The organism is Vibrio sp. (genome assembly GCF_984391705.1).
The window spans coordinates 57672-106675 of sequence record NZ_CFHWOM010000009.1; the positions used below are offsets into that span (position 1 = coordinate 57672).

Genomic DNA, 49004 nt, shown 5'->3' on the forward strand with positions numbered 1-49004 from the left:
TCAATGGACTCACGTTACGGTGACTTATGATGCCAATCGTCCCACTCAAGCGAAAATGTACATAAATGGACAACTGAGTTCTTATTACTATGTACCTATTCTAACGCCGAAATTATTGACAAATACGATGCCTTTCCAGATTGGTCAAGACCAAGCTTATCGAGGGTTTGATGGCTTTATTGATGAAGTGCAATTGTACAGTTCTGCCCTATCTTCTGCGCAAGTATTAGATGTCTACAATGAAAGGCACTTATGTCAGGACCAGTCGAAGAACCTGGCGCTAAAAATTACTCCGCTAACAGCTTCTGGTTTAGCATGTGATGGTATTCCAATTGATTTTTCTTTGATTGATGCTGATACCGGAAATGTTGTGGATGGGGAAGGGCAAAGTTTGTTCGTCGAAACTTTCCCTGTTTCAGGTCGGGATTACGCTTGTTGGAGTCCTGATGGCAACATGACAACGGCCCAATGTAAGAATGACCATGATTACAATGCAGTCTTTCCGAATGGTTCCCCTGCGACAGTTAGAGGTTTTATTCACAGCAAGTTTATTAATGATTATAACATCACTGCAAACGTCAGTAGCGAGGGCTTAACTGAGTCGGCGGGACCTTACGTTTTTCTTGCCCAAAGCGCGAGTATCGTGCCGTCTGATGGTGTAGACGGTAACGACTTTTATCAGGTTGCGGGGCGTGAATTTCCTTTTCGAGTGATGGTGCGTGGTGCGCAAGGCTCAGGGAACCAACTCAATTGTAGAGTCATTGACGTTGACGGAAGTGTCGTTGTCGATCTTTCAACAACGCAGCTGCCTGCGAGTAGTTCTAGTCGGATGCAGATCTCATACAATAATCGTCCTTGGGAAGAAGCAAATACTCGTATACCACTGACCTTTAGAGATGGGGTGGCTGGTGGGACAGAAGCCGCGGCTGATGGCTCGTTAAAACTGAGATTTGATGATGCAGGGATTGTCGACTTGACCGGAACGGGTGATACGGGAGTTCAAAACCTGACTTCAACAGAGCGATTTTACTTTCGTCCCTTTGCCACCACATTCTGTGCACAAAATGGGGCGCTGCCTGACAATACTACTGAAGCAACCGGCGGTCTTGCGAGCGCAGGCTCCAATGTGGACGTTTACCTTAAGGCATTTAACTGGCAATCAAGTTTAGATAGTAATAATGATGGGATACCTAATTCGGGATTGAAGGCGACCAGTTTGTGTGGAGTTCCGACAACGGCCAGTTACTTCACTCATAATGGCTATATCGCTCAGTCAGTATTGCAACAGCTGCCCGTGGCGTACCCTTCCGGAGGCGTTTTAGGGAGCTTATCACTTGATGGATTACCTTTGGACGGTCTAAGTGTCGAGGTACTTCAGTCAGAAGTGAATCAATCGCGAGCCTTAAATTGGACTGATGTTGGGACTCTAGCGATTTCTGCGGGACAAGATAACTATCTATCACAATCGGGTTTTAATATTCCGGGAGTAACTGCAGAAATTGGTCGCTTCTATCCCGCAAGTTTCAATATTACTCGCTCTGATTGGCAAGCTGTTGTTGGCCAAGGGGGGATCGCGTATTTGGATCAAGCCTATAACCGTGCTGAGATAGAGGTCGTGCCTTATCCTTTGGGATCAACAACCCCAGTAAGTAACTATCATTTGTTGGCCAGTGCGTTGCAAGCCAGCTTCAGTGTTAAGCAAGATAGTAATATTCCGAATGAATTGACGCTGGATCTAGCGAGTGGCGGTTGGTCTGCAGCAGGAGATGGAACATCTCATTGGTTAGTGAGTGACAGCAACGCAGTACTGGCACGTAATTACGTTTCTGAAACACCCTCGCGAACTGCGGCTAATGGGCCATTTAACACGGGGAGCGCTTCTTCGGTGGCCACTGAGTTTGGTTTGAATTTATTGCCAGCGAGCGATCCTGCTTCTTTTGATCCTCTTGCTGCTGTTACCGAGCAAAATCTGCCAAGTCAACCACCAGCGCGTTACGGTCGTTTGGTATTACATAGTGCCACCACTAGTACGACAAGCAGCGTTGAAGTCCCGCTTAGAGTTGAGTTTTGGAATGGTAATACGTTTGAAGTGAATACTGATGACAGTGTCTCTGAGCTAGCAACGTCAACCAGTTATGTATGCAAAGAGACCGTGTGGCCTTCTGGGACGACTTCAGGCTCAGCGCTGAGTGGCTCAGATTCGGCCCCTTGGGAACATGTTACTTCTGGTGAAAGTGATGCTGTACGAGCTGAGCCTGACAGCTCTCATACTGTCCGTGAACAAGTCCAATTTTGGATGCGATTAGGCGGTGAACGTCCGGATGGCATTACAACAGGGTGTGGTAATAGCCTTAATCAACCGTGGCTTCAATATGATTGGCGAGGTCTGGGTGATGAGGATCCGTCTTCGGTGGTGACTTTTGGTATATATCGCGGTAATGATCGAGTGATCTTCCGAGGTGAGCCTGGCTTAATTGGACAGTAATTTTTGTTATTTATCTGCCTATCGTTAGGAATCTGTTAGAAATTGCGGGTTTCAGCCCATGTTTACACTTCAATGCCTTGCTGTAGCGGCAAGGCATTGGTACATTTAGTGCAATTTTCTATCTTATAATTCTTTCAGGACGAGCGAAGAATATGTTCAAAAAACTTCGTGGCATATTTTCAAATGACCTATCAATCGATTTAGGTACTGCCAATACTCTTATCTACGTTAAAGGACAGGGCATTGTCCTAGACGAGCCTTCAGTAGTTGCAATCCGTCAAGACCGTAACCGCGCAGGCAAAAGTGTCGCTGCTGTAGGTCACGCTGCAAAACAAATGCTAGGCCGTACGCCAGGTAACATTTCTGCTATCCGTCCAATGAAAGATGGCGTTATTGCCGACTTTTACGTGACAGAAAAAATGTTGCAGCACTTCATTAAACAGGTACACGACAATAGCGTGCTAAAACCAAGCCCACGAGTTTTGGTTTGTGTTCCATGTGGCTCGACTCAAGTTGAGCGCCGTGCAATCCGTGAATCAGCATTAGGTGCAGGTGCTCGAGAAGTTTATCTTATCGATGAGCCAATGGCGGCGGCAATTGGTGCTGGTCTTCGCGTATCAGAACCAACAGGTTCTATGGTGGTTGATATTGGTGGTGGTACCACAGAAGTGGCGGTTATCTCACTAAATGGTGTGGTCTACTCATCTTCAGTTCGTATCGGTGGTGACCGTTTTGATGAAGCGATCATCAACTACGTGCGTCGCAACTACGGCAGTTTGATCGGTGAAGCGACAGCTGAAAAGATCAAACATGAAATCGGTTCAGCTTACCCTGGTGATGAAGTAGAAGAAATTGAAGTACGTGGTCGCAACCTTGCGGAAGGTGTACCTCGTAGCTTTAGCCTAAACTCGAATGAAATTCTTGAAGCACTACAAGAGCCTTTAACGGGCATTGTGTCTGCAGTTATGGTTGCTCTAGAGCAATGTCCACCTGAGCTAGCTTCTGATATTTCAGAAAACGGCATGGTTCTAACTGGTGGCGGTGCTCTACTGAAAGACCTGGATCGTTTACTGACTGAAGAGACGGGTATCCCTGTTGTGATTGCAGAAGATCCTCTGACTTGTGTTGCTCGTGGCGGCGGTAAAGCTTTAGAAATGATCGACATGCACGGTGGCGATCTATTTAGCGAAGAATAATCGTAGTGCCTAGTGGAAAACTAGGGTTATAGAGATAAGGAACTCATATTCAATGAAGCCTATTTTTGGCCGAGGACCTTCACTTCAATTACGTCTGTTTTTTGCCGTTATTTTATCAGCCAGCCTTATGCTGGCTGATAGTCGTTTAGGTGCATTTGCTCAAGTACGTTACTTTCTGAATAGCATGGTTGCTCCGATTCAGTACTTGGCTGATGTCCCTCGTGTGATGTTTGATGGAGCTTACGAGCGATTCAATGTTCGTCAAAACTTCATGGAAAGTAATCACTCTCTTAAACGAGAAGTCTTGCGCCTTAAAAATGACCTCCTTCTTCTTGACCAATATCGAGAAGAAAACATACGCCTGCGTAAACTGCTAGGTTCTTCTTTTGTTCGCGATGAGCGTAAAGTAGTAACCGAAGTCATGGCTGTTGATACGTCACCATATCGTCACCAAGTGGTTATTGATAAGGGCCAAATCGATGGTGTCTATGTTGGCCAGCCTGTTGCCAACGAAAAAGGCATTGTTGGCCAAGTAACGTTTGTTTCGGCTCATAATAGCCGAGTGTTGCTCCTAACAGACAGCCTAAGTGCAATTCCAGTTCAAGTGATTCGTAATGATATCCGTGTTATAGCATCAGGCAGTGGCAACATGGAGCGAATTAATTTGGATCATATTCCAATTAGTTTGGACATTCAGGAAGGCGATCTACTGCTTACTTCCGGACTTGGTGGGGTATATCCGGAAGGGTATCCAGTTGCCCATGTTGCGAACGTAGAGCGAGATAACGCTAGAGAGTTTGCTTTGATTGAAGCTGAGCCTGTGGTCGATTTTGAGCGACTTCGCTATCTGCTGTTGATCTGGCCAAGTGACTCGCGCCAGGAGAAAATTCAACAAGCAGCGCCGGAAAATATGCAAGAGGTAGTGACGAATGGCGAATAGTATCTTTAAAGGGCGAATCGTCATTCTATGCTCGTTCTTGATTGCTCTTACCTTGCAAACCATTCCATGGCCAGGAACACTGGATCTTATTCGTCCATCATGGCTTCTCTTGGTGACCTGCTATTGGGTACTGGCTCTGCCGCATCGTGTTAACGTGGGCAGCGCTTTATTGCTGGGCCTTTTATGGGACTTACTTCTAGGTTCGACCTTGGGGATCCGTGGCATGATGATGTCGATTGTTGTCTACCTTGCTGCGTTGAACTTTCTTGTGATACGCAATATGGCGCTTTGGCAACAAGCGATTCTTATTGGTCTGCTTTCAATGTTATTAGATGTGTTGATCTTCGGTGGTGAGTACCTAATTCAAGATGTTACATTTAATCCAGTCTCGCTATGGAGTGGGCTAATTAACTGTATTTTGTGGCCTTGGATGTTCCTTCTTATGCGTCGTATCAGACGTCACTGGCATGTGAGATAACTATGGGTAAATCATTGATATTGGCATCGGGCTCTCCTAGACGTAAAGAGCTATTACAGCAGCTTGGTTACCCATTTACGATCTTGGTTACTAATGTAGAAGAGTCTCAGCATGCTGGTGAGCAGGCTGAGCAATACGTTGCCCGTTTGTCACAAGATAAGGCTTTGGCTGCGTTAAATCAGCAACCGGATAATGTGGTATTGGGTTCCGATACAATCGTGGTATGTGACAACCAAGTGCTGGAAAAGCCTCTAGACTTAGCACATGCCAAGCAAATGCTCATGATGTTGTCAGGTAGGTCGCATCAGGTAATGACAGCGGTCACCGTTGTGAGCAAAGAAAAACAAGAGACGGTCGTTGTTACGACCGATGTGTGGTTCAAAACCTTGTCAGAAAATGAAGTAGAACAATATTGGCATACAGGTGAGCCATGCGATAAAGCTGGTAGTTATGGTATTCAAGGAATCGGTGGGCGTTTTGTTACTCGTATCGAAGGAAGCTATCACGCAGTGGTAGGACTTCCACTATTTGAAACTGACCAGCTGCTGCAAAAATTTTTATAATTTAAATTGAGGTGCGCTCATGAGTGCAGAGTTGCTGATCAACGTGACCCCGAGTGAAACTCGAGTGGCCATGATTGAAGGGGGAACCCTACAAGAAATCCATGTAGAACGTGAAGCTAAACGTGGCATTGTTGGTAATATCTATAAAGGTAAAGTGAGTCGTGTGCTACCGGGCATGCAGGCTGCTTTTGTTGATATTGGATTAGATAAAGCCGCTTTCTTACATGCGTCAGATATTGTGCCGCATACCGAATGTGTTGCTGAAAATGAAAAACAGCAGTTCCAAGTCCGAGATATTTCAGAGCTTGTTCGTCAAGGGCAAGATATCGTCGTTCAGGTGGTTAAAGACCCACTTGGAACGAAAGGCGCTCGCTTAACCACTGACATCACCCTGCCTTCTCGTTATTTAGTCTTCATGCCTGGAGCAAGTCATGTCGGTGTTTCGCAGCGTATTGAAAGCGAAGATGAACGCAATCGCTTGAAGAAAGTCGTTGGCCATTATTGCGATGAAAATGGTGGCTTTATCATTCGTACCGCGGCAGAAGGTGCGTTGGATAAAGAGTTGTCGCAAGATGCAGCTTTTCTTAAACGTCTTTGGTCGAAGGTGATGGAGCGTCGTGCTAAATACAAGACCCGTTCAACTTTGTACGGTGAGTTGGGTCTTTCTCAGCGCATCCTACGTGACTTTGTCGGTACTGAGTTGACTAAGATTCTGGTGGACTCACGTCAGGAGTTTGAAAACCTGAAAGAATTTACCTCTGAATATGTGCCTGAGCTTACTGAGAAGCTAGAGCTGTATGAAGGTGATAAGCCTATCTTTGACATGTACGACACCGAGAATGAGATCCAGCGTTCTTTGGAGCGTAAGGTAGAGCTTAAATCGGGTGGTTACCTCATTATCGATCAAACTGAAGCAATGACGACGGTCGATATCAACACTGGGGCTTTTGTTGGGCGTCGTAATCTTGAAGAGACGATATTCAACACTAACGTTGAAGCAACACAAGCGATTGCTCGTCAACTTCGGCTGCGTAACCTAGGTGGTATCATCATCATCGACTTTATTGATATGGCGTCTGATGAACATCGTAAGCGTGTACTCACTTCGTTAGAAGCTGCTCTCGATAAAGATCGGGTAAAAACTAACATTAATGGTTTTACTCAGCTTGGTTTAGTTGAAATGACGCGTAAGCGTACTCGTGAAAGTATTGAACATATTCTCTGCTCTACGTGTCCAACTTGTGAAGGGCGTGGAAGTGTCAAAACGGTTGAAACGGTGTGTTACGAGATTCTGCGTGAGATCACTCGAGTGAACCGTGCATATGATGCTGATAAATTTGTAGTGTATGCCTCACCAGCAGTAGCAGATACGCTTCATGGTGAAGAGTCTCACGCTCTGGCTGAACTGGAAGTGTTCATTGGTAAGCAAGTTAAGATTCAAGCTGAGCCTTTGTATATTCAAGAGCAGTTTGATGTCGTTATGATGTAAAGGTTGTATGTGAGCTCAGCAACAACTCGTATAGCAAGATTTGTATTGTGGATAGTCGTTACTGCGTTGGTTTTACTTGCCATCGCTGTGACGGCTTTACGTATTACTCTACCGCAACTTAATCACTTTCAAGATCCGATTAAGAACTGGGTGAGTACCAGTACAGGCTTTGATCTAGAAATCGCTGAAATCAATGGTTTTTGGCGTAATACCCACCCATCGATTTCGCTGCAAAACATCCATGTTAATACGCCTAAAAGTAGTGGAATTACGTTCAGTGCAGATAAGGTTGAGGTTGAACTTGACCTCTTCCAATCGATCTTACAGCAACAACCCGTCGTTGCAGACCTTAGTATCCACCAACTGGCACTCGATATTACATCCGTTGAAGCGGTTAGGAACGAGCAAGACAAGCCGGTACTTGAACCGAAAGGCTCTCAGCAGAATGTCATCAATCAACTGGATTCTTTGTTGTTAAGACAGCTTGATGATTTTTCCTTATTAGACTCAACGATTTTATTTCAAGGGATTGATGGCACGGAACGTCAACTTGATATTGCGAAGTTACGTTGGCAAAACAATGGTCGCCATCACTTAGCCGATGGCGAGATTAGCTTTGCTGATAGCAGCATTAACTCTGCGAAAGTGAAAGCGAACTTTGTGGATTATGGTTCGCTTAATGACGTCAGTGGGGAGTTCTACGTCTCCGCGCAAAATGTCTTGGTGACGCCTTGGCTGACGAAATACCTCAAAACAGAAACGGGCATTGATAAAGGACAACTAAGCTTCAACGCATGGTTAACTTTGCAACATTCTAAGCCAGTGGGCGCTTACTTAGAACTAGAAGCCTCTGAGTTAAGTTGGCAAGAAGGTCAGCGCCATGAATTGATGATTGAATCAGGTGCCTTTGAATTAGAGCCAACCCCAAATGGCTGGCAAGTAAATGCTCACTCACTCGATTTGCGCACAGACGATACCCAGTGGCCAGAGTTGGACATGGCATTTGATTGGCAGCCAAAGCTCTGGCGTTTGAATATCTCTCAACTTGATATCGCTGCAGTGACGCCATTTGTAAAGCTCGCACCTGAATCGATGCAGATGACTCAGTTACTTGAAACCCTAGCGATTGGTGGATTGGTTGAAGATATTCGCATTTCAATGGGCGATGATATCGAGAGCCTGAAGTACTCCGCGGAATTGTCGAATGGCTCCATATCACAATGGGAGTTGCTGCCTGGAGTGCATCACCTTTCCGCTGTGGTCAATGGCAGTTGGGATCAAGCGCGCGCTAAACTCAATTTGATTGATGATACTTTGCCGTATGGCGAGGTATTTCAAGCTCCGCTCAACATTAAACAGGGGGCGGTCGATATTGTTTGGCAACAGGATGATTTAGGTTGGCGTTTGTGGGCAGACAAAGTCACTGCCGCAACCCCAGATCTGCAAGTATTAGGCGCATTTCGACTCGATTTCCCTAAAGAAAGTAGCCCTTTCTTGTCTTTTTATGCGGAAGCGGATTTATACAATGCGGGTGAAACCTGGCGTTATTTGCCAGCGTTAGCATTAGGTCGAGATCTGACAGACTACCTTTCTACCGCAATTCAAGCGGGCAAGGTTAACACCTCTAAATTGCTGTGGTATGGCGAGTTGGCTCAATTCCCATATAAGAACAACGACGGCATGTTTCAAGCCTGGGTCGGACTAAAAGAAGCGAAGTTCAGCTTCGATACCGCCTGGCCGCCAATCACGGACTTACAGCTCGATCTATTGTTCCAAAATGACGCTATGTATTTGGATTCACGCAGTGCAACGTTACAGAACGTAAAAGCGAAACGAATCACTGGGCGTATACCTGAGTTGGCTGAAGGTGGGCACATTGAGATTGAAGCCAGTGCCATTGCACAAGGTAATGCGGTACGCGACTACATGAACACAACACCATTGGTTGACTCAGTGGGTGCGGCGTTGACTGCTGTGCAAGTTCAAGGTCCTGTAACATCGAGTTTCCAACTTAAGATTCCATTCGATAGCGATCTTGATGCAAGGGCATGGGGATATGCCGATCTATCTGACAGCCGAGTTGAGATTGAAACGCCGCCAATGAGTTTGGCTAATGTGAGCGGTCGAATTGAGTTTGATAATGATGTTGTTAAGGCTGCAGGGTTATCTGCTCAGTTACTTGAGCAAGATGTGGCGATTGATTTCTCTGGTGAAAATGTTGGTCAAGGCTATGGCGTAGATATTGATGTTGTTGGTGATTGGGACATAAAGCCGATTGGTCCTTATATAGGTACTAAGTGGACCGACCCTTTGCAAGGTCATGCGCCATGGCGGATGGGAATCGATATCCAACTCAATGACGTTGGCTTTACCTACCAAATTGATACGACTGCTGATCTCCGAATGGTAACGAGTGATTACCCGTATCCGCTGAATAAGGAGAGTCAGCAATCAGGTAAGGCAAGATTACAGGCATCAGGTAATCAAGAGAGTATTACGGCACGACTACAGTTGCCGAACCTAAAGTATCAAGCTGAAATTGATATTCGTCCTGATACTCCGGTATTAAGAGCAACCAATTTAGTTCTAGGTAAAGGCAGTTTTAAAATCAGTCCTGTGGCTGGCCATCAAGCTCAAATTCGCACAGACCGCTTTGAGCTGGATCGTTGGATTGAATTGTTTAATATGCCGGAACCTAAAGCTCTCTCTGCGCTGAGTTCGATGAATACTCCACAGATACCCATGCCTCAGCGTATTGAATTGAATGCCAAAGAGATGACCTTAGCAGGTATTGAGTGGAATGATGTCGATTTCTCCGCTAAGAAAAAAGGCTTAGCTTGGTACATGAACTTAGATAGCCAAGAGGCATCTGGTGAGGCGAACTATTTAGCTCCCTATGACTTATCTGTAGCGCTTGAGCGTTTGCATCTTTACATCCCCGCGCTAGATAACGAATACAAGGACAAGACTTTATTTGAACCTGAAGCAAAAGATAGTCCTTTAATCAGCGAGTTTGATCGTACGTTCCATCAGCAGTTGCCTAATATTACATTGACCATTGATGATTTTTGGCTTCAAGGCTACAAGGTTGGCAAAACACATATGGACGTACAGCGTCAGGGGGATGTGATTGAGTGGAAGAAACTCTCTTTCGAAAGTGGCACCAACAAGGCAGAAATGAGTGGGCGATGGCAGCTTACGGACTCGCGCAGTCATACCTCTCTAAACGTTGAAATGTCCGGAGAAAATAACAGTGATGTGATGGAGCGATTTGGTATTTCATCTGGCATACAACGCGCTCCATTTAACATGCGTTCTTCGGTCGAGTGGGATGGTGCGCCTTGGTCGATGAAGGTTAGCTCTTTGCAGGGAGATGTGAGTACAAAACTGGGTAAAGGGATGATTTCAGATGTTAGTGGTGCTGCAAGGTTACTGGGCTTGTTTAGCTTAGATTCCATCATTCGTAAAATGCAGCTCGACTTCACCGATGTCTTTGATAAAGGGATGGCGTTTAACTCCATTACGGGTAGTGGTCAGATTAAGAATGGTGTCTTCTTGACCAATGATATCAAGATGGATGCGGTAGCGGGTGAAATGACGATTCGCGGCCTTGCTAATTTAAACAGTCGAACCGTGGATGCAGAAGTTAACTTTGTCCCTGATATTACCTCTGGTATTCCTGTACTAACGGCCTTCGCTGTAACGCCTCAAACGGCTTTGTACGTATTAGCTATTACGACGGTTATTTCTCCCGTCGTGGAAGTGTTTACTCAAGTTAATTATGAAGTGAAAGGTCCTTTGGATTCACCTGAAGTTAATGAGCTTTCGCGTAGTAAAGGCGAGTTTAAGCTTCCAAAAACGTTAAGAGAAGCATTGGAGTAGAGAAGGATACTCATGGAACGAGTCGGTTTAATTCAAATGACATCTGGGCCTGATGTGATGGCTAATTTGGCCAATATTGAGACCCAGGTCGCCGCACTAGCGAAAGCAGGTGCGTCGATGGTGATTACCCCAGAAAACTGCGTGGTGTTTGGCAATCGCGCTGACTATCATCATAACGCTGAGCGTTTAGGGGATGGTATTGCGCAGCGTCATTTTGCGAGCCTAGCGAAACAACATAAAGTTTGGTTAGTGGTAGGAAGCATGCCGATTCGTCGTACGCATGGAGTGAGTACAACGACGTTAGTCTTCGACCCCAGTGGCGAATGTAAAGCTCAATATGACAAGTTACACATGTTTGATGTGGACGTGGCGGATGGTCACAGTCGTTATAGAGAATCTGAAACCTTTACTCCGGGCTCACAGATTGTGTCACTCGAGACACCTGTTGCTCATTTGGGGCTAACAATCTGTTATGATGTCCGGTTTCCGCAACTCTACAGTGAGTTGGCGCAGCGCGGAGCCAATCTAATTATAGTGCCTGCGGCTTTTACGGCTGTGACAGGAGAAGCTCATTGGGAAGCGTTGCTTCGTGCAAGGGCGATAGAAAGTCAGAGTTGGATCGTTGCAGTCAATCAATGTGGTGTTCACCCATGTGGCCGAGAAACGTGGGGACACTCGATGGTGATCTCTCCGTGGGGGGAAGTGGTAGCCAGTTTAAGTAACCAACCCCAAAACCTAGTGGCTGATATCGATCTTAGCCAAGTTGATGAGTTAAGAACAGCAATGCCAGTACTTAAGCACACTAGGTTTCACAATCAATTAAAAGTATAAGAGCGAAGTATGACAATTAATCATGTAGAAGATGCATTGCTGGGGGCAGCTGGCCTTACGGAGCAGGATGTTGCTGATACCTTAGCAAGTATGGCGACGCGTCAGATCGATTACGCGGATATTTATTTTCAATCAAGCTGGCACGAGTCTCTAGTACTAGAAGATAGCATTATTAAAGATGGTTCTTTTAATATTGATTGTGGTGTTGGTGTACGTGCAGTGACCGGAGAAAAAACGGGCTTTGCTTATTCTGATCAGATTCAACTAGAAGGCTTAAAGCAAAGTGCTATTGCCGCTCGCGGTATCGCTCAACAAGGCCAAAATGGCAAGGTTCAAGCGTTTAAGCGTTCAGATAACCAAACGGTTTATGGTGCTGTTAACCCGTTAGAAAGCTGGCAAAAAGAGCAGAAAACCAAACTTCTAAAAGAACTAGATGCGTATATCCGAACGAAAGAGCCTTTGATCAAAGAAGTCTCCATTAGCCTCAGTGGTGTTCATGAGCAAATGCTGGTGGCGGCGACAGATGGTACATATGCAGGAGATGTTCGCCCATTAGTTCGTTTATCAATCAGTGTTCTTGCCCAGCGAGGTGAACGTCGTGAACGAGGCAGTGCGGGTGGTGGTGGCCGTTTTGGTTATGACTTCTTCTTGTCCGAGCTTGATGGATCTCAAGTTGCCTATCAGTTTGCTGATGAAGCGATTCGTATGGCTCTGATTAACTTAGAAGCCGATGCTGCACCTGCAGGCGCGATGCCTGTTGTTCTTGGTTCTGGTTGGCCCGGTGTGCTTCTGCACGAGGCGGTAGGCCATGGTTTAGAAGGCGACTTCAATCGTAAAGAGTCATCTGTATTTAGTGGCAAAGTTGGAGAAAAGGTTACGTCAGAACTGTGTACGATTGTCGATGACGGTACACTTAAAGACTTACGTGGCTCATTGAATGTCGATGATGAGGGGATTGCAGGTCAGTACAATACACTTATCGAAAATGGCGTTTTGAAAGGCTATATGCAGGACAAGCTCAATGCTCGTTTGATGGGCGTTAACCCGACCGGTAATGGCCGTCGTGAGTCCTATGCACACTTGCCGATGCCGCGCATGACGAATACATATATGTTGCCAGGCCAACATACGCCGGAAGAGATCATTTCAACGGTTAAGAAAGGTCTTTACGCGCCGAATTTCGGTGGAGGCCAAGTGGATATTACTTCCGGTAAGTTTGTCTTCTCAGCATCAGAAGCTTACCTCATTGAAGATGGTAAGATCACGCGTCCAGTAAAAGGCGCGACTCTGATTGGTTCAGGCATTGAAGCAATGCAACAAGTTTCTATGGTAGGTAATGACCTGAGTATTGACCGTGGCGTAGGGGTTTGTGGTAAAGCAGGGCAAAGCGTTCCGGTTGGCGTTGGTCAGCCAACCTTAAAACTAGACTCACTGACTGTGGGTGGTACCGAATAAAAGAATCAGTGAATAATCACTGTTGCGTCTAAGATCAAAAAAGGGTTGGCTTAATTAGCCAACCCTTTTAAGTATCTTGTTTTCTTTAGATACCGTCACGCTCGATTGGGCAGCTCATACAGCGAGCACCGCCACGTCCACGACCTAGCTCATTGCCTGGAATGGTAAGAACTTCAATACCCGCTTTATCATATTTTTCGTTGGTATAAACGTTACGTTCATAGCCAATAACAACGCCAGGTTTGACGGTTAGTACGTTATTTGCGTCATTCCATTGCTCACGCTCAGCTTCATAACTGTCACCACCCGTGGTAATGATCTTCAGGTAATCGACCCCCAGCGCTTCTTCAATGGCGTGAATGTAACTTGGCACTTGTTCGACCTTCATTTCACCGTCATCTTTGGCACTTAAACGCCAAGTATCTAGGTCTTTACGCATGATCTCTGGGTAGACTGAGAAGGTATCGATATCCATGTGTGTCATCACTGTATCAAGGTGCATACATGAACGATGTTTTGGTAGATCTATTGCAATCACTTCTTTTGCTTGGCCATATTTAAATAGGCTAGCGGCTAAGTTTTCTACACCTTGTGCTGTCGTACGTTCAGACATACCGATAAGTACAGCGTCTTTACCGATGACCAGAACGTCACCACCTTCGATATTAGCGTTATCGTAGTGCAGGTCTTCATCACCGAAATACTTAATAAAGTCTTGGCCAGCAAATACGGGATGCCAACGATAGATTGCACGCAAGTGGTTGGTTTCGCGCTGACGTGCCGGTTTCATCATTGGATTGAGCGATACACCCCCGTAAACCCAACAAGAAGTGTCTCGGGTAAATAGGTGATTTGGAAGTGGTTCGATGACAAAGTCGAGTGGACGATGCATCTTCGGCAACATAGACACCGATTTTATCGGTAATTCAGAATATGCCAAACCACCTAACAATATGGTTGCTAAGTGTTCATTATCCATATCGGCTAGGTAGTTGCGAAGGTCACGGGCAAAAATTGGACCGTAACGCAAATCGGAAATTTGCGTGTTCAGCAGCCATTCTTTTGCGTCGGCAACGGCTAGAGTGTCAACGAGTAAGTCGTGTAACAATAGAACTTCAACGCCCTGTTCGGTGAGTGTCTGAGCGAACTTATCGTGTTCTTCACCTGCGGCTTCAACTGCTAATACATCATCAAACAACAGTTCATGACAGTTGGAAGGGGTTAAGTGAGTTAATGCTCGCTCTGGGCGATTTAACAATACACGTCTTAACTGGCCAACTTCAGAGCCTACATACAGCTTACTCATTTTGTATCCTTACGATTTGTTCCAGTGCGTATTTATGACAAGGTTGTTATCAATATGCAAGCTACCAGTTTGGGTGTTAAAACTAAAAAATGTTTATTTCATAGCCTTAAAATTTGTTATTTTATTTATATCCTATATATAAGTCTAAAATATATAATTTAGTCTACTGAGTGAAGATTGACTTCCTATTCGTATCGTGGCCCAGATTTGTATGTTGTTCATGATTTGACACGGCATAGATATTCATTAAATAACCATTATGGGTTTCAAAAGATGGTTTTTATGCAAAAAGAGGCTGCTGGATAATATGCAGGGCAAAAAAATAAAAACGCATAATGAAATACTGCTAGGTTAACCATTGGACGGAATAAAGTTCTAAATCACTCAATTGATAAAAAAATGTTAATTTACTCAGCTTGTGAGCTTGATCATTTTAAGGTGACGGTTAATCCCTTCATAAAGATCAGGATCTCGGCGTATTCTGGGTAGTATTTTTGCTGGATCCGTGCGATAGTCCGTTGCGTTAAATTAAGATCATTTTTGTCACTATCTGGAGCACTATTTATGTCTCATGAAGATGAATATCTATCAGTCGAAGAATTAATTGAGATTCAAAAGGAAGAGACTCGCGACATCATTCAAGCACTACTAGAAGATGGCAGTGATCCAGACGCGCTGTACGAAATTGAACATCATCTGTTTGCAGAAGATTTTGACACGCTAGAAAAAGCCGTGGTTGAAGCCTTTAAGATGGGTTTTGAAGTGCTTGAAGCTGAAGAAACAGAAGATGAAGATGGCAACAAACTTCTATGTTGTGATGCGACGATGGAATCTGCATTGAATGCGGAAGCTATTGATGGCCAGGTTGAAAAGCTGATTCAGCTTGCTGAAAAATACGACATCATCTACGACGGCTGGGGCACCTATTATGAAGGTGAAGACGCACTTTACCCAGAAGAAGACGACGAAGAGTAATTCAGTCAAATCATACAAAAATGCCAGTCCTAGTGACTGGCATTTTTATATCTTTATATAGGCGCTTTCTTTATAATTGGCAAAGTTTGATCTGAATCAATTTACCGGTTGGAACCTAACTCTATGCAACTCTCTTTAGCGGGTCTTTGGCAAATATCTCCTCTTACCGATCTTTCTGTACCGCAAGATGATATTCATTTTCCAGCACCATTAAGTGCAAACTTGCCTGATAGCTTGAGCGAAGAGCAAATTGCCGAGCAAGAGTGGCATTTAATGCATGACATTGAAGTTGATGAAGCTATGTTGGCATTTCCTTCAGTGGATTTGGTGATTGGCGGCATTGATTATTTTGCTGAAGTTCGCCTCAATGGGGTTGGGGTGTTTGATTGTGATGGAACTCAAGCGGAATATAAGAAAGATATCCGCCCGTATTTGCAATTGGGCCGAAACCGATTTGAGATTCTATTTCTGGAAGAAGATGAGCCCTTGCTGCTCGATGAAGATATGCCTGAGGTATGTTCTTTAGGGGAGTTGAATTATCAAAAGAGCGATTCGCGAATAGGGATCTGGAAAGAGCCTTACCTCCAGTTTATTCGCCACGTTCGTTTGGAGCATATAACGACAGAGCAGATTTGGCATCATGGTGGTGGCTGTGAGTTTTTAGTTGATCTGCACTACCAAACCTATACTCCAGGTTTAGTGTCGGCTTCAGTCAAATTTAATGGTATGACTTACCACCTACCGATCGATGTACGATCAGATCATGCTAGCGCATTATTTCAAGTAGAAGCACCTATTTATGCCGACTCCAATCACCCCAATCCAGCAGATCTCTATCTGCTGGAAGTGTCGCTAGACGGGCAAACGCAACGCTTTAACATCGGTCTAAGTAGAGATTTATGTGTGACTCATTTTCCGCTCTAAATTACACATTAATGTTCAATCATTAAGCGTGAGCACAGTGCCAATGACTAGAGCTATCATTTTGTTTACGTTGCCAAACTTTCTCATGGAAGTAATAAACGCAGGTATTAATCGTTGGCTCAATCGCAGCCATAATACCACCGACAAATGCATCTCCTGTAAGAAGGTAAACAACACCGAAGGCAACGCTAAAATGAACAATAGCAAAGCTGGTGGTTTTCACTTTAGCGGAGCGCGCAAGAGTTTGTAGTGCTTTACTGCGACTCCAAATACGTTCGTGGAAATAGAATGCGACGGTGTTGACAGATGGTTCAATCATCGCGATTAGGCTACCAATCAAAATATCACCGGTCAGAATGTAAGCAACGCTAAAAGCAATCGTAAAGTGAAGAGCTGCAAAAGTGAGTGTCTTTTTCATGGGATAGTCCAATCGTATTTGTTTCGATGGAACTATTATTGAGAATTATTCCCATTAATGAAATTGGATTGGCTCTATCATTTTGATAGGTTTTAGCTATTAAAAAGGCGCTCTATGAGCGCCTTTTTTTAAGATTCTGTATGCTAGCCTTGCGGCTTAATCACCATTACGTTAATAGGAGAGTTTTGTACGACTTTACTCGCGACAGAACCAAGTACAACTTTATCAATTTTTGAGCGCTTGTGGCTTGGCATTACAATAAGATCAGCGCCAAGTTTTTCTGCGTAATCGAGTATGGTTGTGTAAGCTTTACCTTCCGCAACGTGCGCTTTGTAAACGACTTCCTCTGGAATATGCTGTGAAGCAAATTCCTTCAGTTGCTCTTCCACATCATCTCGCATTTTTTGCGCGGCATCTTTTGGAAAGTAAGTCGCGACCATCGACATATGAATGCCTGGCAGTACGTTTAATATATGGATCTGCGCGTTAGCATGCTTGGCGTGCCAAACGGCTTGATCAATAGCTTTATCTGAAAAGCCTTTGTCATTGAGATCGACTGGAACAAGAATTTGCTTATACATTGTTTATTCTCTTTATCATCGCTTCATAAGAAGCTGAGTAAATGCATCCTTAGCTTAAGTATAGCCCCGCTTAAGTGGCGGGGCTGATTAACTTACGCGCTCAATTCGTCCTTACGAGCTCGTCTTCTTTGGTTCATTGCTAGACCGATCAAGATAAGGAGTGCAGGTACAAATACCCACTCTTTCATTGGGCGGTCTGCATCAACGACCACTGAACGGATCTCCCAATCAAAGTCAACACCAGCAGATTCTGCAGGGCTACCGAACTCCACCATGTCGACAATCATGCGGCCATTGGTGTCATTAAGCATGAGACCCATCGATGAGATTCGCTCTTCTGCTGTTGTGGCACTATCTTCAAAAGGCAGGCGAACTGTTTTTGAGATGTAATCGCCCTCAAGGTTTTCACCTGCGACTAACAGCTCAATCTCTTGGCCTACTGGCAGTTTCTCTGTGATGGCTGCAATCTCAGTCCCTGGATGTAGCACCTTCGCTGGATAGATTTGATCCCACCAGAATCCAGGTCGGAAGAAGGTAAATGTCAGAACAAGCAGTAAGACAGTTTCCCACCATTTATTCTTAGTAAACCACCAGCCTTGCGTTGCTGCAGAGAATATCAGCATTGCAATAACAGAAGATATGATCGTGAGCATCAAATGCCACCAACTGTCGATCCCCATCAACAATAACTGGGTGTTGAAGATGAACATAAACGGCAAAATGGCGGTTCGAATATCATAGGTAAAACCTTGGATACCCGTTCGAATAGGATCTGACTTTGCGATAGCTGCGGCAGCAAATGCCGCTAGACCTACTGGTGGGGTGTCATCCGCGAGAATACCGAAGTAGAACACGAATAAGTGAACGGCAATCAGTGGAATGATTAACCCGCTTTGTGCACCTAATGTCACAATTACAGGTGCCATTAACGTCGATACAACAATGTAGTTCGCCGTTGTCGGTAAACCCATACCCAAGATCAAGCTGATCACAGCCGTAAACAACAGCATCAAAATGATGTTACCGCCAGAGATAAACTCGACGAAGTCTGTCATCACAAGGCCAATACCCGTCAGCGTTACAACACCTACCACTGTACCTGCTGCTGCTGTCGCAACACCGATACCGATCATATTACGGGCACCGGTAACAAGGCTTTCAAGTAAATCAACGAAGCCTTGCTTAGTTTGTTCTGCAATCGAGCCTTGTTTAGACATCACAGCCATTAGGGGACGTTGGGTGATCAATATAAAGATCATAAACACCGTAGCCCAGAATGCGGATAGGCCTGGAGAGAAACGCTCAACAGTTAGACACCAAACCAGTACCACGATCGGCAATAGGTAATGTAAACCTGATTTGATTGTTGGACCAGGCTCTGGAACTTCCGTGAGCTCTGCGTCAATCTCGATAGCGCCTTCTTTAGCGTATCTAGCTGAAATACTCACAAGTCCAACGTAAGCAAGCAGAAGGGCAACCGTTACGATTGGCGTTGCTGCATCACCAAAGACGCCTTTAGTCCAACCGACACCGTAGTAGACGGCGGCGCTAATAACACACAGACCTAGTATGGTTCCAGTGAATGATAATAGGCTTTGAACCACTGTCGGAACACGGCGGCGAGGTAGGCCAGTCATACCTGCTTTACATGCTTCAAGGTGAACAATGTAAATAAGGGCAATGTACGAAATCAGCGCTGGTAAGATAGCGGCTTTGATAACCTCTACATAGGAAATACCCACATATTCAACCATTAGGAAAGCTGCCGCACCCATGATCGGTGGTGTTAGCTGGCCGTTAGTAGATGCTGCTACTTCGACAGCGCCTGCTTTAGTGCCTGGGAAGCCAACACGCTTCATTAGAGGAATCGTAAATGTACCGGTTGTCACTACGTTAGCAATTGATGAGCCAGAAACAAGGCCAGAAAGACCAGAAGCTACAACGGCTGCTTTAGCTGGGCCACCTTTCATATGACCAAGCAGCGAGAAAGCGACTTTAATAAAGTATGCACCTGCGCCAGCGCGTTCTAACATTGCACCAAATAGTACAAACAAGAAAACGAAAGAGGTTGAAACGCCCAGTGCAACACCAAATACACCTTCAGTCGTAAGCCACAGGTGAGACATGGCTTTGTTTAAGCTAGCCCCTTTGTGCGCAATAACGTCTGGCATGTATGGGCCACCAAAGGTGTAAAGCAAGAATACAGCTGCTACAACCATGAGAGGTGGACCTAACGCGCGTCGTGTCGCTTCAAGTAGTAACACCATACCCATCACGGCAACCACAATATCCATTGTCGTTGGCGCACCAGAACGGCCCGCAAGTTGGGTATAGAAAAGATAGATATAGGCGGCAGCAAAGCTTCCTGCTAGAGCCAAAAGCCAATCCACTACAGGAATTCGATCTCGTGGAGAGTTCTTCATTGCAGGGTAGGCTGTAAACGCCAAAAATACCGCGAACATAAGGTGAATAGAACGCGCTTCAGTATCGTTAAGTACGCCAAAATCAAAAATGAACGGCAGAGGAGATGCGTACCAAAGTTGGAATAGTGACCAACATAGCGGCACAAACCATAAGATGCGACCAGGAATTCCACTTGGAGAACGGGCACCAGTATCGGCTTGAGCGACCATATCTTGCACATCTTGAGACGGAGATGTTGTCTTCGACATGTACTTTATCCTTGTTATATATGGTTCATGTATTTTTTGAGTTATGAACCTCTATTTTGCATCTTTCAGTGTAGTGAATAGATGAAATATTGCTCAATTACGTGTTTTTCTTAGGTATAAAACGGACAAGAGTTTCAAATAGTGAAACTCAAAAAGAAGGCAGCCTAGAGGCCACTTGATAATGACCAGGGAAGCAAGGTGCTTCCCTGGTACAAAGAACGCTTACTTAAGTAGGCCAATTTCTTTGTAGTATTTCTCTGCACCTGGGTGTAGAGGGATAGAAAGACCAGCTTGAACCATGTCTTCTTTCTTCAGGTTTGCAAATGCAGGGTGCAGACGCTTGAACGTATCGAAGTTTTCGAATACTGCTTTCGCTACATTGTACGCAACATCGTCAGAAACGTTTGCTGTTGTTACCATAGTTGCCGCAACACCAAAGCTGTTCACGTCTTTGTCTGTACCACGGTACATACCTGCTGGAACAGTGCTGTATGCGTAGTAAGGGTTGTTTGCTACGATTTCATCGATCTTTGCACCTGTTGCAGAAACAAGTTTCGCATCACAAGATGTTGTCGCTTCTTTGATCGATCCATTTGGATGACCTACCACGTAGACGAATGCGTCGATCTTGTTGTCACATAGTGCTTGAGAACGCTCAGAACCTTTAAGCTCAGACGCTAGCTTGAAGCTATCATTTGTCCAGCCCATCGCTTCCATTACAACACCCATAGTTGCACGGTCACCAGAACCTGGGTTACCGATGTTTACGCGCTTACCTTTTAGATCTGATACGTTTTCGATACCAGCGTCACTACGAGCGATGATGTTGAAAGGTTCTGTGTGTAGAGAGAACATTGCACGTAGGTCTTTGTACGGGCCTTGCTCAGCAAACTTACTTGTGCCGTTGTAACCGTGGTACTGCCAGTCAGACTGAACGATACCGAAGTCTAGTTCACCTGCACGGATAGTGTTCACGTTGTAGATCGAACCACCAGTCGATTCTACAGAACAACGAATATTGTGTTCTTTACGGCCTTTGTTAACTAGCTTACAAATCGCACCACCAGTTGGGTAGTAAACACCTGTTACTGAACCAGTACCGATAGTTACGAACTCTTGAGCGTTAACCGCGCCAGCGCCCATTACAGCAGCTGCAATAGCGCCAACTTTAATAAGTTTGTTTAATGCCATGAATTTCCCTTCCTTTATTCATTATTAACCCCATTGCAAGTTTAGTTGCTTTGGGAGTTTCCTATTACTGGAAACGGCATCTTTTCCAATCCGTATGTTGAAAAAGTGGCTGAATAATACCAAAAAAACGGCAGATAATTACACGATTGTTAAGAAATGTAGTAAAAAAGACTAATTGTCGAGTCTATGTTTATGAGAGTTTAAAAGGTTAAAACTCTTTTAAATCATTAGTTTATGTTGATGGTGTTCAGTGGTGAAGATTTGTTTAAGATGTGATCTGAATCACGCCATAATATTGGCGGCGTGATTCGTATTTTTGAGATGAATATCGCTTAACCTGCGTACTCAAATAGGTCGCAAACAGAGTCAAAAAGCTGTTCTGTTGTTACCGATAGCGTCGGAGTAATGAAGATAGTGTCATCACCCGCAACAACACCAAGGATTCCTTCAGCTTTTCCTAGAGAGTCTAATAAGCGAGCAATCAACTGTGCAGCGCCTGGTCCAGTATGGATGACGACGATTGCGTTGTTGTGGTCGATATCTAACACCAACTCACGCAGTGAACTTGAGACTGTTGGTACCCCAAGTTCTGCTGGAAGACAGTAAACCATTTCCATTTTGGCGTTACGCGTACGTACGGCGCCAAATTTTGTCAGCATGCGAGAAACTTTAGACTGGTTGATATTTTCAAAGCCTTCATTTTTTAGTGCTTCAACAATATCGCCTTGTGAGCCGAAACGTTCTTCTTTTAGTAGGGCTTTAAAAGCACGAACGAGATTATCTTGTTTTTCTGAATGGCGCATGGTTATTTCACCAGTTGTTTTATAAAAAGCGAGTGAATATTCTCGCATAGCTATGCATTTTCCGCCATGGCTTGAGTGAAATTATGTCTAAGATATCACTGTAAACTTACTTTTAATTGGTGAGGTAAATATCAGTTAAACCTTTGTCATTAAAGGCGAACAAGAGGATAATGGCAGCGCCAGTTGTGGCACGTTTTTGTCGGATTGCGCAAGGTCGCAAAGCTGACGTTAATTGATTGTAATCAGGTTGTGATTGGTTTAGTTTTGTCACAGCTGATTACAAATCGCCCTATAAGACATATATAAGAGAGTCATCTCAAGGAGAACTACGATGAAAGTAGCCGTTATTGGTGCCGCTGGTGGCATCGGTCAAGCCCTAGCCCTACTACTTAAGAACCGCCTTCCAGCTGGTTCTGATTTAGCTCTGTACGACATTGCCCCTGTTACTCCGGGTGTTGCTGCAGACCTAAGCCATATCCCAACTCCAGTTTCTATTAAAGGTTATGCTGGTGAAGATCCAACACCTGCTCTAGAAGGTGCGGATGTTGTTCTGATTTCTGCGGGTGTTGCTCGCAAACCTGGTATGGATCGCGCTGACCTATTTAACGTGAACGCTGGCATTGTTAAGTCTCTGGCTGAGAAGATTGCAGTTGTATGTCCAAAGGCACTTGTGGGTATCATCACTAACCCAGTAAACACAACAGTGCCAATTGCTGCTGAAGTACTTAAAAAAGCAGGTGTTTACGACAAGCGACGTCTATTCGGTGTAACAACTCTCGATGTGATTCGTTCTGAAACGTTTGTTGCTGAGCTAAAAGATAAAGATCCAGGCGAAGTGCGTGTACCTGTTATCGGCGGTCACTCAGGTGTAACAATTCTACCTCTACTGTCTCAAGTGGAAGGTGTTGAGTTCACTGATGAAGAAGTTGCAGCTCTAACTAAGCGTATTCAAAACGCAGGTACAGAAGTAGTTGAAGCGAAAGCGGGTGGTGGCAGTGCAACTCTATCTATGGGTCAAGCTGCGTGTCGTTTTGGCCTTGCTATGGTGAAAGCACTGCAAGGTGAAGAAGTGATTGAGTACGCTTATGTTGAAGGTGACGGCGAGCACGCACCATTCTTCGCTCAGCCGGTGAAACTAGGCAAAGAAGGCGTAGAGGAGGTTCTAAGCTACGGTCCTCTAAGTGATTTCGAAAAGTCTGCGCTTGATGGCATGCTAGAAACGCTTAACGGTGATATCCAAACGGGCGTAGATTTCGCTAAGTAATCGTCACCCCAATGTATTTAAAAAGCCGACTCTTTAGTCGGCTTTTTTGATCGTTTTGATAACGGGCGCGTAACGATAATAAATAGAGGAGAAGCGCAATGGATATCAGTGAGATCAAAAAAGGAATGCTGGTTGAATGTCAGCAGGGAACGGGAACAGTGCTTGTTGTTGATGAAGCCAGCCAGTCAGTCTTGATTGAAGAACGGGAATCGCATCATCAGTTTGCAGCGCAAATCGATGAACTCGTCGATGACCCTCAACTGCATCTAGGTTGTGATAAGTATTATTAACCTCAGGTGAGAGCCATTAAAAAAGCGAGCCTGAGCTCGCTTTATTGTTAACGATGTTTGCTGTTATTTGCGAACAGCAATCGCTTCAATCTCAATGCCGACATCTTTAGGTAGACGTGCTACTTCAACACAAGAGCGAGCTGGGTAGTTAGCAACCTTATGCTCATCAAAGAATTTGCCGTAAACCTCATTTACTGTACCGAAGTCGTTTAGGTCTTTCACAAAAACAGTCATCTTTACGATGTCGGTTACAGATAGGCCAGACGCTTCAACTACTGCTTTTACGTTATCAAGAGACTGACGAGCTTGCTCTGCGATGTCTGCTGATACTTCACCCGTTGCTGGGTTTACAGGAATTTGGCCAGAAGTCAGAACCATGTTGCCTAGGTCTACACCTTGTACATATGGGCCGATAGCCGCTGGTGCTGATTCAGTGTGAAGTACTTTAGTCATTGTTATGTTCCATCTGTTTAGGGTTAGTGGACAGGAAACTCAGTTTGCCGTGATTTATGTGCTGGGTAAAGCAAAAATCCCCGCTTCATTCTGCGGGGATAGGTGAAAACGTGAACTATTATGGCCGCTTATGCATTAGCGTTCAGTGACGATTTCACGCGAGAAGACTTTTTCGCAGTATTTACATTTCAACCGAATATCTTCTTTCTTCTCGAATACTTTAAAGCTGCTCTCAACAGGTTCACCATGAGTAATGCAGTTGGTATTTGGGCACTCAAATACGTTGTTCACTTGCTCAGGCAGTTCCAGTGCTAGCTTTTTCACTACGTGGTAGTTTTCAATTTGGTTGACTGTTGCATGGGGCGCATACAGTGCAAGTTTGCTTGCTTGTTCTTCGGTAATAAAGATGTTTTCAATTTTGAGTAGATCTTTATGGCCTAGTGCTGATGACGGCAAGTTCAGACCGACTGTGACACGCTGCTCTGATTTGTGCATTGAGAAAAGCTTAAGCACTTTAATACCAATTTGAGCAGGAATGTGGTCGATAACGGTACCGTTTTTAATTGCTTCAACCTGCAATTGAGTTTCTTTAGACATGGTAATTCTCCTCTCGATTACAGTGTTTCGTTAAGAACAAGCGCAAGTAGTGCTTGACGCGCATACACGCCATTTTCCGCTTGTTCAAAGTAATAAGCGTAAGGTGTTTTATCAACGTCGACGGTGATTTCATCCACACGTGGTAGAGGATGAAGTACCTTTAAGTTCTCACGCGCACCTTCCAGCAAAGCGGCGGTTAAGATGTAAGCCGACTTAATATGTGCGTATTCTGATTCATCGAAACGTTCTTTTTGTACTCGAGTCATGTAGAGCACGTCGAGCTCAGGAATGACGCTTTCCATGTCTGTGTGTAGGCTGAACTCAATGCCAGCTTCATCTAATTCTTCACAGATGTAATCTGGCATTGCTAAGGCTTCCGGTGCAATAAAGAAGAAGCGAACATTATTGAATTTTGCTAACGCTTGAGTCAGTGAGTGAACCGTTCGACCATATTTAAGGTCGCCGACAAACGCAACGTTAAGATTATCTAGTCGTCCTTGAGTTTCTGCGATGGAGAATAGGTCGAGCAAGGTTTGGGTTGGGTGTTGGTTCGCACCGTCACCGCCATTGATGACTGGGACGCCATTAGAAAATTCAGACGCTAGGCGCGCTGCACCTTCTTGAGGGTGGCGCATAACGAAAGCATCGACGTAAGAAGAGATAACTTGCACAGAGTCAGCTAGCGTTTCGCCTTTTTTAGCAAGGGATGTGTTACCGCCGTTATCGAAGCCAATCACATCGCCACCGATGCGTTGGATTGCCGTTTCGAATGACAAACGAGTGCGGGTTGATGGTTCAAAGAAACAGCTCGCGACCACTTTGTTTTTGATTAGCTCAGGCTTAGGATCTGCTTTCAGCTCACCTGCTGTTTTGACAATCAATTCTAGCTCTTCACGAGAAAGCTCAGGAATCGAAATAATGTGCTTGTTATAAAGCGTGTTTGTCATAATCATCTTCCCAGTCATGAATTTTAGGCACAAAAAAGCCCCCCATTACGGGAGGCTTTTGAAATCGGTGGAAATAGCAAAACAGCACGCCGATAAGCTCATTGGCTTACCCAGTGTAATACGCTTTGTAGAGCACGAATTACGTGGCATGTTTTTACTACCTCCAGACAAATTGCCGAGCATTATACGCTGAAGATTTGTTAACGCAAGCGATTACATCGAGGGTTTTTCTGTCGATATTTTGCCTTGTTTAGCTACCGAGTGTGGCCACCATCACAGCTTTAATTGTGTGCATTCGGTTTTCTGCTTCATCAAACACAATGGAATGCTCGGATTCAAAGACTTCGTCCGTGACTTCTAAGCCATTCATGCCGTACTTTTCTGCGACTTCTTTACCAATGGTGGTTTCGTCATTATGGAATGCAGGTAAACAATGCATGAATTTAACTTGCAGATTGCCCGTTTTAGCAATGACGTCCATGTTGACTTGGTATGGTTTCATCATAGCGACGCGTTGATCCCACGCTTCTGGTGCTTCCCCCATAGAGACCCAAACGTCGGTGTAGAGGTAATCACAACCATGTACGCCTTCATCAACATTTTCCGTTAGGGTGATTTTAGCACCAGTGCTGTTGGCGATAGCTAGGCAGGCGTTGACTAGTTCTTCTTCCGGCCAGTAGGCTTTTGGCGCGACGAGGCGGATGTCCATCCCCATTTTCGCTGCGCCCACTAACAATGAGTTGCCCATGTTGTTACGCGCATCGCCAAGGTAAGCAAACTTGATTTCGTGCAGCTGCTTGCCGCGGCCATGTTCAAGCATGGTTAGAAAATCTGCCAAGATCTGTGTTGGGTGAAATTCATCGGTTAGGCCGTTCCAGACAGGCACGCCCGCATAAGCGCCAAGCTCTTCAACGATCTCTTGACCGAAACCTCGATACTCAATGCCGTCGTACATACGCCCCAAGACACGCGCTGTATCTTTCATCGACTCTTTGTGACCAATTTGAGAGCCAGATGGACCGATGTAAGAGACTTGTGCGCCTTGATCGAATGCTGCGACTTCAAACGCACAGCGTGTACGAGTTGATGCTTTTTCAAAGATCAGAGCAATGTTTTTACCAACCAGCTTTTTTTGCTCGGTCCCTGCGTATTTGGCTTTTTTAAGATCAGCAGAGAGATCAAGTAAGAATTGGATCTCTTTGGGAGTGAAATCGAGTAGCTTTAGGAAGTTTCGGTTACGTAGATTAAAGGCCATGCTCCAGTCCTTGAATGTTCATTCGTTTAATGGAGTTAGTTAAACATATTTAACCAATGTTTGTGAATAATTATTTTTAAAAATGCCGAGATATGAATTATATCTCGGCATAAGTGACTATAAATTCTCTTCAGCATATTCAGCAAGGCGACTGCGAACCACACCATTTAGGTGAATGTTGGCGCTGCCTTCGAAGTTCTTGAAGCGTTCGACCATGTAGGTCAAACCTGACGTCACAGGGGTTAGATAGTGGGAGTCGATTTGAGCCAAGTTGCCTGAGCAGACGATCTTAGTCCCTTCACCACAGCGGGTAATGATGGTTTTGATCTGAGAGGCAGTTAGATTCTGACATTCATCAAGCAGAACGAAAGCGTTTTGGATCGAGCGACCGCGCATGAAGTTGATCGATTTGAATTGAATATTGGCTTTATCACAGATGTATTTGAGCGATCCTTCGGTGCAGTGATCATTCTTATGCAGCGCTTCGAGGGTGTCGGTGACAGCGGCAAGCCAAGGCATCATTTTCTCTTCCTCGCTACCGGGTAAGAATCCAATAGCCTCGCCAATATCCGGTGTGTTTCGTGTGACAATGATCTTGTCAAATATGCCATTCTCAATGGTCTGCTCCAGTGCGGAAGCCAAAGCGAGCAAGGTTTTTCCGCTACCTGCTGCACCGGTTAGAATCACCAAGTCGATATCAGGATCGAGTAGCGCATCTAACGCCATGCCTTGGTAAATATTTTTTGGCGTGATGTCCCAAGCTCTTCGGTGCATCATGCGTTCTCGGCTGAGATCCTTGATGGTGATCTTATCTTGTTCGATCTCTTCAACTCGGCCTGCAAAATCACTCTCTTGATCAATCACGTATTGATTAATGTAGGTTGGTTCGAATGGCTCGCGATCGAGAGTGTGATAAGTACGGCCTGCAAGGTTCTTGCTTTCAACTTGTTCGATATTACTCCAAAAATCCCCTTCAATTTGTTGGAAACCTTTTGTGAGGTATTGGACGTCATCGATCAATTGGTCTGTTCGGTAGTCTTCGACAAATCGAACTCCTGCCCCTTTGGCACGCAAACGCATGTTAATGTCTTTCGTCACCAAGATGACCTCACGGGGGGCTCGTTTATTTTGCAGGTAAAGCACCCCGTTTAAGATTCGGTTATCGCCGGCTTTATCGGCGAAAGCTTTGACGGTTTCTTGCAACTCAAAATCGGCCAGAATCGCAATATGGCCAGTATTTTCTGAGTCTTTGTTAATCGGGATCCCTTCAGAAATTTCATCTGGGGTGGCATCTTTAAACATGGCTTCGAGCGCTCGAATCGCTACACGAGCATCACGTGCGACATCGCGTTTGCTGTCTTTAATTCGATCGAGCTCTTCTAATACAGTCATCGGGATGACGACATCGTGTTCTTTAAATGAATAGATGGCTAAAGGTTCATGAAGAAGGATGTTGGTGTCTAGAACAAAAAGTTTCCGGTCTGTGTCACCCATAAGCGTCTCCTTGCCGACATACGGCTTGCTTACCCCTCATACTTCAGTATGAAGTGGTCTACCTGCGGATGCTTGCAGAAATGTAGCCCGGTAATCAGAGATCGCTGATGGTTTGACTACAAATACTGCAAACCCGTGTTGATCGTCACCCTAATCAAATGCATCTCTTGTGCCAGCCAAAAACTTGACAGCTTTGATGCACTTTCATCTTTAAGTATAAGCCTGATTTTCAACACTCCTAATTAGAAGTGCCACTGATTTCTTACACTTTGATGTCATAGGCAGCTTTGATAAAAAATTGTTGGTTTTTGAGGCCTTTGTACGTGACCAATGTCACAGCTTCGAGTAAGATTAGCGACCTTTTTCTGCGCTGTAGCTGGCCACTATTTTTCCTCGCCAGCTGCCTTTCAAGTTGCGCAAGAACAGCTAAGATTTATAGACCCATTTTTGAATTAAACAGATGAGGTAGTCGATTCATGACATTTGCTTTGGGCCAGCGCTGGATTAGCGATACGGAAAGCGATCTAGGTTTAGGAACCGTTGTAGCATTGGATGCTCGTACTGTGACATTAATGTTTGCAGCTTCTGAAGAAAATCGAGTGTACGCTCGTAATGATGCGCCCGTAACCCGAGTAACCTTTAACAGTGGTGACGTTATTGAATGCCAGCAGGGTTGGTCACTGAAAGTCGAGCAAGTTGTCGAAGAACAAGATCTGTTTACTTACATCGGTACGCGTGAAGACACGGGTGAAGAAGGCGTGATGCTTCGTGAAATCATGCTAAGCAACCAAATTCGATTCAATAAGCCGCAAGATAAGTTGTACGCAGGTCAAATCGACCGCATGGACAATTTTGTGCTGCGTTACCGTGCATTGATGAACCAATATGAGCAGCACAAGAGCCCAATGCGTGGCTTATGTGGTATGCGTGCAGGTTTGATTCCTCATCAGTTGTATATTGCGCACGAAGTGGGTCGTCGTCATGCGCCTCGCGTTTTGCTGGCTGATGAAGTTGGTCTAGGTAAAACGATTGAAGCGGGCATGATCATTCACCAACAAGTGTTGGCTGGTCGAGCTGAGCGTATTCTGATTGTGGTACCTGAAACACTGCAACACCAGTGGCTGGTGGAAATGATGCGTCGTTTCAACCTTCATTTCTCTATCTTTGATGAAGAACGCTGCATCGAAGCGTTTGCTGACTCTGATAACCCATTTGATACTCAGCAATATGTACTGTGTTCTCTCGATTTCTTACGCAAGAGCCGCAAACGTTTTGAACAAGCACTAGAAGGTGAGTGGGACTTACTGGTTGTCGATGAAGCGCACCACTTAGAGTGGAGCCCTGAAAAGCCAAGCCGCGAATACCAAGTGGTTGAGGGTTTAGCTGAGCGTACGCCAGGTGTTCTACTGCTAACGGCAACGCCAGAACAGCTTGGTCGTGAGAGCCACTTTGCTCGTCTGCGTCTGCTCGATTCAGACCGCTTCTTTGATTACGAAGAGTTCGTCAAAGAAGAAGAGCAATATGCGCCAGTTGCCGATTCAGTTAGCGCACTATTCTCAGGTCAAAAGCTAGAGAACGACGCGAAAAACCAGATTACAGAACTGCTTTCTGAACAAGATGTTGAGCCGTTGTTTAGAATCATCGAGAGTGACTCAGGTGAAGAGGAGAAAGCGGCGGCGCGCCAAGAGCTGATCGATAACCTAATGGACCGCCACGGTACTGGGCGCGTCTTATTCCGTAACACACGTGCGGCGATCAAGGGCTTCCCTAAACGTAATGTAAACTTACTACCGATGCCAATTCCTCAGCAGTACACCACGTCAATGCGTGTATCTGGCATGATTGGCGGCAAAATGAGTGCTGAAGCTCGCGCTGTGAAAAACTTGTACCCAGAAGAAATCTTCCAAGAGTTTGAAGGTGAAGATTCAAGCTGGTGGCAGTTTGATAGCCGAGTGAACTGGCTACTTGAGAAAATTACTGAAAAGCGTAGCGAAAAGATTTTGGTGATTGCTTCTCGCGCAAGTACCGCTTTGCAGCTTGAGCAAGCGCTGCGTGAACGTGAAGGTATTCGTGCTACGGTATTCCATGAAGGTATGTCGATTCTTGAGCGTGATAAAGCGGCGGCTTACTTTGCGCAAGAAGAGGGCGGCGCTCAGGTGCTGATCTGTAGTGAGATTGGCTCTGAAGGTCGTAACTTCCAGTTTGCCAATCAACTTGTGATGTTCGATCTGCCGTTTAACCCAGACCTGCTAGAGCAGCGTATTGGTCGTTTGGACCGTATTGGCCAAAATCGCGATATCGATATTCATGTTCCTTATCTGCAAGGCACTTCTCAGGCGATTCTTGCGCGTTGGTTCGATGAAGGTCTGAACGCGTTTGCCGAAACCTGTCCGACAGGTCGCACGGTTTACGACAAATACGCTGACCGTTTGATTGAAATGCTGGCTTCAGGTGATACAACAGAGCTTGATGATGTGATTGCTGAATCTGCAGCCATGAACAAAGAGCTGAAAGCGCAGCTGGAACAAGGCCGTGACCGCTTACTTGAGATGCACTCAAATGGCGGAGAAAAAGCTCAAGCTATTGTCGATAAGATCGCCTCAACAGATGGGGATACCAACCTAGTTACGTTTGCGTTGAGCCTGTTTGATACCATTGGTTTAGACCAAGATGACAAAGGTGAGAATGCTCTAGTGGTAACACCATCTGAGCACATGTTGGTACCAAGCTATCCTGGTTTGCCTTACGAAGGGGCAACCATCACGTTTGACCGCGATACAGCACTGTCTCGTGAAGACATGCACTTCATTAGCTGGGAACATCCCATGATTCAAGGCGGTATTGATCTGCTTATGAGTGAAGGCGTGGGAACGGCTGCGGTGTCGCTACTGAAGAACAAAGCGCTGCCAGTAGGTACCATGCTGCTTGAACTTATCTACAAAGTGGATGCACAGGCACCGAAGCGTAGTGGTATCAGTCGTTTCTTACCAACCACACCAATTCGCTTGATGCTGGATGGCAAAGGTAATGACCTGTCTGCTCAAGTCGAGTTTGAAAGCTTTAACCGCCAACTGAGCCCTGTGGGTCGTCATATCGCGACTAAGTTAGTGGCATCTGTACAAGCTCAAGTACACCAGTTAGTAGCGGCGGGTGAGACGCTTATCGTTGAGAAAGTGGAAGCGATTCGTAATCAAGCTCAGCAAGAGATGCAAGCTAGCCTGAACAATGAACTAGAGCGTTTGCAGGCGCTGAAAGCGGTCAACCCGAACATCCGTGATGAAGAGATTGATGCTATTGATGAGCAAATCAAAGAGCTAACGGGCTACATCGGCCAAGCTCAGTATCAACTCGATTCGTTACGAATGATCGTTGTATCACATAATTGATGCGCTCTTAGAACTCTTTAAATTAAACCCAGCGTAACGCTGGGTTTTTATTGGATGAACACAATGGCAATGACCGAATACAACCCGCCGCGCGAACCTTGGGTTGATATCGTATTTGAAGACGAACACATCTTGGTGGCAAACAAGCCGTCTGGATTATTGTCGGTGCCAGGCAGGTTGGAAGAACACTATGACAGCTTGTGGTCACGCTTAGTCGCAATTTACCCAGATATCCAAGTGGTGCACCGCTTAGATATGGATACCTCAGGGCTGATGTTGCTCGCAAAGCACAAAGAAGCCGAGCGTTCGCTCAAAAAGCAGTTTCAATATCGCCTTACTCACAAAGTCTATTATGCTCGTGTGTGGGGTCACCCAACCAATGATAACGGTGAAATCGATTTACCACTGATTTGCGACTGGCCAAATAGACCGAGACAGAAAGTATGTTTCGATGACGGTAAGCCGTCAAAAACCTTGTATCAGGTCGTTAAGCGAGAGGAACGGACATCGATTGTACGTCTATTGCCGATTACTGGGCGCTCGCATCAACTGCGCGTGCATATGCAGGCGTTAGGGCACCCAATCGTCGGTGATGAGTTTTACTCAGAAGGGGAAGCGTTTGAATTCTCTGATAGGTTAGAGTTGCATGCCGCAGAGCTCAGCTTTTATCATCCACATAGTGAAGCGTTGCAATGTGCGTTTGTTCCCTGTGACTTCTATCTTGAAGCAGAGGCAATGATCTTTAACTATTTTTCGCCTATGCGAGAATTACCGGATTATAAAACGCTGCCACGCCCATAACTGACTTACCGATAACTTGGCAGTGAAAGGAGATCCTATGTCGCTGCCAACTTCTGCTACCCCAACCGTCGTTTTTCTTGATCGTGCCACGATCCCCACTCAAATCGAGTTACCCGAACTGGCTGTAGAGCATAAGCGGATCGACTACGACTTTACCTCTCCAGAGCAAGTTATTGAGAGACTTCAAGGTGTTCAAGTCGCCATTACCAATAAAGTAATTTTGGACCGCGAGTGTTTACGTCAGTTGCCTGAACTTAAGTTGATTGCGGTATCGGCGACGGGGTTTAACAATATCGATATCGACTATTGTGCCGACAATGGTATTGCGGTGACCAACGTACAAGGCTATGCGACTCAGTCGGTGCCGGAACACGTTATCGCGATGATCTTTGCCCTTAAGCGAAATCTATTTGCCTACCATAATGATATTGCTGCTGGGGAATGGCAGCGTAATAAACAGTTTTGTTTCTTCACTCACCCTATCGGTGATGTCGCGGGCTCGACGCTCGCCATCATTGGCTCTGGCGCACTAGGTCAAGCAACCGCAACATTGGCCAAAGCGGTCGGCATGAAAGTCCTTTTCGCTGAACGTAAAGGCGCACCCATTTGCCGAGATGGCTTTGTGCCGTTTGAGGAGTGCTTACAACAAGCAGATATCATCTCTTTACACTGCCCTTTAAATGAACAAACGCTTAATGTGATTGGAGAGCGCGAGCTTGCAATGATGAAGTCTAGCTGCCTGCTGATCAATACGGGGCGAGGGGGGCTCGTTGATGAAGCCGCCTTGGTTAACGCGTTGAAGCAAGGAATCATTGCAGGTGCTGGGGTCGATGTCTTTACTCAAGAACCTGCGGATAGCTCTAACCCCTTGCTGGCGAACATGTCGCTACCTAACTTACTGCTCACTCCGCATGTTGCTTGGGGAAGTGACTCATCGATTCAGAATCTAGCCAATATTTTGATGGATAATATTGCCGCATTTATCAAGGGTCAGAAACAGAACCGTATTGTGTAATTGAATTGCAGTACGATGATTTTAACTTATTGACTTTTAAGTAAATAATCAACTGTGAGCTATGTCTATGCTTGAATAATATTCTGGCTCTATTTATAGACGGGATAAATGAAATGTTAGAAATTACGACTTCAAAATAATTTATAAATCACGTCAGGATTTTTAGGCATGGACCAAAAACAGTTAACCAATCCCGTTTCATTTCATGGTAGAGGCGGGGAATTTTTCGGCATATGGATAGTAAATATCCTCCTTTCTATTGTTACATTAGGTATTTATTCGGCATGGGCCAAAGTAAGAACAAAGCGCTACTTCTACGGAAATACTCATGTAGGTGGTGATAACTTTGAGTATCATGCTAAACCAATGCAGATCCTTAAAGGACGTATTGTGGCGTTAGCCGTCGTTCTTATTTGGTCGATTTCCAGCCAATTTTTCCCCGTAGCAAGTATGGTGCTACTGCTAGTGTTTTATGTTGCACTACCTTGGTTACTATGGAGCAACGCTCGTTTCGATTCTGCGATGACGAGCTACCGAAACGTTCACTTCTCCTTCACTGCGCCTCTTAAAGACGCATACGTGACGTTACTTGGACGCGGCGTGGGCGCTCTGCTTATTCTTGCTATTTACACAGGGATTCTAGTCGCAGCTGCTTCAGTGTCTACCGCTGCGGCAATAGTGATGTGGTTAGGCTTCTTTGCTGTCATGGCAGTGGTTTATGCGTGGGTTGTTGCTGGAGCTCACAGCTTCTTTGCTAATGGCTATCAATATGGCGATTGGAAGCTTAGTGCAGAGATCAAAACAGGTTTCTTTTTGAAGACATACTGCAAGGCCATGATCATCGGTGTAATGTCAGCAGCGGCATTTGCTATCGTTGCTGTGATCATTGTGTTTGGTGGTGCTGACTTTAGCCAGCTACATCTTTCTGATCTTTCTCAAGTGGGGCAGAGTGCAGGTGCATTTGCCGGTTTTGCCGTTGTGTACGCGGCTATGATTGTTTTAACTATCGCGTTGACTGCATACACAACAACACGTGTACGTAACTACGTTTTCTCGCAGTTGGTCGCTCAGCAAGAAGAGCAATCAGAGACTGCATTTAGATTTGCTTCAACCATGAGTGTCAGCAGCTACATGGGCTTAGTGATTTCTAACTTCTTGCTACAAGTGGTCACTTTAGGTCTTGCACGTCCATGGGTTATGGTGAGAACCAGTCGCTATCTAGCAGAGAGAACAGCAGTGGTTGGAAACATGGCGCTCTTAGTGGCGGTTGACCAAGATTCTGATGTTAAATCTGCCATTACTGATGAAGTCGCTCAAGCATTTGACCTTGGTATCGGCATTAACTAATGCGCTTTCAAGGCAGTGCATTCCCGCCTAATAGCTCAGTCCGACTAGCGGCTGAGCTAGACGCGTCAAGCTCAACATCACTTTGCATTGTGACTGAAGAAGAAACGGTTTACTGCGAAGTCGCCTGGGTAGAGATCAGTGCCCCCGTTGGCAACTTACCCATCCGCTTTAAGTTTGCTGACGGCTGGATGTTTGTCGCGGATAGAACGCCACAAATCAACCAGTGGCTAAAACGTAATAAGTGTTCTAGCTTTGTCGATAAAATGGAAGCCAATCTATTTGCTTGGTTATTATCGGCGGTTTTTTGCATTGGTGTTATTGTCGGTAGCTATGTCTATCTGCTGCCTTGGCTAAGTGAAAAGGTCGCTCATGCCGTTCCAGATACAGTTGCTGTTGCGCTAGGTGATAAGGTGTTGGCGAGCTTGGACGAGCATTGGGAGCCAAGTGAACTGAGTATGCAGGAACAGGAACAAATCCGCGATAGAGTGTCTCACTACTTAACGCAGATTGACCCATTACCTTACTCGGTCGACATTGTTTTTCGCTCTTCAGAAATGGGGGCGAATGCGTTCGCTTTGCCTGGCGGAAAAGTGATCATTCTAGATCAAATGGTAGAGCTAGCGGCCAATGAGCAGCAGCTTGATAGCATTATATTGCACGAGCTTGGTCACGTTCATCATCGTCATATGCTAAAGCGCCTCGTTCACTCAAGTATCCTTTCCGTTGGTGTTTCTTTATTGACCGGTGAGAGCTCTGGAGTGATCGACAACTTGGCTGGTGTTGGTGTCTTTTTCTTGTCAAATGGCCATTCACGAGAAGCCGAAATGGAAGCGGATGAGTATGCTAAACACAACATGCGTGTGATTCATGGTACGAGTGAAGCAATGGCAGAAATGTTTGAGCAATTTAGTCAGCAAGAAGAACTTGCTATACCGGAGTGGTTAAGTTCACATCCCGACTTCAATGAGAGAATTGAAGCAGCAAGAAACTAGCTATTATCAAGAATAAAAAAAGCTGGTCGAGTGACCAGCTTTTTTGTTGTTACTTGAGCCGAAGATTACAGCGCAGCAATCGTTGCTTTTTGCTCTTCAAGCTTCGCTAGTGTCTCTTGGTAACCAACTAGCTTCTCACGCTCTTTCGCGATAACTGCTTCTGGTGCTTTAGCAACGAAACCTTCGTTACCCAACTTGCCTTCGATGCGCTTGATTTCGCCGTGCGTTTTCTGCACTTCTTTATCAAGGCGAGCAAGCTCTGCATCTTTGTCGATAAGACCTGCCATTGGGATCATCAGTTCAGATTGACCCACTAGCTTAGTCGCACATGCAGGAGTCTCAGCGTCTTGAGCAAGAACAGTTAGGCTATCTAGCTTAGCAAGAGAGTTCAGAACTACCTTGTTCGCTTCGATACGTGCCGCGTCTTTCTCGTTAGCAACTTTGATCATTACTTCTAGACCTTTGCTAGGTGCAATGTCGTACTCTGCACGTAGGTTACGGATAGCAGTAATGAAAGTCTTAACCCATTCGATGTCTTCTACGATCTCAGCGTTGAAGTTCTCTTCGTTAAACTGAGGAAGCGCTTGAAGCATGATAGTTTCACCTTCAACACCATCTACTAGTGGCTTAACGCTCTGCCAGATAGATTCAGTGATGTAAGGAAGCACTGGGTGAGCAAGACGTAGTGTCTTCTCTAGAACAGTGATCAGCATGTAGCGAGTTGCTTGCTGCTGAGCTTCTGTACCTTTCCAAAGAACAGGTTTAGTTAGCTCTAGGTACCAGTCACAGAATTGGTTCCAGATGAATTCGTAAAGCGTGTTCGCAGCCATATCTAGACGGAAGTTGTCTAGGTGAGCGTTAAACTCTTTCGCTGCTAGTTCAAACTGAGATTCAATCCACTTATCTGCTAGAGAGAATTCCATGTTTGCACGGTCTTCAGCAGATAGTGACATGCCACAATCGTGCTCTTCTGTGTTCATCAGTACGTAACGGCTTGCGTTCCATAGCTTGTTACAGAAGTTACGGTAACCTTCAAGACGCTTCATATCCCAGTTGATGTCACGGCCAGTAGAAGCCATAGCAGCAAGAGTGAAACGCAGTGCGTCAGTACCGTATGGTTCGATACCGTTTTCGAAAGTCTTACGTGTGTTCTTCTCGATCTTCTTCGCTAGCTGAGGCTGCATCATGTTGCCACAACGCTTCTCTACTAGAGACTCAAGGTCGATACCATCGATCATGTCGATAGGGTCAAGAACGTTACCTTTAGACTTAGACATCTTGTCGCCGTTTTCGTCACGGATTAGGCCGGTTACGTAAACTGTCTTGAATGGTACTTGCGACTTACCGTTTTCATCTTTGTTGAAGTGCATGGTCATCATGATCATACGCGCAACCCAGAAGAAGATGATGTCGAAGCCAGTTACTAGAACGTCTGAAGGGTGGAAGGTCTTCAGGTCTTCAGTTTGCTCAGGCCAGCCTTGAGTACCGAAAGTCCATAGTGCAGAAGAGAACCATGTATCTAGTACGTCGTCGTCTTGGCGAAGAACAACTACAGGTGCAAGGTTGTTGTTTGCACGTACTTCTTCTTCAGTACGGCCTACGTATACGTTGCCATCGTTGTCGTACCATGCAGGGATACGGTGACCCCACCAAAGCTGACGAGAGATACACCAGTCTTGAATGTCACGCATCCACGAGAAGTACATGTTTTCGTACTGCTTAGGAACGAATTGGATTTCACCATCTTCAACCGCTTTAACAGCAGGCTCAGCAAGAGGTGCAGCGCGCACGTACCATTGGTCAGTTAGCATTGGTTCGATAACCACGCCACCACGGTCGCCGTAAGGAACCGTTAGGTCGTGATCTTTGATTTCGTCTAGAAGGCCTAGCTCTTCAAATTCAGCAACGATCGCTTTACGAGCAGCAAAACGCTCCATGCCGTGGTACTTAGCAGGTAGCTCAGTAGAGTAAACATCGCTAGCTTCACCGTTAGTAGTGAAGACTTCAGCCGCATCACGGATGTCTGCGTTGAAAGTTAGGATGTTGATCATTGGTAGGTTGTTACGCTTACCAACTTCGTAGTCATTGAAGTCGTGCGCAGGCGTGATCTTCACACAACCTGTGCCTTTTTCCATATCTGCGTGCTCATCGCCTACGATAGGGATCAGACGGTTAACGATAGGAAGTAGGATCTCTTTACCGATAAGATCTTTGTAACGTGGATCTTCTGGGTTTACAGCAACACCAGTATCACCAAGCATGGTCTCTGGACGAGTTGTTGCAACAACAATGTAGTCTTTACCTTCAGCTGTCTTTACGCCGTTTGCTAGCGGGTAGCGGAAGTGCCACATGTGGCCTTTTTTGTCTTTGTTTTCAACTTCAAGATCAGAAATTGCTGTGTGCAGTTTTGGATCCCAGTTTACTAGACGCTTACCACGGTAGATTAGGTCTTCTTCGTACAGGCGAACGAATACTTCTTGAACGGCATTAGATAGGCCGTCATCCATTGTGAAACGCTCACGGTCCCAGTCAACAGATGCGCCAAGGCGACGAAGCTGCTTAGTGATGGTGCCACCAGATTCGTTCTTCCATTCCCAGATTTTGTCGATGAAAGCATCACGACCGTAATCGTGCTTAGTTTTGCCTTCTTCTGCAGCGATCTTACGCTCAACAACCATCTGAGTTGCGATACCAGCGTGGTCAGTACCTACTTGCCAAAGAGTGTTTTTACCCTTCATACGCTCAGCACGGATTAGAGTATCCATGATCGTATCTTGGAACGCGTGGCCCATGTGCAGGCTACCAGTGACGTTCGGTGGCGGGATCATGATGCTGTAAGCTTCTTTCGTCGTGTCACCGTGTGGCTTGAAGTAGCCTTTCTCTTCCCAAGCTTGGTATAAAGCTTGTTCAATTGAAGTTGGGTTATATGTCTTTTCCATAGCTATAGATATTCTGCTGATAGGTCTGGTTTAATTCTAAGTCAATCTTTATAAGTGAGGGATCTCTAACAAGATCGCCTTAGCTATAAGGATTGACCGGTTGTGTTTGTTGCTGCTAGCTGTGTTCGATTTCGATCGTTTGTAGCTGATAGCCCGTTTGACGGTAGATTTTATATCTTTCTCGCGCCAGTTGCTTGGCTTTTTCTTCGCAAGGGACGAAGTCTACCACCTCAGCAAACTTGTTCGCAAAGGTTGTCTCATTTTCCGCCAAATTTATTACCAATTGTCTATTCCAAGAAGGTTTCACTCCTTGATGACCAATTTCCACATTGGTGCCGTACTTGGGGCCTTCTCCAACAAGGTTGTGGGCAATAAATTGTTTAGTATCCACTTGCCAAAATAACTCTGCGACCTGTTCAGCATGAGCTTTATCTTGGCAGTTGAGATAGACCTTTGCACCTTGTGAAGCAAAATGCTTGGCAAGAAACAGTACATAGTCACCAAACCCCTTTGCTTCAGCTTGTGGGGACTCTGGTTTAATAATGTAAAATGTCGCGTTTGCCATGCTAATTCATTCCACTTAGCGAGAGATACAAAAAAGGGCCTTGCGGCCCTTTTTAACATTGTGAGGTTTATTCCTCTGCGTCTTGGCCACTGCGGTTAAGCAAGAATTGGACAAGCATTGAGACTGGACGGCCCGTTGAGCCTTTTGCAGCACCAGACTTCCACGCAGTACCCGCGATGTCGATGTGTGCCCAGTGGTATTTCTTCGCAAATTTAGATAGGAAGCAACCTGCTGTGATAGTACCGCCAGGGCGGCCGCCGATGTTTGCCATATCGGCAAATGGGCTCTTCAGCTGCTCGTGGTACTCGTCTGCCATTGGTAGACGCCATGCACGGTCACTCGCTTGCTCTGACGCGTTCACTAGTTCGTGAGATAGAGGGTTATGGTTAGAAATAACGCCGCTAATGTGGTGGCCTAGTGCAATAACACATGCACCAGTTAGCGTTGCAACGTCAACCACACATTCAGGCTCAAAACGCTCTACGTATGTTAGCGCATCACAAAGAACTAGGCGGCCTTCAGCATCAGTGTTTAGTACTTCAACTGTTTGACCTGACATTGTTGTTAGGATGTCACCCGGGCGGTAAGCGTTACTGCCTGGCATGTTTTCACAGCCTGCTAGAATACCGATAACGTTAATTGGTAGGTTCAGCTTCGCCAATGATTTCATTGTGCCGAATACAGATGCAGCACCACACATGTCGTACTTCATCTCATCCATGCCATCGCCCGGCTTGAGTGAGATACCGCCTGAATCGAATGTTAGACCTTTACCCACAAGTACAATTGGTTTTGCTTCTGGGTCTGGATTGCCCTTGTACTCCATGATAGACATCATAGATTCATTTTTAGAGCCACGACCTACTGCTAGGTAAGAAGTCATGCCTAGTTTTTCCATCTCTTCTTCACCAATGATCTTAGTCGTCACTGTGTCGAAGTCGTCAGCAAGGCGACGAGCTTGAGATGCAAGGTACGCTGGGTTCGCGATGTTTGGTGGCATGTTGCCAAGGTCTTTCGACGCTTTCACACCTGAAGCAATAGCTAGACCGTGAGAGATCGCTTTTTCACCTAGGCTTAGTTCACGACGCGTTGGTACGTTAAATACCAGCTTACGTAGTGGGCGACGAGTCTCAGGCTTGTTGCTCTTGAACTGATCAAATGTGTATAGGCCATCTTTAGTCGCTTCAACCGCTTGGCGAACTTTCCAGTAAGTATCGCGGCCTTTAACGTGCAGTTCAGTTAGGAAACATACTGCTTCCATAGAACCTGTTTCGTTAAGCGTGCTGATGGTTTTTTGGATAATTTCTTTGTATTGGCGCTCGCCTAGTTCACGCTCTTTACCACAGCCTACTAATAGAACTCGTTCTGAAAGTACACCTGGTACTTGATGCAGTAGTAGCATCTGGCCTGGTTTACCTTCTAGGTCACCACGGCGAAGTAGTGAACTGATGTAGCCATCGCTGATCTTATCTAGCTGTTCGGCTACAGGAGAAAGGCGGCGTGGTTCGAATACACCGACAACGATACATGCGCTGCGTTGTTTCTCTGGACTGCCACTTTTTACACTGAACTCCATGCGTACTCCTACATCCTGAAGACAAATAGAACTAAATGTTAGATAATGCGATCTTACTTGTTGGATCCTACAATGGAACTAACCTTATAGAAGAGCGCTAACACTTAGCTAAAAATTTAAAAAATAAAAGGTTCAACGGGAAATTATAGTGATTCAATCAAAAAAACAAGTTTTGTATAGGTAATTTCAGCGTGATTATTGTTAGATATTTGATCCGCGAGACACTCAAAAGCCAATTAGCGATATTTTTTGTGCTGTTGCTCGTCTTTATAAGTCAAACTTTTATCAAAGTTTTAGGCGATGCGACAGATGGAGATATCCCGGCTCGGTTGATTTTAGCTATCGTCGGATTAAATATTCCTCAAATGGGTCTTTTGATGCTGCCGATGAGTTTATACATCGGTATCTTGCTCACTTTTGGCCGCCTCTATAGTGAGAGTGAAATTACCGTCATGAATGCGACGGGGATGGGCAGTAAATTTCTTATTCGCGCTGCGATGTCTTTGGCTCTCATTACCACCGCACTAGCCGCGTTTAATACACTCTTTTTAGCGCCCTGGAGCCAAGAAAAAGAAGCTCAGCTAATTGAGCAAGTCGCGGCGGAGAACAGTGTAGATTTGCTCAAAGCGGGTCAGTTCCAACGCACACCAGATGGTTCTTCGGTCGTCTTTATCGATGAAATCAAAGACAACAAGCTCAACAATGTGTTTGTTGCACAGGTGCGCCCTCGTGATGCCATCTTACCGAGCGTGATGTTTTCCAACTCAGGCGAAGTTCGTGAACATGATGATGGTCGCCAAATGATTGTGATGCATGAGGGTACTCGTTACGAAGGTATTCCAACTCGACTCGATTACATGGTGACAGAGTTTGAGCAGTATAGTGGCTTGATCGGTCAACGTGAGGTAGAAGCCAAGCGACGTGGTTGGGGCGCCGTCCCTACATTGGATCTCATTGAGAGTACTGACCTGTCAGCTAAAGCAGAGTTGCAATGGCGCATTTCTTTATTTGTCTGTATTCCGTTGCTAACCATGCTGGTGGTGCCCTTGTCTGCGGTTAACCCTCGACAAGGTCGATTCGCCAAAATGGGGCCGGCTATTCTGGCTTATTTTGTTTACTTTATCTCAATGTCTACCACGAAATCAGCAATCGAAGATGGCAATATTCCTGCCGTGATTGGTATGTGGCCAATTAACTTTGCATTGCTTATGGCAGCGGTTAGCGTCAACTTTATCGACAGCGTTCCTGTACGACGCATGAAAGACAAATTTAGACAACGTAAGGTGTCGTAACTCGTGTTTAAAATTCTAGATCTCTATATTGGCCGAACCATTATCGCGACCACCTCTATGGTGTTGGCTACTCTGATTGGGTTGTCCAGCATCATTCGTTTCGTAGAGCAACTGCGCAGCGTGGGTAAAGGCAGTTACGATTTGCTTAACGCTTTCTACTTTGTGGTTCTTGGTATTCCGCGTGATATTGAGCTGTTCTTTGCGATGTCAGCATTGCTTGGTGCATTGATTGGTTTGGGTATTTTGGCGTCAAGCTCAGAACTCGTGGTTATGCAAGCGTCGGGTTACTCTAAACTCGATATTGGTTTGTCGGTATTGAAAACGGCGATTCCTTTGATGCTTATTATCATGTTACTTGGCGAGTGGGGGGCACCACAGGCACAGAAAATGGCTCGAGAGCTACGTTCATTCTCGATTTCTGGCGGGCAAATTGTTTCCGTTCGGGCCGGGGTTTGGGCCCGGGATGCGGATGATTTTATCTTTATTGGTAAGGTTGAAGATGACAGTTTGTTCGGTGTCAAAGTGTGGCGCTTTGATGAAGAGAAAAAACTATACCAAGTGATGTTTGCTCCTGAAGCTGACTACCTTGGTGATAACCAATGGCTCATGAAAAAAGCAGAAATCACTGATATGGCAGATAAGGTTGAATTAGCCAAGTCGACAGTGAATGAATATACCTGGAACACGACGTTAGTTCCGGACAAGTTGGCTGTGGTAAAAGTAGAGCCTGAAGAGCTAGCAATGAGCGGTTTGTATGACTACGTCACTTATTTGAAAGCTTCTGAGCAAGATGCATCTCGCTATGAACTCGCGCTTTGGCGTAAAGTGACTCAGCCTATGTCAATTGCCGTAATGATGCTGTTAGCATTGTCGTTTGTCTTTGGACCGCTGCGTAGTGTAAGCATGGGAGCGAGAGTGTTGTCAGGCGTAGTAGCTGGATTCACGTTCTATATTTCGAGTGAGTTTTTTGGCCCGTTAACGCTTGTTTACGGCATCCCACCTGCTGTTGGTGCGATAATGCCAAGTATTGTTTTTTTAAGCTTGGCGTTAATGCTTCTGCGAAGAAAACTTTAAAAAAATGGCTGCCTTTGGGCAGCCATTTTTTTGGTTGTTAGAGTAGTTTCTTCAAGCGATATAACTCTTCCAGCGCTTGACGCGGGGTTAAATCGTCAGGGTCAATATTGGCCAGTGCTTCTTCAACTTCACTTGGCTCAGGAATAAGGCTGAGTTGGTTGGCAATATCAACTGCTGTACTTGGGGTTGATGACGCTTCATTTTGACCGATTTGCTCAAGCTGAGTTAACTTAGCTCGCGCATTTTTAATTACGCTCTTTGGCACACCAGCAAGGCCAGCAACCGCTAAACCGTAAGATTTACTCGCCGCACCTTCTTGAACCGCGTGCATAAAAGCAATGCTATCGCCATGTTCAACCGCATCAAGGTGAACATTGGCTAAGGTCGGTATTTGGTTTGGTAGCTCGGTTAACTCGAAGTAGTGAGTCGCGAACAAAGTCATTGAGCCTAACTCTTTTGCTAGCCATTCTGCACTTGCCCAAGCAAGCGAAAGGCCATCATAAGTGCTGGTTCCACGCCCAATTTCATCCATTAGCACTAGGCTATTTTGAGTAGCATTGTGCAAGATGTTAGCCGTTTCTGTCATCTCAACCATAAAGGTAGAGCGACCTGATGCTAGGTCATCAGATGCACCAATACGAGTAAAGATGCGATCCACTGAACCAATGGTTGCTGACTCTGCAGGGACGTAAGAACCAATGTGAGCCATCAGTGCGATCAATGCGGTTTGACGCATGTAAGTCGATTTACCGCCCATGTTAGGGCCGGTAATGATCAACATTTTACGCTGCGAGTTCAGCTCAATCGGGTTGGCAATAAACGGTTCATCCATCACTTGTTCTACCACTGGGTGACGGCCCGACTGAATATGGATACCTGCTTCTTTAGTCAGAGTGGGACGGCAGTAATCTAGGCTATCTGCACGTTCAGCTAAGTTTTGTAGAACATCTACCTGAGAGACAGCAGACGCTAAGTTTTGCAGTTGTTCTAGGTGTGGTAGAAGCAAATCAAACAGTTCTTCCCAAAGCTGTTTCTCAAGCGCTAGGGCTTTCGATTTAGAGTTAAGCACCTTATCTTCGTGCTCTTTGAGCTCAGGAATGATGTAGCGTTCAGCATTCTTTAGTGTCTGGCGGCGCACATAGTGTGGTGGCACCAAATGGCTTTGACCGCGGCTGACCTGAATAAAGAAACCGTGAACATTGTTATAGCCAACCTTGAGCGAATCGATGCCGTGACGTTCACGCTCATCTTGCTCCATTTGCTCTAGGTATTCAGTCGCACCATCCGCAAGCTTACGCCATTCATCAAGCTCTGCGTTGTAGCCTTCGGCAATTACGCCACCGTCACGAATGACCACCGGTGGGTTTTCCTTGATGGCACGTTCTAATAGATCGCATACGTCATCTATTGGCGCGGCGTATTGAGCTAACTTAGACAGGTAAGGGTGGTTGAGAGAGCTCATTAAATCAGACAGCTCAGGTAGCTGCTGCATAGCATAACGTAGACGAGCCATATCTCGAGGGCGAGCGCTCCGCAAGGCAAGGCGTGCCAGAATACGTTCGATATCGCCAATCTGTTTAAGTACTGGGTGTAAGTCACCAAACAAAGCTTCATCTTTTAGCTCTGAAATGGCATCCAAACGGTGGTTTAGCGTATCAATGTCTCGCATTGGTTGATGTAGCCAACGCTTAAGCATGCGACTGCCCATGGCCGTTGCGGTGTGGTCCATTACTTCTGCCAGCGTATTGTCTGTGCCGCCCGCTAAGTTCTGAGTGATTTCTAAGTTGCGACGAGTAGCTGCATCGAGAATCACAGAGTGATCTTGGCGATCAAAAGTAAGTGAACGAATGTGCGGAAGCGCCGTTCGCTGAGTATCTTTAACATATTGAATTAAGCACCCAGCAGCACATAAACCTCGATGAGCATTTTCGACCCCAAAACCAACTAAATCACGTGTACCAAATTGTTGGTTGAGTTGTTGCTTCGCAGTATCTAGTTCGAATTCCCATACAGGGCGACGACGATTACCGTTGCGAGCAGACATTAACTGTACGGGTTCAAAGTCTTCTGGGAACAGCAGTTCGCGAGGAGCAGTACGTTGCAATTCGGCTGCCATCGCTTCTTCAGTCTCTGGTTCCATTAATTGGAATCGGCCTGAAGTAACGTCGAGAGTCGCGTAGCCGAATTTACCATCGTGGTAATAGATCGCTGCGATTAAGTTGTCGATACGTTCAGAAAGTAAAGCCTCATCAGTGACTGTACCTGGTGTCACGATGCGAACCACTGCTCGTTCAACTGGGCCCTTACTCGTCGCAGGATCGCCAATCTGCTCACAAATCGCGACGGATTCGCCGAGTTGCACCAGTTTCGCCAAATAGCCTTCTACCGCGTGGAAAGGGACACCTGCCATTGGAATAGGCTCACCGGCTGAAGCGCCCCGCTTAGTAAGAGATATATCAAGCAATTGAGAGGCACGTTTCGCATCATCATAGAAAAGTTCGTAGAAATCACCCATCCGATAGAACAGCAAGATGTCAGGGTTCTCCGCTTTAAGCTTGAGGTACTGTTGCATCATTGGGGTATGTTTGTGCTTTTCTTTTTCAGGTAACGCTTTCACGGGTAACTTCTTTCGTTTATGTCTATTGCGGCTTAGGATACGTGAATCGACATTGAGCGAAAAGATGCAAAAAGGTATTTCGATATGGAATCACAACAAAACCTGTCTATGCGATTGGGTGAGGAACTCGCACTTCATCAGCAAATACTGGCGACGGCTGAATCTTGTACTGGTGGTGGGGTGTCTGCTGCGATCACAGATATTGCGGGAAGCTCTGCATGGTTTGATCGTGCATTTATCACTTATAGTAATGAAGCCAAAATGGAAATGCTTGGCGTAAAAGAAGAAACGCTTGAAGCTCATGGTGCTGTCAGTGAAGCGACTGTGGTTGAAATGGTACAAGGTGCAATTCGAAACTCACGTGCAACTATAGCGGTATCTATAAGTGGAATAGCGGGTCCTGGTGGCGGTTCTGATGAGAAACCAGTTGGAACAGTTTGTTTCGCTTGGGCTGATGATAAAGATTGGTTAAAAGTAGCGACTTATTGCTTTGATGGTGATAGAGGTTCAGTACGTCAGCAAGCGGTCATCAAAGCACAGCAAGTACTGCATGAAAAACTCACTGAGTTACAGTAGTGTGCTTTTGAAAAATTAAAAGGTTTTAAAAATTAGATAGATATCATCAAAAAACAAAAAAAATTCATACAGGTGTGGACACTGTATGAATCAACAGTATAATGACTTTCATTGATGGTTCAGCGATCAACGCTGAAGAGAAGAATTTGATTGATATTCATCGGCACAGATGAGTCTTTTGGAGAAAGTGATGGACGAGAACAAACAGAAAGCGCTCGCCGCTGCGCTAGGTCAGATTGAGAAGCAATTCGGTAAAGGTTCAATCATGCGCCTGGGTGATAACCGCGCAATGGATGTAGAAACAATCTCTACTGGCTCACTTTCTCTTGATATCGCACTAGGTGCTGGTGGTTTACCAATGGGTCGTATCGTAGAAATCTACGGTCCAGAATCATCAGGTAAAACAACGCTTACACTTGAGTGTATTGCCGCTGCGCAAAAGCAAGGTAAAACTTGTGCGTTTATCGATGCTGAGCACGCACTTGATCCTGTTTACGCGAAGAAGCTTGGTGTTGATATTGATGCGCTTCTTGTTTCTCAGCCAGACACGGGTGAGCAAGCGCTTGAAATCTGTGACGCGCTAGCTCGTTCAGGTGCTATCGACGTAATGGTTGTTGACTCGGTTGCAGCTCTAACGCCTAAAGCGGAAATCGAAGGCGAAATGGGTGATAGCCACATGGGTCTTCAAGCGCGTATGCTTTCTCAAGCAATGCGTAAGCTAACGGGTAACCTGAAGCAATCTAACTGTATGTGTATCTTCATCAACCAAATCCGTATGAAGATTGGTGTGATGTTTGGTAACCCAGAAACAACAACGGGTGGTAACGCACTTAAGTTCTACGCATCGGTTCGTCTTGATATTCGCCGTACTGGTTCAATCAAGGAAGGTGACGAAGTTGTCGGTAACGAAACTCGCATCAAGGTTGTGAAGAACAAGATCGCTGCACCATTTAAGCAAGCTGAAACACAAATTCTATATGGCCAAGGCTTCAACCGTGAAGGCGAGCTAATTGACCTAGGTGTTAAGCACAAGCTAATCGAAAAAGCGGGTGCATGGTACAGCTACAATGGCGATAAGATCGGTCAAGGTAAAGCGAACGCAGGTAAGTTCCTACGTGAGAACACTGAAGCTGCAAAAGCGATTGACTCTAAGCTACGTGAAATGCTGCTTTCACCAGCAGAAATCCAGCCGGATGATGCTGAACTAGGCCAAATGCCAGAGCAAGAAGAGCTATAACACAGCCCTATGAATTTAAAGCCCTGCTTATGCGGGGCTTTGTCGTATTTAGAATGTGAGAATTTAATCCGACATGTTCCAAAGAAAACCACCAACACTGTCGAGTAAAGAGGCGGCTATTCAGCTTCTAAGCAGACGTGATCATGGTGAATATGAGATGTACCAAAAGCTCAGCTTAAAAGGTTATGAAGAGGATGCCATTCAAGAGGCTATCAACTTTTGCTTAGATAATAATTATTTAGATGATCTTCGTTACGCTAAGAGTCAAGTAAGGCAGCATGTTTACAAGGGACATGGTGAACGCCGTATTCGCCAAGAGTTAAATCAAAAGCGAGTGGCTGAATCAGTGATAGAAAAAGCGATGGAAGAAGAGCCCCAAGATTGGTTTGAATTAGCAAAAAGTGCAGCGGAAAAGAAATTTAAAGGAATTAAAGCTAAAGACCAAAAAGAATACGCCAAGCAAGTACGTTTTCTTCAATACCGAGGCTATAGCTTTGAACAAATTAGCTATGCATTGAACTCAGACAACGAGGATTAATGGCCAGATGAGTCGTTAATTTGATGATTTAGTTTCGTTTCCTCAATCAAACCGCTCTTTTCTACGAGAAAACTAGTCGTAGCGCGAACCATGATCTACAATAGCGCAAAATTCTAACTCGACTATTTTCAGGAAGAGCTGCATGTACATGAGCACTGATGAGGTTCGTAACGCGTTCCTTAAGTTCTTTGAAAGCAAAGGACACCAAATCGTAGACAGTTCATCGTTGGTTCCACATAACGATCCAACCCTGCTATTCACAAACGCAGGTATGAACCAATTTAAAGATTGCTTCTTAGGCGCCGAAAAGCGTGCCTACACACGAGCAACTACGGCTCAGCGTTGTGTACGTGCGGGTGGTAAACATAACGACCTTGAGAACGTTGGTTTTACAGCTCGTCACCATACTTTCTTCGAAATGCTAGGTAACTTCAGCTTTGGTGATTACTTCAAAGAAGACGCGATTGCTTTTGCGTGGGAATTCCTAACTGAAACGCTACAACTACCAAAAGATCGTCTATTGGTAACGGTATACGAGACAGATGACGAAGCATTCGATA

At 45.4% G+C, this 49004-nt stretch carries 39 protein-coding genes (1 of these 39 only partly in view); 24 read left to right on the top strand and 15 right to left on the bottom strand.

Annotated elements, in window-relative coordinates; all coding sequences use genetic code 11:
- From AC4MRV_RS08560 to tldD, 9 genes are all read left to right on the top strand, one after another.
- A protein-coding gene (locus AC4MRV_RS08560; RefSeq protein WP_491187012.1) for a LamG-like jellyroll fold domain-containing protein crosses the window boundary here: on the top strand, positions 1-2485 show its 3' portion. 1436 nt of this gene lie to the left of the window's left edge; only the last 2485 of its 3921 coding nucleotides appear in the window; its start codon lies off the left edge, out of view; it ends in the stop codon at positions 2483-2485.
- A 152-nt stretch (positions 2486-2637) separates the two neighbouring features.
- Entirely contained in the window at positions 2638-3681 is a 1044-nt protein-coding gene (locus tag AC4MRV_RS08565; RefSeq protein ID WP_004747218.1) for a rod shape-determining protein, read from the top strand.
- A 52-nt stretch (positions 3682-3733) separates the two neighbouring features.
- The gene (gene mreC, locus AC4MRV_RS08570) at positions 3734-4621 is read left to right on the top strand and encodes a rod shape-determining protein MreC (protein ID WP_491187013.1); all 888 of its coding nucleotides are present in this window, start codon (positions 3734-3736) and stop codon (positions 4619-4621) included.
- Positions 4611-5099, top strand: a complete 489-nt coding sequence (gene mreD / locus AC4MRV_RS08575; protein ID WP_491187014.1) for a rod shape-determining protein MreD — start codon at positions 4611-4613, stop codon at positions 5097-5099. The genes mreC and mreD overlap by 11 nt, the downstream gene beginning before the upstream one ends.
- A 2-nt stretch (positions 5100-5101) precedes the next feature.
- Positions 5102-5662 carry a Maf family protein gene (locus AC4MRV_RS08580; RefSeq protein WP_491187015.1) on the top strand — a complete coding sequence of 187 codons (561 nt, stop codon included), beginning with the start codon at positions 5102-5104 and terminating at the stop codon, positions 5660-5662.
- Positions 5663-5681: 19 nt separating this feature from the next.
- The gene (gene rng / locus AC4MRV_RS08585; RefSeq protein WP_491187016.1) at positions 5682-7151 is read left to right on the top strand and encodes a ribonuclease G; all 1470 of its coding nucleotides are present in this window, start codon (positions 5682-5684) and stop codon (positions 7149-7151) included.
- 9 nt (positions 7152-7160) lie between these two features.
- Positions 7161-11033, top strand: a complete 3873-nt coding sequence (locus AC4MRV_RS08590; protein WP_491187017.1) for a YhdP family protein — start codon at positions 7161-7163, stop codon at positions 11031-11033.
- Positions 11034-11045: 12 nt separating this feature from the next.
- Complete coding sequence (locus tag AC4MRV_RS08595) at positions 11046-11864, top strand: carbon-nitrogen hydrolase family protein (protein WP_491187018.1); 819 nt, start codon at positions 11046-11048, stop codon at positions 11862-11864.
- Positions 11865-11873: 9 nt separating this feature from the next.
- The gene (gene tldD / locus AC4MRV_RS08600) at positions 11874-13319 is read left to right on the top strand and encodes a metalloprotease TldD (RefSeq protein WP_491187019.1); all 1446 of its coding nucleotides are present in this window, start codon (positions 11874-11876) and stop codon (positions 13317-13319) included.
- Positions 13320-13404: 85 nt separating this feature from the next.
- Here tldD and arcA read toward each other — a convergent pair whose 3' ends face one another.
- Positions 13405-14625: an arginine deiminase gene (gene arcA, locus AC4MRV_RS08605; RefSeq protein ID WP_491187020.1), complete on the bottom strand. Its 1221-nt coding sequence runs from the start codon at positions 14623-14625 to the stop codon at positions 13405-13407.
- A gap of 564 nt (positions 14626-15189) precedes the next feature.
- Between arcA and rraB the strand changes: the two genes are divergently transcribed.
- Together rraB and AC4MRV_RS08615 are read left to right on the top strand one after the other, a co-directional pair.
- On the top strand, positions 15190-15600 hold the full coding sequence (rraB, locus tag AC4MRV_RS08610) for a ribonuclease E inhibitor RraB (protein ID WP_491187021.1): 411 nt from the start codon (positions 15190-15192) through the stop codon (positions 15598-15600).
- A gap of 123 nt (positions 15601-15723) precedes the next feature.
- A complete protein-coding gene (locus tag AC4MRV_RS08615; protein ID WP_491187022.1) occupies positions 15724-16524 on the top strand; it encodes a glycosyl hydrolase 2 galactose-binding domain-containing protein in 801 nt (266 codons plus the stop codon).
- 22 nt (positions 16525-16546) lie between these two features.
- On the opposite strand, the gene AC4MRV_RS08620 is transcribed toward AC4MRV_RS08615, so the two are convergent.
- From AC4MRV_RS08620 to argR, 5 genes are all read right to left on the bottom strand, one after another.
- A complete protein-coding gene (locus AC4MRV_RS08620; protein ID WP_491187023.1) occupies positions 16547-16942 on the bottom strand; it encodes a DUF2061 domain-containing protein in 396 nt (131 codons plus the stop codon).
- A 143-nt stretch (positions 16943-17085) separates the two neighbouring features.
- Entirely contained in the window at positions 17086-17523 is a 438-nt protein-coding gene (locus AC4MRV_RS08625; protein WP_491187024.1) for a universal stress protein, read from the bottom strand.
- A 92-nt stretch (positions 17524-17615) separates the two neighbouring features.
- Complete coding sequence (locus AC4MRV_RS08630; protein ID WP_491187025.1) at positions 17616-20195, bottom strand: TRAP transporter permease; 2580 nt, start codon at positions 20193-20195, stop codon at positions 17616-17618.
- 222 nt (positions 20196-20417) lie between these two features.
- The gene (locus AC4MRV_RS08635) at positions 20418-21386 is read right to left on the bottom strand and encodes a TAXI family TRAP transporter solute-binding subunit (RefSeq protein ID WP_008073757.1); all 969 of its coding nucleotides are present in this window, start codon (positions 21384-21386) and stop codon (positions 20418-20420) included.
- Between the two features lie 332 nt (positions 21387-21718).
- Positions 21719-22189 (bottom strand): transcriptional regulator ArgR, encoded by a 471-nt coding sequence (argR, locus tag AC4MRV_RS08640; protein WP_005472752.1) that lies wholly within the window; start codon positions 22187-22189, stop codon positions 21719-21721.
- Between the two features lie 331 nt (positions 22190-22520).
- Between argR and mdh the strand changes: the two genes are divergently transcribed.
- Together mdh and AC4MRV_RS08650 are read left to right on the top strand one after the other, a co-directional pair.
- Positions 22521-23453, top strand: coding sequence for a malate dehydrogenase (gene mdh, locus AC4MRV_RS08645; protein ID WP_491187026.1), 933 nt, complete (start codon positions 22521-22523; stop codon positions 23451-23453).
- 98 nt (positions 23454-23551) lie between these two features.
- Positions 23552-23743: a hypothetical protein gene (locus AC4MRV_RS08650; RefSeq protein WP_491187027.1), complete on the top strand. Its 192-nt coding sequence runs from the start codon at positions 23552-23554 to the stop codon at positions 23741-23743.
- Between the two features lie 63 nt (positions 23744-23806).
- Here AC4MRV_RS08650 and AC4MRV_RS08655 read toward each other — a convergent pair whose 3' ends face one another.
- From AC4MRV_RS08655 to AC4MRV_RS08675, 5 genes are all read right to left on the bottom strand, one after another.
- On the bottom strand, positions 23807-24196 hold the full coding sequence (locus tag AC4MRV_RS08655) for a RidA family protein (RefSeq protein ID WP_008073782.1): 390 nt from the start codon (positions 24194-24196) through the stop codon (positions 23807-23809).
- A gap of 135 nt (positions 24197-24331) precedes the next feature.
- Positions 24332-24793, bottom strand: coding sequence for an aspartate carbamoyltransferase regulatory subunit (gene pyrI, locus AC4MRV_RS08660; RefSeq protein WP_491187028.1), 462 nt, complete (start codon positions 24791-24793; stop codon positions 24332-24334).
- 17 nt (positions 24794-24810) lie between these two features.
- Complete coding sequence (gene pyrB / locus AC4MRV_RS08665; RefSeq protein WP_491187029.1) at positions 24811-25740, bottom strand: aspartate carbamoyltransferase; 930 nt, start codon at positions 25738-25740, stop codon at positions 24811-24813.
- A gap of 250 nt (positions 25741-25990) precedes the next feature.
- A complete protein-coding gene (locus AC4MRV_RS08670; RefSeq protein WP_491187030.1) occupies positions 25991-26995 on the bottom strand; it encodes an ornithine carbamoyltransferase in 1005 nt (334 codons plus the stop codon).
- Positions 26996-27112: 117 nt separating this feature from the next.
- A complete protein-coding gene (locus AC4MRV_RS08675; protein ID WP_491187031.1) occupies positions 27113-28489 on the bottom strand; it encodes a PhoH family protein in 1377 nt (458 codons plus the stop codon).
- A 476-nt stretch (positions 28490-28965) separates the two neighbouring features.
- On the opposite strand from AC4MRV_RS08675, the gene rapA reads away from it, so the two are divergent.
- The 5 genes from rapA to AC4MRV_RS08700 all read left to right on the top strand — a co-directional run bounded on the left by rapA (position 28966) and on the right by AC4MRV_RS08700 (position 36030).
- Positions 28966-31875: an RNA polymerase-associated protein RapA gene (gene rapA / locus AC4MRV_RS08680; protein WP_491187032.1), complete on the top strand. Its 2910-nt coding sequence runs from the start codon at positions 28966-28968 to the stop codon at positions 31873-31875.
- A gap of 63 nt (positions 31876-31938) precedes the next feature.
- Positions 31939-32676 (top strand): bifunctional tRNA pseudouridine(32) synthase/23S rRNA pseudouridine(746) synthase RluA, encoded by a 738-nt coding sequence (gene rluA, locus AC4MRV_RS08685; protein ID WP_038191635.1) that lies wholly within the window; start codon positions 31939-31941, stop codon positions 32674-32676.
- A gap of 37 nt (positions 32677-32713) precedes the next feature.
- Entirely contained in the window at positions 32714-33691 is a 978-nt protein-coding gene (locus AC4MRV_RS08690; RefSeq protein ID WP_491187033.1) for a D-2-hydroxyacid dehydrogenase, read from the top strand.
- Positions 33692-33859: 168 nt separating this feature from the next.
- On the top strand, positions 33860-35038 hold the full coding sequence (locus AC4MRV_RS08695; RefSeq protein ID WP_491187034.1) for a YjgN family protein: 1179 nt from the start codon (positions 33860-33862) through the stop codon (positions 35036-35038).
- Positions 35038-36030: a M48 family metallopeptidase gene (locus AC4MRV_RS08700; protein WP_491187035.1), complete on the top strand. Its 993-nt coding sequence runs from the start codon at positions 35038-35040 to the stop codon at positions 36028-36030. Before AC4MRV_RS08695 ends, AC4MRV_RS08700 begins: the two co-directional genes overlap by 1 nt.
- Positions 36031-36095: 65 nt before the next feature.
- Here the strand turns inward: AC4MRV_RS08700 and AC4MRV_RS08705 are convergent, their stop codons facing one another.
- The 3 genes from AC4MRV_RS08705 to pepA all read right to left on the bottom strand — a co-directional run bounded on the left by AC4MRV_RS08705 (position 36096) and on the right by pepA (position 41110).
- Positions 36096-38969 carry a valine--tRNA ligase gene (locus AC4MRV_RS08705; protein ID WP_491187036.1) on the bottom strand — a complete coding sequence of 958 codons (2874 nt, stop codon included), beginning with the start codon at positions 38967-38969 and terminating at the stop codon, positions 36096-36098.
- Between the two features lie 115 nt (positions 38970-39084).
- A complete protein-coding gene (locus AC4MRV_RS08710) occupies positions 39085-39534 on the bottom strand; it encodes a DNA polymerase III subunit chi (RefSeq protein ID WP_491187037.1) in 450 nt (149 codons plus the stop codon).
- 67 nt (positions 39535-39601) lie between these two features.
- On the bottom strand, positions 39602-41110 hold the full coding sequence (gene pepA / locus AC4MRV_RS08715; RefSeq protein WP_491187038.1) for a leucyl aminopeptidase: 1509 nt from the start codon (positions 41108-41110) through the stop codon (positions 39602-39604).
- 191 nt (positions 41111-41301) lie between these two features.
- Between pepA and lptF the strand changes: the two genes are divergently transcribed.
- Together lptF and lptG are read left to right on the top strand one after the other, a co-directional pair.
- Positions 41302-42402, top strand: a complete 1101-nt coding sequence (gene lptF, locus AC4MRV_RS08720) for an LPS export ABC transporter permease LptF (RefSeq protein WP_491187039.1) — start codon at positions 41302-41304, stop codon at positions 42400-42402.
- Between the two features lie 3 nt (positions 42403-42405).
- Complete coding sequence (gene lptG, locus AC4MRV_RS08725) at positions 42406-43476, top strand: LPS export ABC transporter permease LptG (RefSeq protein WP_491187040.1); 1071 nt, start codon at positions 42406-42408, stop codon at positions 43474-43476.
- A gap of 37 nt (positions 43477-43513) precedes the next feature.
- On the opposite strand, the gene mutS is transcribed toward lptG, so the two are convergent.
- Complete coding sequence (gene mutS, locus AC4MRV_RS08730) at positions 43514-46051, bottom strand: DNA mismatch repair protein MutS (RefSeq protein ID WP_491187046.1); 2538 nt, start codon at positions 46049-46051, stop codon at positions 43514-43516.
- A gap of 126 nt (positions 46052-46177) precedes the next feature.
- On the opposite strand from mutS, the gene pncC reads away from it, so the two are divergent.
- The 4 genes from pncC to AC4MRV_RS08750 form a co-directional block, all read left to right on the top strand.
- The gene (pncC, locus tag AC4MRV_RS08735) at positions 46178-46669 is read left to right on the top strand and encodes a nicotinamide-nucleotide amidase (RefSeq protein WP_491187041.1); all 492 of its coding nucleotides are present in this window, start codon (positions 46178-46180) and stop codon (positions 46667-46669) included.
- A 190-nt stretch (positions 46670-46859) separates the two neighbouring features.
- Complete coding sequence (gene recA / locus AC4MRV_RS08740) at positions 46860-47906, top strand: recombinase RecA (RefSeq protein ID WP_491187042.1); 1047 nt, start codon at positions 46860-46862, stop codon at positions 47904-47906.
- A gap of 73 nt (positions 47907-47979) precedes the next feature.
- Positions 47980-48444: a recombination regulator RecX gene (gene recX, locus AC4MRV_RS08745; protein WP_491187043.1), complete on the top strand. Its 465-nt coding sequence runs from the start codon at positions 47980-47982 to the stop codon at positions 48442-48444.
- Positions 48445-48586: 142 nt separating this feature from the next.
- Positions 48587-49004: alanine--tRNA ligase-related protein (locus tag AC4MRV_RS08750; RefSeq protein WP_491187044.1), on the top strand; the 418-nt coding region annotated here is incomplete at its 3' end.

Bases quoted from the DNA above. Each gene is read 5' to 3' on its own strand.
- AC4MRV_RS08705 (WP_491187036.1), bottom strand. From the start codon at position 38,969: ATGGAAAAGACATATAACCCAACTTCAATTGAACAAGCTTTATACCAA.
- AC4MRV_RS08690 (WP_491187033.1), top strand. From the start codon at position 32,714: ATGTCGCTGCCAACTTCTGCTACCCCAACCGTCGTTTTTCTTGATCGT.
- mreD (WP_491187014.1), top strand. From the start codon at position 4,611: ATGGCGAATAGTATCTTTAAAGGGCGAATCGTCATTCTATGCTCGTTC.
- rapA (WP_491187032.1), top strand. From the start codon at position 28,966: ATGACATTTGCTTTGGGCCAGCGCTGGATTAGCGATACGGAAAGCGAT.
- AC4MRV_RS08580 (WP_491187015.1), top strand. From the start codon at position 5,102: ATGGGTAAATCATTGATATTGGCATCGGGCTCTCCTAGACGTAAAGAG.
- rraB (WP_491187021.1), top strand. From the start codon at position 15,190: ATGTCTCATGAAGATGAATATCTATCAGTCGAAGAATTAATTGAGATT.
- AC4MRV_RS08675 (WP_491187031.1), bottom strand. From the start codon at position 28,489: ATGGGTGACACAGACCGGAAACTTTTTGTTCTAGACACCAACATCCTT.
- pncC (WP_491187041.1), top strand. From the start codon at position 46,178: ATGGAATCACAACAAAACCTGTCTATGCGATTGGGTGAGGAACTCGCA.
- mreC (WP_491187013.1), top strand. From the start codon at position 3,734: ATGAAGCCTATTTTTGGCCGAGGACCTTCACTTCAATTACGTCTGTTT.
- AC4MRV_RS08630 (WP_491187025.1), bottom strand. From the start codon at position 20,195: ATGTCGAAGACAACATCTCCGTCTCAAGATGTGCAAGATATGGTCGCT.
- rng (WP_491187016.1), top strand. From the start codon at position 5,682: ATGAGTGCAGAGTTGCTGATCAACGTGACCCCGAGTGAAACTCGAGTG.
- AC4MRV_RS08615 (WP_491187022.1), top strand. From the start codon at position 15,724: ATGCAACTCTCTTTAGCGGGTCTTTGGCAAATATCTCCTCTTACCGAT.
- recA (WP_491187042.1), top strand. From the start codon at position 46,860: ATGGACGAGAACAAACAGAAAGCGCTCGCCGCTGCGCTAGGTCAGATT.
- AC4MRV_RS08620 (WP_491187023.1), bottom strand. From the start codon at position 16,942: ATGAAAAAGACACTCACTTTTGCAGCTCTTCACTTTACGATTGCTTTT.
- AC4MRV_RS08650 (WP_491187027.1), top strand. From the start codon at position 23,552: ATGGATATCAGTGAGATCAAAAAAGGAATGCTGGTTGAATGTCAGCAG.
- recX (WP_491187043.1), top strand. From the start codon at position 47,980: ATGTTCCAAAGAAAACCACCAACACTGTCGAGTAAAGAGGCGGCTATT.
- pepA (WP_491187038.1), bottom strand. From the start codon at position 41,110: ATGGAGTTCAGTGTAAAAAGTGGCAGTCCAGAGAAACAACGCAGCGCA.
- AC4MRV_RS08710 (WP_491187037.1), bottom strand. From the start codon at position 39,534: ATGGCAAACGCGACATTTTACATTATTAAACCAGAGTCCCCACAAGCT.
- AC4MRV_RS08700 (WP_491187035.1), top strand. From the start codon at position 35,038: ATGCGCTTTCAAGGCAGTGCATTCCCGCCTAATAGCTCAGTCCGACTA.
- arcA (WP_491187020.1), bottom strand. From the start codon at position 14,625: ATGAGTAAGCTGTATGTAGGCTCTGAAGTTGGCCAGTTAAGACGTGTA.
- rluA (WP_038191635.1), top strand. From the start codon at position 31,939: ATGGCAATGACCGAATACAACCCGCCGCGCGAACCTTGGGTTGATATC.
- mutS (WP_491187046.1), bottom strand. From the start codon at position 46,051: ATGATGCAACAGTACCTCAAGCTTAAAGCGGAGAACCCTGACATCTTG.
- AC4MRV_RS08655 (WP_008073782.1), bottom strand. From the start codon at position 24,196: ATGACTAAAGTACTTCACACTGAATCAGCACCAGCGGCTATCGGCCCA.
- argR (WP_005472752.1), bottom strand. From the start codon at position 22,189: ATGCGCCATTCAGAAAAACAAGATAATCTCGTTCGTGCTTTTAAAGCC.
- AC4MRV_RS08595 (WP_491187018.1), top strand. From the start codon at position 11,046: ATGGAACGAGTCGGTTTAATTCAAATGACATCTGGGCCTGATGTGATG.
- AC4MRV_RS08565 (WP_004747218.1), top strand. From the start codon at position 2,638: ATGTTCAAAAAACTTCGTGGCATATTTTCAAATGACCTATCAATCGAT.
- AC4MRV_RS08625 (WP_491187024.1), bottom strand. From the start codon at position 17,523: ATGTATAAGCAAATTCTTGTTCCAGTCGATCTCAATGACAAAGGCTTT.
- mdh (WP_491187026.1), top strand. From the start codon at position 22,521: ATGAAAGTAGCCGTTATTGGTGCCGCTGGTGGCATCGGTCAAGCCCTA.
- tldD (WP_491187019.1), top strand. From the start codon at position 11,874: ATGACAATTAATCATGTAGAAGATGCATTGCTGGGGGCAGCTGGCCTT.
- AC4MRV_RS08635 (WP_008073757.1), bottom strand. From the start codon at position 21,386: ATGGCATTAAACAAACTTATTAAAGTTGGCGCTATTGCAGCTGCTGTA.
- pyrI (WP_491187028.1), bottom strand. From the start codon at position 24,793: ATGTCTAAAGAAACTCAATTGCAGGTTGAAGCAATTAAAAACGGTACC.
- AC4MRV_RS08695 (WP_491187034.1), top strand. From the start codon at position 33,860: ATGGACCAAAAACAGTTAACCAATCCCGTTTCATTTCATGGTAGAGGC.
- pyrB (WP_491187029.1), bottom strand. From the start codon at position 25,740: ATGACAAACACGCTTTATAACAAGCACATTATTTCGATTCCTGAGCTT.
- AC4MRV_RS08670 (WP_491187030.1), bottom strand. From the start codon at position 26,995: ATGGCCTTTAATCTACGTAACCGAAACTTCCTAAAGCTACTCGATTTC.